This is a genomic window from Marinomonas sp. 63XJN7_9_ISO-PGPR-S23-217 (genome assembly GCF_056173515.1).
This window is the reverse complement of the sequence record NZ_CM149678.1, coordinates 230,568-288,238: the sequence shown is the minus strand read 5'-3', so window position 1 is coordinate 288,238 and position 57,671 is coordinate 230,568. Positions and strand designations below refer to the sequence as shown.

Below are 57,671 nucleotides of genomic sequence, written 5' to 3'. Positions count from 1 at the left end.
TTTAAAGTAGAAGTGAGCCACGAAAGTGCGCTTAACCCCTATTTAATAAAAATAAGCACAAGATGGAGTTTGTTATGAAAGCAGCTGTAGCCAGTAAATTTGGTGCCATTCTAAAAATCGAAGACGTTGTCAAACCTAAAATTGAACCACACCAGGTCCTTGTCAAAATACACGCTTGTGGTGTGTGCCATACGGATTTACACGCTTGCCATGGTGATTGGCCCGTTAAACCAACCTTACCTCTTATTCCCGGTCACGAAGGCGTAGGTGAAGTCGTCGAAGTAGGCAGTGCCGTGTCGCATCTTGCACTAGGAGACCGCGTGGGTATTCCTTGGTTATACAGTGCCTGCGGACACTGCGAATACTGTTTAACGGGTAACGAAAACCTTTGTTTATCACAACAAAACGCAGGTTATTCTGTCAACGGCGGTTACGCGGAATACTGCGCCGCTCATGCGGAATATGTCGTCAAAATGCCCGATGGCTTAGATTATGTGGAAGCCGCACCGCTATTTTGTGCGGGCGTAACAACCTATAAAGCCCTCAAGGTATCTGGGGCAAAACCAGGCGATTGGGTGGCGCTATTTGGTGTAGGTGGACTAGGACATTTGGCCGTTCAGTATGCCGTTGCCATGGGCTTTCGAGTGGTTGCTGTGGATACAGGCGATGCTAAACGCGAATTAGCCATGTCCCTTGGCGCCGAATGTTTCTTTGACTTTAAAACCGATGACGTAGTCGAGGATATCCTGGCAAAAACTAATGGTGTCCACGCAACCGTCTGTACGGCTGTCAGCAAAGCAGGCTTTAGACAAAGCTATGACGTTGTTCGCCGAGGCGGAAAATGCGTCTTAGTTGGTCTGCCTCCAGAAGACATGCCACTGCCTATTTTCAATACCGTGCTAAACGGCGTAAGTGTTGTTGGCTCAATTGTTGGTACTCGTAAAGACCTCGAAGAGTGCTTAGAGTTTGCAGCCCGTGGCAAAGTCAAAGCCATCATCAAGGAAAAATCTCTTGAAGACATTAACGATATCTTCGCCGATATGGAAAAAGGGGAAATTACCGGGCGTATTGTCATGTCGATATAGCGTTTTCAATTGAATTAAAAATACATGAATCACTAAAAGCCAACCAATTTTTGGGTTGGCTTTTTTATAAAAGCGCCCCACATAGTCGCACTCAATATGCCCTTTAAAGTGGCAACCGCGTTGAGGCTTTCAATTCTCGCAATGAAATATTTGAGGCAATGGCAGAAACACCAGGCAACTTACGTAATACCTAATCGACAAAGTGGCTGTAATCATCCAAATCTTTGGCAACTACCTGTAACAAGAAATCCGCTTCGCCTGTGGTGTTATGACAGGACAATACATTGTCACATTGTTGAATCATGTGTTCGAAAGTTTGCGTCGTGTCGGCATCATGCTGGTTGCAGGTAAGTTGAACAAATGCCATCACTCCAAAGCCCAATTTACGGCGATCGAGACTTGCCTGATAATCGGTAATAATGCCTCTAAGCGTTTTAAACGTCGCCAACAGGGCGTTTCGCTACGAGGCTATGCTGACAATGATCAAGTCAGGAAAACTCAGCCCAGAGAAACTGCTGGGACGAACCATCAGCTTAGAAAAGTCGATTTCTGCGCTGACCAGTATGGATATGATCAATCCACAAGGCGTCACGGTGATCACTCAATTCTAACCGTCACAGGAAACTTTCTTATTCGCTTTATTTGCAACCAAAAACCATGGCAAGATAGCATTTACAGAAAAACATAAAAAAAAATCATCTTTGGAGAGCAATACTATGGGACATCTTCACACAGGATCTTGTCTATGTGGTGCGGTGAAATTTGAGGTAGACGGTGAATTTAAAAAATTCTTCTTATGCCATTGTAGCCGCTGCCGTAAAACCTCAGGTTCAGCCCATTGCGCCAACCTCTTTGCTCCAGGTGCGACCATAAAGTGGTTAAGCGGTGAAGATAAGCTGAGCTACTATCATTTGGAAGGCACCCACTTTGCCCGTACTTTTTGTTCTGTTTGTGGTTCTAATGTCCCCACAGACGCCAAAGCTCGCAGCCTAGTCGTTGTGCCTGCAGGTTGCTTGGATACGGATGTCGATATCACGGCTCAAGCGCATCTTTTTACGGGCAGCAAAGGCAATTGGGACGAAGGTTTGGATAAGGTTCCCGCTTTTGAAGGCATGCCAACCTAATAGTCTGTACACTAAACCCTATTCACCTAGATCGCATTAATAAAAAAGAGGAATCCGTTTTCTACTCTTTAATCAGGAGCAGAAAACGGATTTGTATAAACAGGAAAATAACCGCTTTTTGTCAGTTCTAGCAATAAAGCATTCTGAACAGAAGCAAACAAAATGCGTTAAAACATAAATTTTCTATTTATATCAATGTCTTAGAGTCAGATTCTCAAATAAGAAATAGGCGTAACCAAAGCGCTTATCACACAAAACAAGGGATATTTCTCCATCACTATCTATAATTAAAAAAACCATAAAAATAAAAATCATAAAAATCATAAAAATCATAAAAAAACTATAAAAACTATAAAAGCTTTATTAAGGGGGATATATGGGACTCAAGCATATGAGTGTCCGACGTCAATTAATTGTTCTGATCTCCAGTGCAGTGATTGGCTTAATCGTATTAGTAGGATTAGGATTATTTCAAACCAAAAATATTTACGAAGCTTCTAACCATGTTAATGTAAAAACCGTTCCCTCAATTCAAGTGATGCTTAACATCAGTCGTGCCATCAGCGAAGTACGCCGCTTATCCTATGTGCATGTATTACGGAACGACGAAAGACAAAAGAAAAAAGTGGACGATCAGCTAAAAGCCCAAGTGGCGGAAGTTTACAAAGCGTTTGATAGCTATAAACCGCTTATTAGTGATAAAGAAGACGCCACGCTTCTCAACAATGAAATCAAAGCGTTTGAGGTCTACAATGCGAAACGCGAAAAAGCGATCAACCTATCACGCAAAAACATGCAATCTGCAGCAACAAAAGTCTTGCTCTATACTGCACCGGAAGCAGAGCAACTCACCCAAGCACTGAACAAGCACATCGCTTACAACCAAAAGTTAGGCGAAGCTGGCGCACAAAAAGCAGTTACCACCATCTGGCAAGCCGTGATCGTACAAGCATCTATTGCGGTGATTGTCATTGTGGTGGTCTTCATTGTGGGGATTACGATATTGCGAAATATCATGAAATCGCTTGGTGGCGAACCTAAAGAAGTGGCAGAAATTGCCAATCAAATTGCCCAAGGCAACACAGACATTATCATTGAGCTGAATGACAGTGATAGCACCAGCTTAAAAGCCAGCATGAAAACCATGGCAGACACGATTCAAGAGATAGTCATGGATCTTACAGAGAAAATGTCTCGCTTGGCAGAAGGAGACCTACGAATACGGATTACCAAGGACTACATTGGAAATTTCTCGGCGATCAAAAGCAGTACCAACGGCATGATCGATCAAATTAAAGACATCATAGTAGAAACCCAAAGCGCCACGGATCAGATGGCCGCGGCCAGTGCACAAGTAAGCATTACCGCGCAAAACCTATCGAGCAGTGCGTCGTCTATGGCGGATAATTTGGAAAATACAACGGTAGCCATTGAGAGCATCTCCACCAGCATCAGCCAAAACTCCCAAAACGCCACGTCAACCAACGAAATCGCGCTAAATGCCAGTCAGAAAGCAGTGCAAGGCGGTGAAGCAGTGGATGAGACCGTGAGTGTGATGAAAAACATTGCCGATAAGATCAGCATCATCGAAGACATTGCAGAACAAACTAACTTACTGGCACTGAATGCGGCGATTGAGGCGGCTCGCGCAGGGGAACAAGGTCGAGGATTTGCCGTAGTTGCCGACGAAGTACGCGCCTTAGCGGCGAAAAGTCAATCGGCAGCACAAGAAATCAGTGATATCACTCACAATAGTGTGCGAATCAGTGAGCAAGCGGGTAACTTATTAAAAGAAGTCGTACCGCAAATTCATCAAACATCGGAATTGATTCAATCCATCGCGAACGTGAGTATGGAACAAACCCAAGGCGTGGAACGTATTAATCAATCCATGCAGCAGCTAGATAACATCACACGTCAAAATACCGATGGTAGTGAACAACTCGCAAGCACCAGCGAGCAGATGACGGTCCAAGCTGAGCAGCTTAAACAAATGATGGGCTTCTTTAAGATTCATTAATCTTTTTAGACGCATGGCCAGACAGTGCAAGCTCTCTGGCCATTTTTATAGCCCATTTTTTATGGCCAGAGAAGGCCTGCTCTAAGCCAATGGTGATTCTTCGTTATTTAGCCCAAGCATACTGGCTATGACTCAGGCTAAAACAAAAGGGAACCCTTAACGTTTCATTGCTAGTAGTTTGTCAAAGTCTCGTTAATACACATCCTCCAAATAACGCCCTTGTGCTTTCAGCGCGTCAACGTTCGTTTGCAGTGGCTCTAATATGTCGTTAAGTGCTTGAGTCACGCCATTTGCCATGCCTCGACCACCGCACACGAGAATTTGCGCACCTTGCTCTAGTAATTGTCGGACGGTTGCCTGATCCTGTAAAAGCTTATCCTGTACATAAGCTTTTTCTGTTGTTTGGTCTTCTCCCTGTGAAAAAGCAGTCTGTAACCCCGTCAAACGCTGGTCATCAAGGTATCGAGTTAAGTCTGGCTGATAAAGAAAATCCACTTTTTGATTACGCCCGCCCCAGTAAAGAAACATCGGATGGCGCTGAGTATTTTGCCGAATAAACCCAGTTAATGGGCCAATACCTGCCCCAGCGCCAATCAGTATCACCGGATGACGGCCAACAGCGGGGCGAAATTCTGGGTTATGACGAATGAATCCTTCAATACAATCACCTAATTGTAAGCCATGTAAATAACTGGAGCAGACACCATTGGGTTGCTTGCGAACGCAAATCTCCAACACATCGTCCGTTGTCGAAGACGCTAAGGAATAAAATCGTGCGGTCGCCTCTTGTGGTGGCATCACTCCCAGGAGGTCACCCGCTTCGAAAAAAGGTAAAGAATGAGTTCCCGCCGCACGAAAGCGTAAGATACTCGTGGCCGCATGGCCATTGACGCCATAATCTTCACGCCCAACCAATGCCAGTGTTTGTGTGACGGTAGGCTGCGGATGATAGGACAACGCCAGAGGCCACCCCGTCAAATCGGCAATCGTTTTGCCCCATTCCCTAAATTGCTCAGCAGAACTTCGATTAATCAACTCGGTATGATACAGAGGCGTAAGGCCTTTCTTCTCTAAGGCAGTGGTGACATCCAAAGCAAACTGGCAAAAGTTGGGAAACTGTCGATCCCCAAACCCCAATACCGCAAACCGGAGCGAAGTATTGCTTTTAAAGCGTTTTAACTTGTTCATAAATTGCTGTGCCGTCGTCGGTGCGTCCCCATTGCCATAAGTCGAGGTCAAAATAAAAAGCATATCGGCCTGTGGATAGTCCTCCACCAACTGGTTCATTTGCGCACAGTGCACATGTCGTCCAGCCCGAATCAATTGGCGCTGCAGATCTTGCGCAAACCCCCATGTCGTTTGACCCTCCGTGCCAACCAAAAGAATGGTGTCGGCTTCTTTGCTAGGCGTATTCACTAGGTCTCCTTTCTTCACCCGACGCTTTCTCCACCAAGCCAACACACCGGTGTAGGACAAGACCGGAACGGTCAATGCACTCGCCCCGAGAATAAGACCAAGCCACCAAATTCCTTGCCCCGTGTGTAAGCGGATGATCCATTGCTGAAAGACGCCCATCGGCGGCAAACGGGTAAAGTTCAGCAGAGTGCCCGTCGACTGATCCACAAAGCCGGATCCTTGTTCTGTCGTCAATGTATAAAAATCTTGGAGATCACCAGGATAGGGAAACACCAATTCATGTAAGGAGGTTAAATCAATATTTTTTAACGCAATCAGTGAGCCTACGGGAGCAGGTTGGCCCCCTGACACGCTGGACGGAAAGGAAGGGGGAATAAAAGTATGATCCTTAACAAAGCCAAAACGCATGGCTGACATATAACTCCCTGTCAACGAGGAAAGCAATAACCCCAGCACAGCGAACCGAGCCAGTTCCGAGTGAATACGCTTTACACCGTTACCTTTAATCGGTTTGATAAGGGCCTTCCAGCCACCGAGCCGACGCACCAACAAAAAGACACCTGACAGGCAAATCAACACCATAACCAGTGCTACCCCGCCGGCCAGCTTTCGCCCCGTATCGTGCAGTAAAAAGGAGCGGTGCATGTCTTCAACCCAATTCATAAAAGCAGAAGGTTGGTAGGGGCCTATACTCTTCCCCGTCAACGGGTTCACTAAATCCGCCTTAGGCTGGTGGTTCGCCGTTTTATAATAAACAACCACTTCACCAGACAACTTTCGATCAATCTTTTCAACGTTTGGATGATGCTGGACAACGCGTTGCGCCATGGCAGCAACACTCACTTTCCCTTTATCCGGCGCCACAGCATGGGCTCTATGAATGGCAGGCATTAGGGAAAGCATGGCCCCGGTCGTTGCTATGGTGATTAAAAACAAGGCCATAAATAAACTGGGCAAACCGTGTAGTTTACGTAACATTATTATCACCTCATCGTCTTACTTAAGGTCATAACGAAACGAGAGAACATACACACTCCCCATCACCGTTTTGCCGGATCCGGCCGTTGTTAATGGGGTGGAGACATCGGCACGATTGCTGTTACCATTTTCCACCGCACTGTCGATGACAATCCGATAGCCCTTATTAATTAAGTTATCAGGGATATTTTTGGTCACAACCAGCGTATGGCCACTGGTGACACTAGCGCCTGTCATACCATCGTATTCAGAAGGTCTTAAACGACTACCACGAGCCCAACCAGGCAGCTCAAAATAGTAGCGGGCATTTCGCCCGGCCACCCAGATTGTTTTACGGTATCGGCCATGGGCATCCGCCAGATAAATCGCTAAATACGCACCACTACCATCGTATCTAGCAAGATGTGTGGTAAAAGTTACCTCTCGTGCCTGTGCTGACATTGATAGGGTGAACGCAGTGATCAGGCTTAACGCTAAAAAAATGTACTTTCTCATAATATCCGTACTAATAAACCGTTGGACGAACTCTATAACCTTTACCTGACACTGACCTGAACAAGAAACAGAGAGAGAAAAAGACTTTTTTTTCACCTCCCACTGGCTAGCATGAACGGTGATTAATGGGGTTCAAATGACGGTCTGAGCAATGGGCGATAACGCTGTGATCAATAGAATAAGAGGTAAAACGTGCGAGTACTCCTGGTAGAAGATACAACAGGACTTGGGGAAGCTGTTCGGGATCAGATACATGAAGATGGGCACGCGATTGATTGGGTGACCTCCTTGCGCTTTGCCGAAACCAGTATGCTTAACACAACTTATGATCTGATTTTGCTCGATCTCATGTTACCCGACGGTAATGGCTTCAGCTTTTTAAAAAAACTTAGAAAAGCAGGCAGTTCGACGCCTGTTATCATCCTAACAGCACGCGATCAGGTGTCTGATCGTATTGAAGGGCTTAATGCCGGGGCCGATGATTATTTGATCAAACCGTTTGATTTATCCGAATTATCCGCTCGAGTCAGCGCCGTTGCTCGACGTTATCGGGGCAATCCAAACCCACTGGTAAAAATAGGCTATTTAGAAGTCGACTTGAACGAACACCGCCTAAAGTCGAAAGGACAAAGCGTTGAACTAACAGCACGGGAATGGGCTGTACTGGAAGGCTTTTTTCAGCGACCAGGCACCTTGTTATCACGTTCACAACTGGAGGATCGTCTCTATCAATTTGGTGCAGAAATCGAAAGCAATACCATTGAAGTGTACATTAGTCGCCTACGTAAAAAGCTAGGGCGCGAGGCAATTGTCACCGTAAGAAACATGGGCTATCGCCTAGAAACTCATGAGTAATACACGCAGTTTAAAAAGAAACCTCGGCATTGGCCTAACACTAGGCGTCTCCATTCTGTGGTTATTAAGCGCGATAGCCTCGGGTTTGGTCGTACAAAAAGAAATGAAAGAGGCCTTCGATAAAGCCCTCAAGCGGTCTACTCAGCATATCTTACCTTTGATCACAGCGGATATCCAAAGACGAGCCTTGGGGGCAAACAACTCCCATATTCCGATCTTGCAAAACAACGATAAATACTTGCGATACAGAGTGCTTGATCGTCATGGCCATATCCTTCTACGCTCAAAAGATGCTGATCCACAGCTTTTTAATCGCTCTCCCTTATTGGGGTTTTCTGACACCGCCACCCATCGAGTCTATACCACCACAGCCCTCAATCATCGTGTATTCATCGAAGTCGCTGAGTCACTCGCTTATCGAGATGAAGACCTGAAAGAAGCCATCGTTGCACTGCTGTTCCCCCTGCTAATTCTTGCGCCAATCAGTTTTCTAGGCATCTTACTCATCATTCGCCTGTCGCTTCGTAAAGTCACCGACTTTCAACATGCCATTGAAAAACGCGGCGCTGGCGATTTATCCCCTGTCGGTACATATCGACTGCCTGCCGAGTTTTCACCGATCGCTATTGCGGTGAACCGACTGCTTGAACGGCTGCGTAGAACCTTGGACGCTGAACGCAGCTTTACCGCCAACAGCGCCCATGAATTACGCACGCCTTTGGCAATCGCTCTTGCCAAAGTGCAACGCGTTAAAGCCGTCATTGACGATGTGCAACTGAAACAACAGATTTCGGATGTCGAAGCCTCATTACACAGTCTGTCAAAACAATCTGAAAAGTTGCTCGAACTGGCTAAAGCAGAAGGGGGCGGTGCGTTGTCTGAGCAACCCCATGACCTAATACCGATTTTGGCAATGATCGCGGGTGACTTCAGTCGTCAAACACCAGACCGCCTTCATCTGATCCTACCCAACCGAGCGGTATCGTCACATTTAGATCCTGATGCGTTTGCTATTTTAGTCAGAAACCTTATTGAGAATGCTCTTAAACACGGCCAAGCCGACCAGCCAATAGAGGTCTCTTTGTCCCAAGATGGGACGTTGCGAGTGGTGAATGACGGTCATCTTGTACCGCCTCAAGATATGGCGCGCTTACGTAATCGGTTTGTACGTTCTAATACAACCGCAGCGGGTTCGGGGTTAGGGCTCGCCATCGTTGACGCCATTGCAACAGGAGCGGGAATATCCTTACATCTCAGGTCACCAGCAACGGGGCGAAAGCAGGGCTTTGAAGCGGAACTCAATATCAAACCAAGCACAAGCAGTATCCATTAACATTAATGGTCTGCTTTTACGAGAGATCTTTGCACGACATCGCGAGCAAAGGCCTCTATGCATTAATACTGTCGTAATTTTTCTGAGCTTGTTTCACCTGCTCTATATTTTGCTCTGCCCAACAGCCAAGTTGCTCAATCGTCTGCACAAAGCTGTGCCCTAGATCCGTTAAACGGTATTCCACTGTCACCGGAACCGTGGGGAAGGCTGTACGGGTAATCAAACCATCGCGCTCTAATTGTTTGAGCTTTTGCGATAACACCTTTTGTGAAATGCCCTCTACTTCACGTTTAATTTGATTAAAACGAAACGCTTCTTTTTTAAGCAATCCAATAATCAACAGCGTCCAATGATCAGCCAACCGATCAAAAAAAGCTCGTGCAGGACAGTCTTTGGAATAAATATTATAGGCGACAGGCGATGCATTTTGTTTCATGGTGGTTTCCCTCAGGTAACCTAGTCACTCTTTGGTTACTTCTTGTTAAGTTAGTTTCTAATATATACTATTAATTTTGCCGACACAAAACGAGACGTTATCTAAATGAAACCTTGCCGTGAGAAGCTTTCACACGGCCATTGTGCAAAAGTCTCTTTGTATTAATCGATCTAAAAATATTGGAGTGAGTAATGAAAAAAACAGTCGTGGTTTTCTTCTCTGGATACGGACATACAAAACGAATTGCCGAGTATGTTACTAAAGGGGCGAATGCACAGAGCATTCAAATTGATGACAATGGTGACATCACCGAAGCGGATTGGGAGACATTAAACGCCGCAGATGCCATTATTTTTGGCGCACCAACTTACATGGGCGGTGTGCCTTGGCAATTCAAAAAATTCGCAGATGCCACCTCTAAGGCCTGGTTTACTCAAGCTTGGAAGGACAAAGTATTTGGTGCTTTCACTAACAGTGGCAGTTTAAACGGTGACAAACAAGTCACCCTGATTTATCTACAAACGCTGGCCTCTCAACACGGCGGCATTTGGGTAAGTTTAGGCCTTCCACCAGCGAATACACTTTCTGCAACACGTAACGATACAAACAACCTCGGCGGTTCTGTTGGTGCACTCATTCAATCGCCATCAGATGCCGCTGCGGATGCCATTCCAGAAGGCGATTTAGAAACAGCACGTCTTTACGGTGAGCGTGTTGCAAACATTGTCAGCCGCTTCAACTAAGTAAGCGTCTAACGGTTTTCCACGGCATGGTGTCACCATGCCGTTTTCACTTCTGCTAAGACAAAACTCTAACATGACTTTCCTGCCATCGAAGCGGCCGCTTTGTTCCTTTGTAAATCACAACTTAAGGTGCTTTAATTCACACACTATTTGCTATGATGTCGTTACTTGAACACATGCGTACTCTAAAAGTTTAAAGAGGAAACACCTATGGTTACTGCGATTATTTTACTGTCCGTCGACAAAAAGCACATCAACCAAGTGGCTGAGGAATTGGCGGCGATCGACGGGCTGAGCGAAGTCTATTCCGTCAGTGGTTCTTATGATATTGCTGCCATTGCACGAGTTCAGCACAATGACCAACTCTCCGAATTAGTCACTCAGCATCTTGCACAGATCGACTTCATTTTGAAAACCGAAACTATGCTGGCATTTCGTGCCTATTCTAAACACGATTTAGAGGGAATGTTCTCAGTGGGTGTGTAAGCACTAGGTGACGACCCTAAGGTTTTAGCGAACAAAAAAAGCCAAGGCAGCGTTAACCGCCTTGGCTTTTTTGTCTATGGCAAAGTGCTAATCGCTACGCTGTCATAAAAGGGTAGTCTGTGTAACCTTCTTTACCAGAGGTGTAGAAAGTATCTGGGTTAGGTTCGTTTAAATCCGCCCCCGCTTTCACACGCTCTACATAATCCGGGTTGGCAATAAAGGCTTTACCAAACGCCACGCTATCGGCTCGACCACTGGCAATCACTTGGTTGGCTTCTTCTGCATCATAAGCCATGTTGACCATTAAATGACCTTGATAAGCCTCACGAGCCACACTCAACACATCCGCTGATTGTGCGCCAAAGAAATCAGCGCGCATAACGTGAACATAGGCCAAATTAAAACGGTTTAGCTGTTCACATAAGAAACGAATCCAAGCCATAGGATCTTCTTCTTTCATACTATTGAAGCTGTTTAATGGCGATAGGCGTACACCCACTCGACCACTGCCCATGACCTCGGTAACCGCTTCAAGTACTTCCATCAAAAAGCGAGCACGGTTTTCCAAAGAACCGCCGTATTCGTCGGTACGCTGGTTGGCACTTTCTCGCAGGAATTGGTCTATCAAATAGCCATTCGCACCGTGGATTTCCACACCATCAAACCCCGCCGCTTTGGCATTGATTGCCCCTTGACGGAAGTCATTCACAATCGCTTTGATTTCACTCACGGTAAGCGAATGAGGCACGGTGTAAGGTTTTTTACCTTCAGGTGTATGCGTTTCACCATCAATAGCAAGAGCACTAGAGGAAACCGCCTCTTTGCCGCCGTTAAGCAATGGGTGTGCAGCACGACCCGCATGCCAGATCTGCATGAAAATACGTCCGCCTTTTTTATGCACAGCATCCGTTGTCAGCTTCCAACCCTCGATTTGTTCTTGGGAATAAATACCTGGGTCATCACCAAACGCCGAGCTGCCTTCTGTCACCATGGTACATTCGGTGATTAACAAGCCTGCACTGGCGCGCTGGGAGTAATACTCAGCCATCAAGGCATTCGGTAGATGGTGCGGTGCGCGGGTACGAGTCAGCGGAGCCATGATAAAGCGGTTTGGCAGTGCAACATCGCCCAATGTGACGGAACTAAAGAGATTTTTCTCGGTCGTTGACACAATAAACTCCTATACAAAGTTTCAAAGTTAATTCGAATATATTTATAAGATAGGGAAAGAAAACGGGAATTCAATCCGCCATATCGAAATACTTCGATATTTGCATAATTTAACCATCCCGATGACTCAGTTCATGGCGATACCCTGTTGGAGAAACACCATATTCTTGCTTGAACAAACGCGAAAAATGAAACGCTGAAACAAAGCCTGTTTGTTCAGAGACGAGGCTAATAGGAATGTTGGTTTCCCGCAACAAAGCTGACGCATGCTGACATCGTAACTTCCACAAGTAACGACTTGGTGTAATTTGTAGATGTTTTTTAAACAATACGATTAGGTGGTTCGTCGAAACATGGCTCACCTTGGCTATCTTATCTAAATAAAGCGGCTGATCAAAATGACGACTCATATAATCGCAAGCGATGCGCACCGCTTTAGGAATAGGATGCCTGTCTTCATTGGCATTCGTATAGGTCTTAGCATAGGCCAAATAGTAACGTAATAACGATTGGCCAAGATCTAACAAAGCGGGCTGAGTCGCCAGTGTCGGTGTACGGGTCAGTGCTAGCCCTAAATCCATATAAGCCTGAATATCATAATTGGCTTCCACTACGGGCCGCATATCGCCAAGTTGCACTGCCAGTTCATCGGGTCGCATGACAAAATCCAACTGACACCAAGTATGAGTACTCTCTTCTCGCTCGCTAAATTGGTGAAATTCATGTCGGCCGGGCAGTAGCAAAGCAAAATCACCAGGATGAAAAAGGAGGCTTTTCTCATCAATCGTCATGGTGACCTGACCACTCAGTAGATGAAAGAGCTGGATACCACGCTGAACACGCGGCCCATGTGTGCCCGATTTAGGGTATTTTGTCAGCCCGAAATAGACTTCTTTTAAATTAGTAAAAGTGATTTTAGACAAATCCTTCTCCATTCCAGTCATGTACGGCACCAGTCATTTCCTTCTATATTATGCCAATTAAAGAGGATAACGAGCGAAATAAATCCTTTTTACAAAACACCATAATGAAATAAGTTAAAAATAATAAAAAAGGTGAGGCATGAGACAAGTTAGAATAGGTCTAATTGGTACTGGCTATATGGGAAAAGCCCACGCCATCGCATTTAAAACAGCCGCAGCGGTTTTTCCATTAAGTGGCGAAATAGTCTGTGACATGATTGCCGAGGTGGACACAACATTAGCTGAACAAAAAGCCAAAGAGTTTGGTTTTGCCCGTTCAACTGGCGATTGGCGCGAACTAGTAAACGACCCAAATATTGATGTCGTGGATATTTGCGCTCCCAATCATCTTCATAAAGACATGGCGCTTGCGGCCATTGCCTCAGGCAAACACGTTTATTCAGAAAAGCCTTTGGCACTAAACGCTGAAGACGCATTAATCATGACGCAGTCTGCAGAGGCAGCAGGTATTAAAACGCTAGTAGGCTTCAACTATATCAAGAACCCAACCGTACAGCTCGCCAAAGAAATTATCCAACAGGGGGAGATTGGCGATGTTGTGCATTTCCGTGGCACCTTCAACGAAGATTATCTTGCCGACGCCAATAGTGCTTTCTCTTGGCGCTTAAAACGAGAGTTTTCCGGTTCTGGCACCTTAGGTGATATGGGCTCGCACATTATTAATATGGCCCATTATCTGGTCGCCCCCATCACTCAAGTCTGTGCAGACTTACAAACCGTGCACACACAGCGCCCCTTGATGGGAGAGACTCACGGGATGGGAAAGGTTGAAAACGACGACCAAGTACACATGATGGTGCGCTTTGCCAACGGCGCCATTGGCACATTGGAGTCCTCACGTATTGCTTGGGGCCGTAAAAATAGTTTGTGGTTTGAGGTCACTGGGACCAAAGGCACCTTGATTTACGATCAAGAACGTTTATCAGAATTACAGCTATACACCGCTGACGATGCCAAAAACCGACAAGGTTTCCGGCGTATCCTAACGGGTCCAGGGCATCCTGATTACGTGAATTTTTGCGTCTCAGCTGGTCACGGTTTGGGCTATAACGATATGAAAGCAGTAGAAATCCGCGACCTAATAGAAGGTATCTTAACGGATGCCCCACTCTGGCCGGATTTTCGTGCCGCTTATCAAGTTAATCAATTATGCGATGCGGCAGAGTTATCTTATAAAGAGGCCCGTTGGGTTGCCATAAAACACTAAGCGTCGGGTACCATTGTTAGCGCAAATACTGGCACCCCCAACTCATTAAAATCTAATGTCATATGATGAAATCATCATCCGGTGCCAGTTTAAGCGAGACAGCTTGATTATATGATTAAAATAAGCGGGACTTATATTAATCAAAGCCTACTCCTCAAATGGAAAGACATTTAATTTTTCCATTTAAAATCAAAATGTTAAATAGACTTTTTATATTATCATCAGAGATTATCTAAAGCAGGCACGTCTTATGCTTGCTCGAACAAGCAACATTTTTACTTTTGAAAATGATCGCAGATAATAACAATAATCGGAGGATAATATTTTGTCACAAGACCAGTTCATCTCAGTCAATGGATGCAATATTCGTTATCAGGACACGGGGGGAGAAGGGCCAATCCTACTGCTAACACACGGTATCGGTGCCTCCTTAGAAACCTGGCAGGAACCCTATACCCTATTGGAAAAAGACAATCAACTTCGTGTCATTACTTGGGATCTTCCTGGACACGGCTTATCGGATTTCGGAAACCAGCCCTATGGTGTTGAAGACTTTGCGCAAACCGCTTGGCATTTTGTAGACGCGCTAAACCTTGACCAACCAATCACTTTAGGGGGGAACTCCCTCGGCGGTGCCATCAGTATCCATATGATGAACCTTCATCCAGATCGTGTTAATAAAATGGCTCTGCTTAACGCCGCGTCACTAGGGAAAGAGTCTCCTTTGCCTTTTCGCTTGATGTCACTCCCCTTACTGGGAGAGTTGATGAATAAACCGGGTAAGCAAGCCGTCGATCAACAAATTCAGTCAATTTTTTATGAGCCAGAAAAACAACGACCAAAAATAGAAACGGTCGTCACCCGCAATGTGATGCGCCCTGGTGCGAACAAAGCATTTTTAAGCACTCTAAGACTCATGACAAATTTTTCAGGCCAGCGCCCTGCCTTGTACCAAAAAACGCTGTCCATGCTGAAAACCTGTCCTGTGCCAGTGCTTTTTGTGCATGGTACTCATGACATGATCATATCGCTTGAACATAGCAAAAACGCTCAATCCATTACCCCCAAGTCGTCCTTATTAATTATTGAGGAATGTGGACATACTCCACAGATAGAGGCACCAGAGAAAGTGGCCAATGTATTAACCAATTTGATCTTTAATCAATAAATCAACGATCTACACGGATGTAGATGATGAACCACCACATCCGTAAAAAGCACTAAATAACTAAAGCAAATAGTGGCGCTCCTATCACCATCGCGATCCCGGCAAAAATCATCGTTAAACTGGCAATCACGCCTTCCTCACTGCCAATCTCGCGAGCTTTGGCCGTCCCCGCCCCGTGGGATGCCGCCCCCAAGGCAATGCCTTTTGCTAACGTGGTACGAATGCCAATATAGCGAAACACGGGCTCACAGATCACCATCCCCACAATGCCCGTCATTAATACCAACATGGCCGTAAGGTCCGGTATACCACCAAAACTCACCGTGGCTTGCATAGCAAAGGGGGTCGACACAGAACGTGACAACATGCTGTTTGCCAACTCAGGTGGCATAGGAAAAATATGCACAAGCGCCCAAGAGGATAACATGCCCATCATTAATCCGGTGATCACCCCAATGAGTAGCGTTAAGGGATAGCGTTTAATAATCGACCTTTGTTGATAAATCGGTACCGCAAAGGCAATCGTCGCAGGCCCTAACATCATCACCAAAAAATGGGTGTACAAAAAGTAATCGTCTAATGGAATGCCCACTAAAAGTACAAAACCGATAATCGCCAACGGTGCCAATAAAATTGGCGCAAGGAAAAAGACCTTTTTGCGGCGATAGGCCCATTTCGTCAGATAGTAAAACCCAATAGTGGCGGCAAAACTGAGACAGGCTAACAGCGTATCAGACATGATTTTGCGCCCCTATGCTATTCTTGCCATTTTCCCGATGACTGGCTCGAGCGAGACGTCGGTCATTTATGCCTTTTTCAAGTGTATACACCCGATCCACTACCCAAGCGGTTACAATCAAAGCCGATAGAGTGCCCAATACAACGGTACCAGCAATCATCCAGCCATCGTCACGGATAAACACCTGATATTTCAAAATCGACACCACAGGTGGGATAAAAAACAGCAGCAGCTCACCCAAGAGCCAAGAAGAACCCGCTTGTATGGCTCGCTCCGGCACAACATGGGTTAACAGTAACAACACTAAAATACCTAACCCCAGCACACTGCCGGGAATGTGCCAATGCAAGAACGCAACCACTTGATTGCATAGCCATAACAAGCCACACAATGCCATCAATTGCATTAAACAATAAAAAAACACATGTTTTTTCAGAAACATAGAATGAAAAAAAGAACTAGGTAGCGTTCGCATGATATCTCTGGTTTGCACCTATAAAGCATCGAAGAAGCATGGAGTATAAGCCTGCTAAAAACATAGTTATAATGAATGTTAAATATCTAATTGATAACTAATAGTTAAGTAATGTACAAATAGACTTTCTTAGAGCATTAGCAAAGGCATAACACATTGGACCTTAGAGTATTGCGTTATCTGGTTGCCATTGTCGATGGCGGAAGTTTTGGCAAAGCTGCCGATCAGGTACATATCTCCCAACCGGCATTGAGTAAAGCCATACAGCAATTAGAAGAAGAACTCAGCGCGACCTTATTAGAACGAGGCAAACGCGGTACTGCCATCCGCCTCAAACCAGCAGGGAAGGTGGTCTATCAACACGCCCAGAGCTTGCTTGAGGGCCGCCAAAAAATGATTCAAGAGCTGAAAGCACTCAAACGTTTGGAGCGAGGCCATCTAAAAATCGGCCTATCGCCACTGGGCAGTGCCGAGCTTCTGGCCCCCATCATCGCCAAATTTCGCGCCCGACATCCACAAATCGAAATAGAACTATTAGAGCGAGGCGGGGCAGAACAAGAAGCCGCATTAAGAAATGGCGATATTGAACTGGCCACCAGCTTGATTCCTGACGATGAGACCTTTGCTTGGCTCACTATCCATGATGATCCACTAAGGATTGTGTTACCCAATGGTCACCCATTAGCACAACAAACCACCGTGGATTTGCGCGACTTAGCTGGCAGTGCTTTAGTCACCTTTGAGGCCTCTTTCATACTCAATAAATTGATTCACCAAGCCTGTCTTAGTGCGGGGTTCGAACCAACGGAAGTCACCTACGTCAGTCAGCCGGATTTCGGCCTTGCTCTAGTCGCGGCTGGAACGGGCGTGATGCTATTGCCAGAACTGATTGCCGAACGCCATCTCACCCCAGGAACGATTATTAAACCTTTGGATAATAAAGACTTACGCTGGCAGCTTTCCATCGTTTGGCGTAAGGAAGCGGTGTTGTCTTTTGCAGGACGGGCCATGCTGGAGTTAATCAAAGAGCGTTTTGCCCGCGTCTTAAAATCGCCCTTGTAACGTGTAAAAAAACAGCACCTTTACTGCATAGAATATCAACAAAAAGTCGCTTGCTGCGATGCTTATCTAGGTCTATATTGCGAGCATCGTGACGACCTTATGGTCGTCTTTTTTCGCCCCTATTCAGCGCTTTTCCGTGTGAGGGATTTCACCGCAATGACAACAGACTCCAGTAGACCCGTGGCCCCGTTTGGCACCTTGTTAGGCATGGCCCCTGGCAATGTGCCCATTTACTCATCCGATTACGACTCCGCCGATGAAACAGAACTGCCCAACCGACACGCCTATCGCAGTTATGTGGATGGTATTTTTATGGGCTACAAGTGGCAGTGTGTAGAGTTTGCTCGCCGGTGGCTGTATCTCAATAAGGGCTATATTTTTGACGATGTGGCCATGGCCTATGATATTTTTCGTCTCAACTCAGTGCGCCTAATTGCTGATGAAAGCCGCTTGCCGTTGAAATCGTTTCGCAATGGTTCTTTACGCCACCCTGAGGAAGGCGCCTTGCTCATTTGGAATGAAGGGGGTGAGTTTGAAATCACGGGTCACGTGGCGATTGTCACCAAGGTATTAGCAGATCGCCTTTACGTCGTCGAGCAAAACGTAGGGCACCAAGTTTGGCCCGAAGGCCAAGACTATTCCCGTGAACTGGAAGCCCGTATTAGTGACGACGGTGGCTATTGGCTACGTTGCTCCTATGGTGATGCTTCGATTCTTGGCTGGGTCATGCAAACCGACGACGACACCTACGCCGAGCACATTCAGCCAATCGATCCTGCACTGTTCAATTTGCAATTACGTCACGTTAAAAAAACAGGCCAAGAAAAACGTGCCTGGTTGAATATTGCCAACCCAAGCGAAGAAGCCTATGTAGCGATGATGAAAGGCCATAAACTCGCTTCACGCAAGGAAGATGATCACAAATACATGGTGATGAGCGAAGCCGCTGAACGTGAATTGAAACGCGCGACGAATGAACTACACGCCTTATTTATGCACGCCACGGATTATGTTTTACAAAACGACGAACTACTGTCTAGCTTCAATATTCCACCGGCATTATGGCCCAAAATACACCAGTCTTGGGACAACCGTCGCAACCAAATGATTACCGGTCGCTTTGATTTTAGTTTGTCAGAAAAAGGCATCAAAGTTTACGAGTACAACTGTGACTCTGCTTCTTGTTATATGGAAGCAGGCATTATTCAAGAAAAATGGGCCAAACATTATGGTTGCCAAGACGGTGAAAGCTCAGCAACAGAACTGGTAGATGAATTATTAGAAGCGTGGAAAAACAGTTCGGTAAAAGGCGTGATTCACATCATGCAAGATACAGACTTAGAAGAGAACTACCACGCCCTCTTTATGAAAAACGTCATGGAGAAAGCCGGACTGACGTGCAAAGTCATCAAAGGCGTCGGCAGTTTACGCTGGGATGAAGACGGTGATGTGGTTGACCAAGATGGCACCAAAATCCGCTGGGTATGGAAAACCTGGGCATGGGAAACCGCACTGGATCAAATTCGTGCCGAGTGCGACGACGATGAACAACGACTGCGTGATTACCAAACGGATATCCCCCGCAGCGCAGCGCCCCGTTTAGTGGATGTATTATTGCGTAAGGATGTGATGGTCTACGAGCCACTTTGGACACTGATTCCAAGTAATAAAGCCATTTTACCTGTGTTATGGACGCTATTTCCTAACCATCCCTATCTATTGGAAGCGTCTTTTGACTTAAGCGATTCGTTAAAAAATCATGGTTATGTGAGCAAACCGATTGCTGGACGCTGTGGTTTTAACATCAGCTTATACGATGGAAGCGATACCTTGATGGAAGAAACCGAAGGGCGTTTCTCCCATCAAGATCAAATCTTTCAGGCCCTATGGAAGCTGCCGGATATCGAAGGTTACCGTTCGCAAGTCTGCACCTTTTCCGTGGCAGGACACTATGCGGGCAGCTGTATCCGAGTCGACCCCAGCTTAGTCATCACCAAAGACAGTGATTTAATGACCTTACGGATCATTGAAAACGACGACCTCATGGATAAAAAATAATCCTCAGCACCAATACCCAAATGAGGTATTGGTGTTTCATGTGCAACATTGAAGGGAACATTGTGACCACTCAGCCTCGTATTGCTTTAATTCACGCCCTAGAAGAATCCATTGCGCCAGCCCGTGAGATCTTTGCTAAAGAGTGGCCGGAAGCCTTTTGTTTTGACCTACTCGATACTTCCCTTGCCATAGATTTAGCGGAGGCAGGAACGCTTGATGACGACATGATGAAACGTTTTAGTGAACTGGCAGACTACGCTGCTCGGACCACTGGCAAAGCCGATAAAACCGATGCCATTTTATTTACTTGCTCAGCCTTTGGCCCGGCCATCGATGCGGTGAAAGGTCAGTTATCCATTCCCGTATTACGTCCCAATGAATCAGCCTTTGCCGAGGCCATTGCCATGGGCAGTCGTATCGGCTTAATGGTGACCTTTGGGCCGTCATTACCCGCCTTACAAGCTGAGTTGGAAGCCATGGCCGCAGAACAAGGTAAAGTCATCAGCATTTATCCGATACTCGTCGAAGGCGCGCTAGCGGCGCTAAAAAATGGCGATGCAAACACCCACAACCGCCTAGCGGTGGAAGCTTGCTCCCAACTGCCCGATATCGACGTGCTGGTATTAGGTCAATTTTCTCTAGCGAAAGCCGCCCCAAGTCTCCGCAAACAACTCACCCTTCCCGTATTAACCACGCCACAAAGCGCCGTCAATGCATTGCGAGCATTAGTCCGTGACTCTTTGAATTAAGCGATCTTTTTCGGAGAGTCAGTTTTCTATTTTATTTAACACTTGACTCGTTTGGAGTAGCCCCATACATTTGAAAAAATAAATATAACACGTGTAACATTTTCTATGATCGCTCGAATGGTTCATCAAACCGAGGAAACTCGGGACAAAATCATCAATGTCGCAGAAGCACTTTTTATTGCCAACGGCTTTGCTGATACACAAATGAAGGACATCGCCAACGCCATTGGTATGAGCCGCAACACGCTCTATCGCTATTACCAAGATAAATACGATTTAGGTTTCGCCATTCTGGTCGTGGTGCTGAAACGTAAAGCGGTCGTTTACGACAAAATCATGGATCAAATCGAGGCGGGCCACTACGCCAGTATACTGGATGGGCTTCAGGTCTTGATGAAAGCCTACTGCGACATTCAATACCAAGACGATGACCGTTTTATCGCCGAATTTGATGGCTACTACGCAGGCTCACGCATTCCTTCAGAGTTTCGAGCGAAACTCGCACAACGTTTACCCAATACCATCAACCACCGTCTTACCAATATCGTGTTATTGGGCCAAAAAGAAGGCTCTATCCGCGTGGATATTCCAGCCAATCAATTAGCCATCACCCTATTAAACGCCATACCCACTTTCTTCCGTCGCATGTTGCTACGTCATGATGCCCTAATGGAAGCCGATAATGACACGATCCCCTTGCTAACCCCTGTGCTCATTCAACTGTTACTGGATGGCATGAGGCCAGTGCCTACCCCCTAAAAATCAAGCTAAATAAGGATAGATACGATGAGTGAAATAAAAATAACAGAACTCTTAGCCGAATTGACCTTGGAAGAAAAAGCCACTTTATGCACAGGAAAAGACTTCTGGCATTTACATGGTGTTGAGCGGTTAAATCTGCCTTCTATTATGGTAACGGATGGCCCACATGGGCTACGCAAACAAGCGGGAAAAGGCGATCATGTCGGCTTAAACGCCGCCGTTAAAGCGACCTGTTTCCCAACGGCTTCTGGCCTAGCGGCGTCTTGGAACCTCCCATTAATTGAGCAAATGGGTGTAGCCTTAGGCAAAGAGTGCCGCGCCGAAAACGTCTCGGTGCTACTCGGCCCTGGCACCAATATCAAACGCAATCCGCTAGGGGGACGTAACTTCGAATACTTCTCAGAAGACCCTTTCCTCGCAGGCGAACTCTCCAGCGCTTGGATCAAGGGGGTACAGAGTCAGGAAGTCGGCACCAGCCTCAAACATTTTGCAGTCAACAATCATGAGCATTGCCGTATGACGGTGGATGCCGTCGTCGATCAACGCACACTTCGCGAAATCTATCTACCAGCCTTCGAAAAAGCCGTCAAAAGCACTCAGCCTTGGAGCATTATGTGCTCCTACAACAAGGTCAATGGCACCTACGCCGCTGAACACAAGCAATTGCTCGACGATATATTGGTCAATGAGTGGGGCTTTGAAGGCATTGTTGTCACCGACTGGGGGGCCAATAACGATAGAGTGGAAGGCATTAAAAATGGTCAACACCTAGAAATGCCCAGCTCTGGTCAGTTAAATACGCAAAAAATCATTGCTGCCGTTAACAACGGCAACTTATCCATGGAAGCATTGGATCGCTCCGTTGGCCGTGTTTTAGAGTTGATCATAAAATCTCGTGATGCCTTGCAAAGTGACCCAGTTCAGGTGGATTTACAGGATCACCACCAACTGGCCAGCACCATCGCTCAAGAAACCTGTGTACTGTTAAAAAATGACGGTTTATTGCCTGTCACAACGGGTAAAAAAGTCGCCGTCATTGGGGCGTTGGCAAATAACACCCGTTACCAAGGCGCTGGCAGCTCTAAGATCAATCCGTTCACATTGGAACAGCCTCTGGACGAAATCAAAAAGCAGTTTGGTGCCGAGAATGTCAGCTATACCCTAGGCTATCATCTAAACGATGCGCATGACGGCAATGAAATCAGCAAGGCCGTAACTCTTGCCGAGCAAGCGGATGTGGTTTTCTTATTTGCGGGGTTAACACCTAAATACGAATCTGAAGGCTTTGACCGTCAGCATCTCAATCTGCCACAAGTTCAGCTGGATCTCATCCACGCCCTCGGTGAGCAATTAGCGAAAACCGTGGTCATCCTACAAAATGGCGCGCCAGTTTTACTGCCTTTCGCCAACCAAACAGCCGCAATTCTAGAGGCCTATTTAGGTGGACAAGCGGGTGCCTCCGCTGTTGCTAAGGTCCTATCGGGTAAGGTCAACCCAAGTGGCAAATTAGCCGAAACCTTCCCGGCCCATTTAGACGATGTGCCAAGCCAGCCTTACTTTCCAGGTACCTCCAAGCAGGTGCAGTATCGTGAAGCCATTTGGGTAGGTTACCGTTACTTTGATACCAGCAATACGCCTGTATTGTTCCCATTTGGTCATGGCTTATCCTACACCACCTTTGACTACAGCAACCTACAGATGAAAGGTGGCGCTCAAACCATTTCTTTAGGTGAAAATGACACCCTCACACTCGCGGTGACCATTACCAACACAGGCAAGCGCGCAGGAGCAGAAGTTGTGCAGTGTTACGTTGGTCAGACCTCGCCTTCCCAGCCTCGTCCAGCAAAAGAGCTCAAAGCTTTTAGTAAGGTGTTTCTCGAAGCCGGAGAAAGCAAAGAAATTGAACTGGCATTGGATTATCGAGCTTTCGCCTATTGGCACACAGAAAACGCGGCTTGGGTGGCAGAAAGTGGTGAGTATCTCATTCAAATTAGTGCCTCCGTCGCAGATATTCGCCAAACAGCTACTCTCACCTTGGACACGGGCATACCTTGCCAAGCCACCAATGAGGCGTTATCGACTTACTTTGAGCCCGCTAAACGAGACTTCCATGATGTGGCGTTCAGTGCATTGCTTGGTTACGACATTCCCACAGCAACCCCTCTCATCCCCTATACCCTGAATTCCACCTTGGGGGACATTGCTGAAACAACCTTAGGCAAACCTTACTTCGAGATCATGATCGATACGTTTACCAATATGATGGGCGGAGATAAAAACGACTCGGCGGCTGAAGCCGATCGTTTGATGGCTGCAGCCATGGTTAATGATATGCCACTGCGCAATCTGCCTATTTTTAATGCAGCCCACTATAGCGAACAAGAGATTCTTAACCTAGTCAGTTCTCTCAATAATCAGAGCGAAACGTAACTTAAAAGTAACAAAAAAACTGTAAACACGGATGGCAAGCGAATCAAACCAAGAGAACCTTGATCAACATTGTCATAAAGACTTGTGAATAAGAACAATAACGAGGAAAGCATCATGTCTCAGGATAGGTATGAAACCGGCCGTAAAGAACGGCTCAGCTACTACACGTTTTTTACCGGACAGAACATTATTTTTATGTTCGTAACCATTTTCATCAGCATTTACTACACCTCCGTCTTAGGTTTATCCGCAGGTGTGGTTGGCATCATCTTCCTGATTGCCAGAGTATGGGACACCATCAATGACCCCATGCTCTCAGTGCTGGTGGAGCGTAGCCGTTTTAAAGGAGGAAAGTTCAAGCCTTGGATCAATGCCATTGCATGGGCGGTGCCATTAGCGACGGTGCTTATTTTTGCCTTTGGTGACGAGATCGCTCAATTGCCAATGTGGATGCGAATTACCTACGCTTTCGTCACCTACGTGGGTTGGGGCATGTTATATACCATTTCAGACGCCCCCTCTTACGCGCTGGGCTCTGTGATGACAAAGAACAAAGAAGAGCGCAACATCATCTATTCCTTTGTTCGCTTTGGTGGCTTTGTCGGCATGGTGATAGCCATGGTCGGCGCGCCACTCTTAGTCGATAAATTGGGTGGGGAATGGACGATGGCCGCCGTCATCATGTGCCTACTCGCCATGGTGCTGATGCTAACCATTCGCACAGTGAAAGAGCGTCATGTGGTCGAGCAACAAATACCGACACTCAAACAAATCGTCAGTGCTGTGGCGAATAACCGATACTTGTTGCTGTTTATTCTCGCTTTTGTGTTTATCTCTGGCTCCAATTTTGCGTTTACCTTAATGCCATACGTTGCCCGTGATGTCTTTAACGACGCCACCCTGTCCAGCTTATTTCTATTTGCGATGATAGGACCCGCGATGCTGGCCTCTCCGCTTGTCCCCTTTGGCATTCGAAAGATAGGAAAAATCGCCACCTTTGCATGGGCGGCTGTGGCGATGGCGGTGTTATCAATCATCACTTGGTTCGTCGGCTATGAACACATTGAGTTCTTCGTAGCGCTCACCATGATCAAAGCCATCGCCTTAGGCGTGATTCTAATTATGCCCAGTATTTTTATTGCCGATTGCATCGAGTACAGCCATTTGCAATCAGGACAACGCCTTGAGGCCGTCGCCTTTGCGACGCAAACCTTTGCTAATAAAGCGTCTACGGCTTTAGGTGGTGCCATGGCCATGGGCTATTTAGCCATGGTGGGCTTTGTGCAATCCACCGCAGGCGTCGTCGTCAAACAACCCCCAGAAGTTACCCAAGGCATGTGGGACGTGCTCAATCTCGGCAATGCCATTGGCGCAGCGATTGGACTGGTCATCTTTTTATTGGGTTATAAATTGACTGATCAGATCCTACTCAATATGAAAGAAAACGCATTACTACAAGACAATACCTCAACTCACTTAGGCTTAGCAGCTAAATAGATCCCCATCGGCTATGGCTCGTATTTATGAGCTATAGCCGACTCTGTGATACTTATCTCAATACAAGCCAATATCTTGCGAAAATGCTACACTGCTCTCTATGCAACTCCCTGATAGCCATTCCCTTAATAACACCCCTTGTATGAAAAGAGACCTCCACATGAGCTTTGCGTCGCTAGGACTTCACCAAGATATTGTTAACCGAGTCAGTGAACTGGGTTACGAGGCCCCCACACCGATCCAAACCGCGGCCATTCCGGCGATTCTTGCTCAACGGGATGTCATGGCTGGCGCGCAAACGGGCACGGGAAAAACGGCCGCGTTTGCCTTACCATTGCTACACCGTTTATTGACGCAAAAATTATCCGACCCGACCGATTCAACGGTTATTCAAGTCTTAGCGCTTACGCCTACTCGTGAGTTAGCGCAGCAAGTCCATGCCAGTTTTATCAATTACAGCCAAGGTTTGCCCGTGCAATCGGTTGTCGTTTATGGTGGTGCCAGCATCAATCCACAGCTCGATGCCCTGCGCCGAGGGTGTGATGTGCTGGTGGCCACACCAGGGCGTTTGCTGGAATTGATTATGAAAAACTTGATCGATTTAAGTGGCTTACAAACCTTGGTATTGGACGAGGCAGATCGCATGCTGGACATGGGTTTTATCATCGATATTCAGCGCATTTTGAAAAAGCTTCCCAGTGAACGCCAAACACTCTTCTTTTCCGCCACCTTTAATGACGAGATTTTTGCCCTGAGCAAAACCTTATTAAAAGACCCAGAATTGATCGAAGTAAACAGCCGTAACACCACGGCAACCCAAGTGGAACAAACCATCTATGCCGTGGATAATGATCGTAAAAGCGCGCTTTTATCTTACCTAATTGGTTCCAAAAACTGGCAACAGGTACTGATTTTCACCCGTACAAAACAAGGAGCGGATGAACTGGCGAAAGAAATGGGCAAAGATGGCATCGCCACTCAATCCATCCATGGAGATAAATCCCAAGGGGCACGTGATCGCATCTTGGCAGAATTTAAAGAAGGAAAAGTGCGCGCATTGGTGGCCACTGATGTGGCGGCTCGTGGCTTGGATATTGAACAGCTTCAATATGTAGTGAACCACGAATTGCCTTACCATGCGGAAGATTACATCCACCGTATAGGTAGAACGGGACGAGCGGGATTAACAGGCTTAGCCATTTCCCTGGTATCAGAAAAAGAAAACTATTTGCTCACCGACATAGAGAAGCTAGTCGGGGAGCATTTTGTGCCCCAGTGGTTCCCAGGCTTTGAGCCGGATTTAAACAAACCGGCCCACACTCAAAAGCGACGAGAGCCTTCCAAAAAAGAACTAAGAGCCAAAGCCCTGGGCATTGATATAAAGAAAAATAAAAAGGCCAAGCCGCGTCGTCGTTAGGATTTCGCAGCAAGGTCTACTTTATCGTAGCCACGCAGACGATAATTCACTAAAGAAACCAGCCAACACACTAACATAATCGCGATAACCGCAAAGCCCGCGTCTCCTAAATTATCATTGATGGCCTCGACGCCACTCCAGAAGACACCACTTAAATTCAGCTGATCGCCGATCAACCCAAGGGCTTCTAAGCCACCAATAAACAAGGCCACCACCACAGAGGTCGCGGTAATCGTCATATTGTAATAGAGCTTACGTAATGGTTTTTCGAAGGCCCAACCATAGGCTTTCACCATCAGCAAATTATCCAGAGAGTCAACAAAGGCCATTGCCGCAGTAAATAGAGCAGGGAATACCATGATCGACCAGGCTGACAAGCCACTGGATGACCCCGCTGCCGAAATGCCCAATAAGCCGACTTCGGTCGCCGTATCAAACCCAAGACCAAATAAGAAACCAACGAAATACATCTGCCAGCTTTGCTCAATCAAACCAAATAAACGACGATACAAGCGACTCATTAAACCACCAGAGACCATTAAGTCGTCGCTTTTGGTGGCATGAAGATGGCCCTGTTTAATTCCATGAAAACGTCGATATACATCACGCAAAATGTACAAATTCACTAACGCCAATGCCAGCAAAAACAAGGCCGAGACACTGGTCCCAATCAAACCGCCCACATGCTGAAACCATTCACCTTTTTCCATTAAGTGGCTGGTGGCCAGAGCAATGGCTAACGAGGCGAATATCACAATCGTCGAGTGGCCCAAGGAAAAAAACGCCCCCACGGCAATGGGCTTTTTTTCTTGCTGCATCAGTTTACGGGTCACGTTATCGATGGCCGCAATATGATCCGCATCCACCGCATGGCGCAGGCCGTAGGTCCAAGCCAACAAGGCAGTGCCCATTAATGCTACATGCCCATGAAACACATAGAATGCCCAGCCCCATGCCGCGATATTAGCTAATGCCAATAGGGACATCATCACCATTGCATGCCGTCGAGTGGATTGCCAGGTAGATCGAACCATGTCTTTTTCCTTATCTTAAAAATCAGAAAATAAATTAAACCCCATAACCGAACAGAAAAACATCAAATGCGACTCAAGCGCTCCGTCGCATCTTTCAAGGTGATGTCCTCTTTAGCAAAACACAGACGAATTAAGCGTTGACCAACCGGTGGTGTTTGGTAAAACACGCTAACGGGAATCGCGGCCACTCCTACTTCATCGATCAATCGCTTGCAAAAGGCCACATCGTCTTCATCACTGATGGCGCTGTAATCCAATAATTGAAAATACGTGCCTTCACAAGGTAATAAGGTAAAGCGGCTGTCTTTTAACCCATTCCTCAACAAATCACGTTTACTGCGATAAAAAGCCGCTAATGAGTCGCAGGCTTCTGGCGCCTGGATAAGGTAATCACTTAGTGCTTTCTGCAGAGGGGTAGTCGTGCAAAATGTCACATACTGGTGAACTTTGCGCAGCTCTGTACTGAGCGCTTTTGGTGCAACAACATATCCTACCTTCCAACCAGTGAGATGAAAGCTTTTGCCAAAAGACGAGACGACAAGGCTACGCTGGCGTAGTCCCTCGTGCTTATGAACACTGACTGCACTTTCGATAAAATGAATAAACTCGTACACCTCATCTGATAAAACCATAATATTATGGTCTTTAATGGTTTGCCAAAGCGACTCTAGATCCTCATCTCGCCAGCAACTCCCTGTTGGATTATGGGGCGTATTGATCAACACCATACGTGTTTTATCTGTTATCAATTCCCCCACTGCTTGCCAGTCAGGTCGAAAATCCGGTGCAGTTAAAACGGCCCGACGACACACACCACCCGCTAACGTCACCGCAGGCTCATATAAATCGTAAGCAGGATCAAACAAAATCACCTCATCACCCACCTGGACTAGGGCGGCAATGGCATCGAAAATGGCTTCTGAGGCACCGCTGGTCACAGTAATGTCGTCCAGTGGATCCACCGTGCGCTGATAATGACGATGAATCAACTGAGCAATCGCTTCGCGTAGATCCAGTAAACCTGTCATGGGTGAATACTGATTGCTACCGTTGAGTAGCGCATTCGAGGCTGCCTCAAGTAATCGAGCGTCAGGCCTAAAATCAGGAAAGCCTTGCGAGAGATTAATGGCGCCTTTTTCCGCAGCAAGAGCAGACATTGTCGTAAAAATCGTCGTCCCCACAGAAGGTAATTTTGAAGTGAGTTGCACAGCACTGACCTTATAAGCAAATAAATAAATGAAGCCTCTCAAAGAGTACTTCTTGGTGAGCAGATTCTAATGCAAAAACCACCCCAACTTAAGAAAACAAATTGAGATAAGCCATTTGCGAATCCTGTTAATCAACAGCTCTTTCCTTAACTCCATCCCTATTTAGCGAGCCATTTGGCTACTTACCAAGTCTCTCACCAAAAGATCACAACATTCCAAAAATTGAACAGCAACTCCCATAACAACAAAAAAATGCCTATTTATTTGTTTTGTAAAGTTTTTTAAGAAAAACCTATTTTCGAACAAAAATAACATCAGAAAAAAATGTAAATTATTACTGACAAAAAACTAACAATTTATGGACAAATTACGAAAATACACGTTAAATTTACGAAAAATACTACACAGTAGTTTTATGCCAATAATGTGCGTTTTAATAGGAAATTTAAGATGATGTTGATTGGAGATAACACAGGGTCGCTTGAAGCGGCATCGGACCGAGAGTGTGAGTTTTATATTCAGTATTTGACGAGCCATGCTAAAAGTGTCTCGTTACGAAACTTGCGAGCAAGCTCGAAAGAAGAGCGCATGGAAAGGATCAATGAAGAAATTCAATTATTGATCCGTAAAAATCGTGCTCCTAAAGATGTGATCTATCAAATGCAGGCCGCTTTTGAAGCGACCCAAGTGTCATCCGGTGACTTCAAATGGGTGGACAAAAGAAATGACCGCATGATGATATGGATGTGGCATTTTTTAAAACGTCAAACAGAGTCAGCCCCCAGCACTCTTGTCTTTCTTAATGAAGAGGAAGAAGCCCACTTTACGCTACTGTCTCCCTACCCTTTTAAAACCGAACGCAACACGCACTCCGAACGCTTCGCTGATATCATGGCGGCTTTTCACTACTCCGAGGCGGAGCCCGAACAACAACAAGCCTTAATTGGTCTTTTAAGAGAGCAATGGCAAACCGTCTTGCTGGATAAGAGTGTTGTCGACTGGCTCGAAGAAGAGAATCTCCTTCAATGGAAATGGGCATGGAAATACCTTGAAAATATTACTCAACGCCCATTAAAAAAAGCATGGGAACCTATCGACGATCAGCAATTGTATAGGGCGATTATTGCCACCTTTGACTTAGCCGATAACCCTGATAGAAAGGCCTTACTGGTCGATAAAATGAAAAAAGCCTGGAGCCAAAAGAAATTTCGCGAAAAAACTAATGGAAAAAAACCTTATAGTATTAGTATGACGTTGAGCACAAAACAACAACTTGACGTGATTGCGAAAGAAAAAGGCCTTAAAATCAATGATACCATCGAAGAATTGATTAAAAAGGAATATGCTAAACGAAGTGTTTAGAACGATGTTTCGTTTCTGTTATTTCTTCTCTACGCTAATCCCTGCATAAGGAGCAGCATGAAAATCCCGAAAAGAATCCAACCACTTATTGAAGATGGTTTGATTGACGAAGTACTGAGTCAATTAATGAGCGGCAAAGAGGCAACCGTGTATGTGGTTCGCTGTGGCTCAGATATTCGCTGTGCAAAGGTCTATAAAGACGCAGGTAAGCGCAGTTTTAAACAAGCAGTGCAATATCGTGAAGGGCGAAAGGTGCGCAATACTCGACGTGCTCGCGCCATGGAAAAAGGTTCTAAATATGGCCGAGAAGAACAGGAAAGCCTCTGGCACAATGCCGAAGTAGATGCTCTCTACAAGTTGGCAGAAGCAGGCGTGCGAGTCCCTCAGCCTTATGGTTGCTTTGATGGTGTGTTGCTAATGGAGCTCATTACCGACGAAGACGGAGGTGTCGCTCCGCGCCTTAATGACGTAACCATGTCGGCAGAGCAGGCCAGAGAAGATTTTCAGGTCATCATTCGCGATATTGTCAGAATGTTATGCGCAGGTTTGGTCCATGGCGATTTATCTGAATTCAATGTTCTGGTTGATGAGGATGGTCCTGTGATTATTGATCTGCCGCAAGCCGTTGACGCTGTGGCAAACAATCATGCCGAATGGATGCTAGAACGGGATGTTAACAATATGCGTAACTATTACGCAATGTTTGCCCCCGAACTGCTAGAAACTCAATACGCAAAAGAAATTTGGGCCATTTACGAGGAGGGCAAATTAACACCCGATACTGAGCTAACAGGACTCTTTGTTGAGCCTGAAAGTGAAGCGGATGTGGACTCAGTGTTGTTAGAGATCAAAGAAGCTTTTGCCGAAGAACAAGCTCGACTTGCTCGCATGAACCGGTCAGATCAAGACGATAACTAGTCGCTTCTTCGACTCAATGGGTACAGATTATCCAATTAGGCTAAGAGGGAAGCAGCCATTAGTTTTGCCCTCTTAGCCGCCTCAAGGTCACCTGCTACATAGGCCTGAGCAATCGCCCCTTCTTTTAACAAACTGATACTTTGTGCCAATTCTGCAGACCGTCTAGGCACATTGGCTTGAATAAAAGTCGTCAGATTTTGCTTATGCTTTTGGCAAATCGTGTTGACGGCATGATCCGAAAACTCCCCATTGGCTTTGACAAAAAAACAGCCCTTAAAAGGCGATAGCTCGGCCACTTTATCGTGAAACCAATCATCTAACGCATCAAACAAGGCCAAAATAGCAGCATTACCTTCCCCAGCTTGCATCATTCGCGATGTGAGCCAATCAGTGAAAATCTGATCTCGATAGACCAATACCGCTTCTACCAATGCGTCTTTACTTGAAAAATGATGATAGAGGGTTTTTTTCGCTACACCGGTTTCCGACAGAATGCGATTAATCCCCACCGCGTGAATGCCATGTTTATAAAAAAGCTCGAACGCGGTGTGTATCAATAAATCGGGTTTCGACATGCCATGCTCCGCTTCTAGAAAGCTACTTTTTTAGAGACCATTTATAGAAATTACTTTTTATTGATGACCATATTGACACAAGTAGACCAATCTGTCTATTCTAAAAAGAGACAAATCGGTCTACCATTTAACCCAGACAAACAGCGAGCTACAGCATGACAACTACTTTTTTGAAACGTTTTTATCAGTCACGTCTATTCACCATTGGGCTTGCGGGAGTAGGCGCTATGTTGTGTATCCTAACGATTTCCACAGGCGCTCAGTTGATGCCAAACTACCTTGGTATCATGGCACCATTTGGAGCGACTATGGTGATTTTATTCGCACTGCCGAAAAGCCCGTTGGCTCAACCTAAAAACATTATCGGTGGTTATCTTATAACAACTCTGATTGGTTTAATCACACTGCATTTTTGGGGCGTGACGCCCATGAGTATGGCGGTCAGTGTTGGGCTCGGCGTGTCTTTGATGATGTTAACCAATACATTGCATCCACCAGCCGGGGCCAATCCGTTGTTAGTCTTATCGATCCATGCGCCTTGGGGATTTTTGCTCACACCAGTGCTGTCTGGATGCTTACTGATTATTCTCTTTGGCTGGGTTTACCATAATGGCATCTCCCGCCAAGGCTACCGATTTATGACGAAATGATTTTTCTCAAGCTCTTTGCAAGCAGTCAAAACAAAAATGGGAAGCCAATCTCAGCTTCCCATTTATCTTTAATAACAATAGTTCATTCGCTCTAGCAAACTAGTTCAATAACGCCATAAATTGCGCCAACCAAGCCGGATGAGCAGGCCACGCAGGTGCCGTGACAAGATTGCCACTGGTGACCGCTTGATCCACGGGAATATCGGCGTATTCACCACCTGCTTGCTCAACTTCGGGGCGACAGGCTGGATAAGCTGAACATTTTTTGTCTTTCAATACTCCCGCAGCACTCAAAATTTGCGCACCATGACAAACGGCAGCAACGGGTTTATTGGCAGTGAAGAAGTGACGAACCATGTCCAACACCGCTGGATTTAGCCGTAAATATTCCGGTGCTCGACCGCAGGAATGACCAACGCGTCGTAGCTTTCCACTTGAATAGCATCGAAATCAGCATTCAAAGCAAAATGGTGACCCGGTTTTTCGGTGTAGGTTTGATCCCCTTCAAAATCGTGAATGGCAGTCTTTACCGTCTCGCCACTTTTTTTATCTGGACATACAGCATGCACAGTATGACCTACAGCCTGTAGGGTCTGAAACGGCACCATGGTTTCATAATCTTCTGTGAAATCACCAGTAATCATTAATATTTTTTTACTTGTCATGACTGTCTCCTTATCTTCCATTAGAGGTTATCTCCAATGGTATGGATAACGATAAACCTGTCGATATCAAGTGAAAAGCCATTCGTTTCACTTTCTCTGCGTTATTATTAAATGGCGTTAGCATTAACAAAAAAATCTCATTGCCTCTTTTTTAACCAGATGTTTAATGTATAATCTCACCCCCACGTCACATGCTTCTATGTGACGCGGCACATAGAAAATATAATACTGTCCGCCTAACCTGTAATAGGTAATAGGACACTTTTGATTTGGGTTCCCTCACCCCAAACTGACGCTAAACGAATTTAAAAAAAAGGTCTGATATGAGCACTTTCACAGCAGCACAACAAACCAAAGCACTGCGCTACTTAGTAGCATTTCATATACTTATCATTGCATCGAGTAATTACTTGGTTCAAATCCCCTTCACCATTTGGGGGATCCATACCACCTGGGGGGCGTTTACCTTTCCATTTATTTTCTTGGCGACAGACTTAACGGTACGTATTTTAGGGGCACCTTTAGCACGCAAAACAATATTTTTAGTAATGATTCCGTCCCTGATCATTTCCTATGTGCTATCGGTTTTGTTTGCCCAAGGTCAATTTCAAGGCTTGGCCTCCCTCACCACTTTAAGTTGGTTTGTTGCCCGCATAGCTATCGCCAGTTTAATGGCTTATTTGCTTGGGCAAATACTCGATGTACAGGTCTTTAATCGTTTACGCCAAATGAAACAATGGTGGATTGCACCAACGGCATCGACACTCTTTGGTAATGGTTTAGACACTCTTGCCTTCTTTGGCATCGCTTTTTACATGAGTCCAAATGCCTTTATGGCGCAACATTGGCCTGAAATAGCGCTAGCGGATTACGGCTTCAAACTCATTATTAGTTTAGGGCTATTCGTGCCTATGTATGGAGTTTTGTTGAATATTTTGGTGAAGAAAATTACTGAGATAAAACCAGATTTCCAATTAGCCACCGCCAGAGTTTAATCTGCCGTTAACTTAATAAACGTTTGATACGGGCCACCAAAGATCCCCAAAACGATCTCGGTGGCAAAGGCCCAGACCAAACTCTCATTGGTAATAATCGGCTTCCATAAGGTGGTGGGGGTTGTCATTGGTTTTTAATTTGTTTCCCCTGCCTCTGTGAAAAAAAGTATGAACTCCAAGAGGTAATTATTAATAACATGAATGTTATCATCGTAAAGCACCTTACTAATTGGCGAAGCGCCTTTCAGATCGATGTTTCTAACTCCATAGTGAAAGTATAAAGAGATTTCAATCCGAAAAATTATGGTTGCCAAGGTATTTTTCAGCCAGTATTTTCCTGTTTTTTTCATTCTCTGAAAATACCTAAGCTGTTGTTTTAATTCCGGATGAGATCCATTTAAGCAAAAAACCCATCACTCACTCAACACTTCTCAACATTAGTATTTTATTGACTATAATTTATGCAACCCCCTCATTCTAATTATATAAAAGGTTATATAAATAGACAAAAAAGTGTTTTCTCTTGTCAACAACGTCAAGTTTTAAACTAGTTTAAAAGGCGAATATGAAAACTTGAGTAAAAGACGTAAGTTTTCGTTTAGATAACCAAATCACCGCTGGATATATGTTAGCGTTAGTTTAACCGTTAGATTATTAATTAAAGGAGACAGAGTCACTGCTGTGAAACAAATCGTGTGTTAGGACTCGGCGACAATGAAAAAGTTTTATCCAAAAATAACATGCAGTTTGTTGACTCTAGTCTTGCTTGCGGTGCCCAACGTCAATGCACAAGATGACGGTGATTATTCGTCTAATGAAACGGGATTATGGCAAGGCTCAGTCGAGTTTGGGGTAAGAAAAACGACCGGAAATACCAATATCAGTGGCTTCAATGGCAAGCTTAACCTTGTCCAAAACCTCACGTATTGGCGAAACACTTATATTTTCCAGTCTAACTACGCAACGGCCAACGATTCGACCACAGCAGAACAGTACCGAGGCTCCATACAAAGCGATTATAAGTTTACTAATAATGAATTCTTATTTGTAAAAGGAGAAGCCGAAAAAGACCGTTTTTCTGGTTATCGCTATAAAAGTAGTGTCTCGACGGGCTATGGAAATCGGCTATGGCAAGGCGCAGATGGTTCTTATTTCGAAGCGTCGGCGGGGATCGGCTATCAACGTGAACAACTGATAAAGCCGCAAGCAAACAGCAGCGACTTTGATAATGGTTTGACGACTAATTTTTCGGCCAAGCTGGAAAAGTATGTCTCGGACACCACCACATTCAAACAAAATCTGAGTACACAAATTGATATGGAATATGGCAGCAATGAAATCGAATCCGTTACCTCATTACAAACCGATATCATCAGCGATATCGCAATGAAGATGTCTTATCGTGTGACCTATGATTCGCAAGTCCCAGTCGACAAAGCGCATACCAACACGGAAACATCCATTACTTTTTTATACTCTTTTTAAGACATAAGTAGACTATTAGGGACAGATCTATGCCTTTAAAACACTCACTTTTAACTCTCGCTTTGCTCAGCGCTCCCTTGGTTTTTGCGGCCGATACGGACAACACATCAAGCGCTCCCCCTAAAACAGAGCCTTGGAAAACCAGTGTGGAACTTGGTTTTCTGATGGACTCAGGGAATACCAACAGCACAAACTTTAATACAAAAATCAATGCCACTCAGGACCTGCTTCATTGGCGTAACAATTACTCATTAGCCTCTCAGTATACCCGCTCAGATGATCAGAAAACGGCGGAAAATTATAATGGTTCAATCGAGGGTAACTACAAATTTAATGATTCAGAGTTTTGGTACATTCGGGGAGATTACAAAAAGGACTTATTTTCTGGGTACGACTTCCAAAGCAATGTTGCAACCGGTTATGGCGATCGTTTTTGGCAAACACAAGATGGCTCCTATCTAGAAGCCTCCGCTGGTGTGGGTTATCGTTACAATAAATTAGCCGAAGGGGCCACCACAACGGACATTGGCGCGGCTCAGACGCCCATTATTCGCTTTGCCTTAACAGGCCAAAAGCAGCTATCGGCGAGCGCGGTGTTCATCCAGACATTGGATTCCAGTATTGGTACAAAAGATGGCTCCTCTATATCGAAATCTGTCTCTTCACTACAAGCCAATATTCGTAACGACTTAGCGATGAAGCTATCTTACAGTGCGGAATACTCATCTACCGTGCCCACAGGCAAAGAACATACGGATACCGAAACCTCTGTAACCTTGCTCTACTCTTTTTAAAACACCTTTGTCTGGCTCACACTCGCTTTAGGCATTCAGTTCGCCTAAAGCGGACTCGCTGAAGACAGAGGAAATATAATTAATGAATAATCGCACCCTTAAAGGCATGTTCTTTCTATCTCGATAGAGCATGCTTAGACGTCTGGGTTGACTGCCCCAATTCGGTAATAATTGCACCAGAAGCCCTGATTTGATCATTGGCTTAGCACTGTAGTCAGGTATATAACCAATTCCTAACCCTGATTGAACCACTGGGAACAAAGCGCGCAAGTCATCGGTTTCGAAACGCACATTACTCCCTGGCGCAAAGTTGTAATGGGCATGGTTCTTTTTACATACCAATTCCCACTGCCTCATTGGGTAGCATAAGACAATCGGATAATCGGCGAGCTGAGCGGGTTTGGTTATTTTCGACGTATCCAACGAGGGGCTTGCACAGACGATAAATTGGATGTCTGTCAGCGATTTGGCAATCCAATTATCCTCATTAACGTCGCCAACACGAAAGGCAACATCAATTCCTTCTGCTTCGATATCAATCAAATAATTAGATAGCTTCATCTCCAACTGGATATCTGGGTAATCCCGCATAAAACCACTGATCTGGTCACTTAATAGCTCAGCCATCACATTTATAGGACCGGCAATACGGATTCGCCCTCTGGCTTCATGCTTGTCCTTATGAAGATCGCTCGCCACCTCAACCAACGACTCAAATAAACCATGGGAACGTGCAAAGTACTTCTGCCCTGTCTGCGTCAAGGTCACTTTATGGGCATCTCGGTTCAGCAAACGTATCGACAGATCTTGCTCTAATTTAGAGATACGACGGCTTAACGTAGAAAGTGGTATGTCTAACGCAAGGGCGGCGGCTTTAAAGCTGCCGTATTGGGCAACCGCACAAAAACATCGTAGATCGTCGAGCGAATAATTAAGTTTCATTTTTGGAATATTAGTTCTTCATTTTGCTTATGGTTTTCAGTTTTAGAATCTATACACTAACGAGTATTCCCTCATTTTACTAGAGAAAAATCATGACACTACCTTCATATACTAGAGCCGTTTTACTGCTTATTCTCTGTACTTTTTTTTGGGGAAGCAGTTTTCCAGTCGGTAAACACATTCTGACAGAAGTCCATGCCTACTCCATGGTGCTATGGCGTTTTGTCATCGCAGCCCTTTGTCTTCTCATTTATGTCAAGGTCGCACGGATTGCTTGGCCGAAACATTTGGCCACGCAACAATGGCTCTACGTTGTCATTGTCAGCATCATCGGTGTTGGAGGGTTAAACTTGGCGTTATTTTCGGGGCTAACCTATACCTCTTCCACCGATGGCGCTCTAATCATGGCGTTAAGCCCTCTCTTTACGTCGCTTATTGCCTCCTTGTTCCATCGAACTATCCCTAGTATGGGCCAATTTATTAGCCTTGCCATCAGCTTATTGGGGGTACTGTTAGTCATCACCAATGGCCATTTGTCGCTCCTGCTTGGCCTACAGATCAACTATGGGGATAAATTGATTTTTTGCGGTATGTTAGCCTGGAGTCTATATACGTTTTTCACACAAGGGATCAGCAAATGGATGCCGTTAATCCCTTATACTCTGGTTGGTATGATCTCTGGCGCCAGTGTCATTGGTTTGGTTTGTCTTTTTTCTCCCAATATCCATCCATGGCATGAAGTCATTCACAGTTCCAGCAGTGTTTTTTATGGGGTCATGTACATTGGCATGTTCGCCACAGTAGCGGGCTATCTATTATGGATCAACGGTGTGAAGCAGTTAGGCTCAGCGAAGGCTTCATTATTTTTCAACTTTGTCCCCGTGTTTGCCGTCCTGGTGTCGTTCCTATTTGGTCAACCTGTCACATTGTTGCAAGTGATTGGCATGGTTGTAGTGATCTTTGGCCTTGTATTGCCCAACCTATGGACATCACTGACATTCAAAACAAAGAAAGCTTATCCAGCCTGTAAAGTGACAAAGTAAGCCCCATCAAGTAATGCCATATAAAAGGGCGCACACCAAAGGTTTGCGCCCTGCTTTTCAAAAGTTTTTGTTTTGCTGCCTTCTGCCTAAGACGTTGTCTTTTGCTGATGGAAAGCGAACATATCATCAAGCGAGTGGGCGAAACGGTCAGCCGTGTGCTTGCCAAGACGCCCTAGTTGCCAGTTGTCTTCAATAAAGCGCAGTACCGACCCTTGATCCAACATCTTATGCTCCACATAGTTATGTTTTGCCAAAGGAGACACGATTAAAAAGGGTAAGCGTGGCCCGTAACCCAAGCCGATCATACCTTTGGGTGCTTGCGGAGGCGTAATGTGATCATACCAACCATCTGAATTATTCCAAACCAACATCACCGCTGTATTTGCCCATTGAGGACTCTTCTGTAATCGGCTCATGAGGGTTTGTAGGAAGGTTTGTTCATCCAAAGGCGACGAACTGCCTACATGACCATTTTGACCCGTTTTGGGGATGACAAAACTCACTGCAGGCAACCGCTGGTTGCGAAGTGCCGTCCAAAATAAAGACAAGTCATATTGATGATTTGCTTGGTCACTCAAGCCAATCGTCTTATCGGATAACGGTGGCAAATGGTGAGGGTTGGCCGTTGATTTAAAATATTGAAAGGGTTCATTACTGGGTATGTAGTCTGGCTCAATAGAACCTTGCTGATTCAAAGAGCGAGAAGCCATCACCGCACGGCCTGATACATGAGACGTTGGCGCAAAGCCTCCCACAAACGCGCCCCAGCTCACCTTATGTTGATTCAGTAAGTCGCCAATGTTGGCTCGCGTCAAATGCACCAAATCTCGCCCTGAACTGCCATCATCATAGAGAGGGTAATTATTACCGATCAGATCATCATGATAGTCCACTCCCGGAACTCTTTTCGGTAAGACGCCTTTGGTTCCTCCGGCGATTTCATTAATCAGACCCGAAGCCGTCGAGGAATAATCACTGGCAAAAAAATGATCAGCTAAGGCGTAGTGCTGAGCATACTCCCACAAGGCGTGAACCGTATTACCATCGTAATAGCCCATAACAGATTGCGGGAAACAACCATCATCATTGATACTGTTACTTGGCGCTTCACTGTCCAACCAAATAAACATGTTATTTTGACCATGGTTGTAAGAAGCTTTTTGCGCCAAAGGCCCATATCCTAAATCACAGGTCGGCTCTGCAGGCGCTAAGCGAAAAGGGTTGGTCAAGTTAGGGTTCTGCGTCATAACTTGTTTCGTAAAACCCGCCACTTTTGGCGTATCCGCCTTTGCATGAAACGCCACTTCACCTGGTTTGTTTTCCGCAATGGGATAGCGTCCAAAATAGCGATCAAAACTTTCATCCTGAAGCATTACCACAACAACGTGTTTCACTGGGGTAGTTGGCACCTGTTGAATCGGTGCACTGTGTGCAATGGCACTCAATAAACCGATTGATAAGGAGAAAATATGTCTAATAGCCACCGTTTTTTCCTGTTCCAAAAAAGTCGAATTGATAATGACGTACAAACGGTTTCCACCAAGGAAACACGCCGGGCCCTGCGTTCTTAGCGAGGAACAACCCATTAGCTGGCGGTGGGGAGTATTCGTTTGTCACAAAGTAGTGCCCAGGTCCATCCAGCTTTATATTACGGCCATAATGGGTGCCACCTTGCGCCACCATGGGCAAATAATCCGCTTCATAATGCCAGTTACTATTGGCTTTAGTCAGAATAAAATGAATCTTTAGCCCAGGAATCCAATCTGTTGCCGGAAAACCCTGTGGATTACCTGGTAGAGCATGTACATCGGTTTCCAAGTGTATGTCGGCGTGCTTGGGAGAACCCGCCATTTTCGGCGACATGATAATCCCTTGGATATAGCTGGCTCCCACTTTCATACCATTGATACCGACATCGGGGCCGAAGACCACATCCAATGCCCACACTCGCACACTTAAACAAAGGCACAAAGCCAGCAAACAATATCGCATCATGACGTTGCTCCTTTATGTATCTTACCCTGTGAATCCAGAGAGAAGGAGTAAGTTAAATCAAATGGTTTCCACCAAGGCGCTACACCGGTTGCTTTATCGATATGACGATAAAAACCATTTGCCCTAGGAGATTGATAATGCACCGTCCACCGATATTGCCCCGCCCCATCCAGTACAGTGGCTTGACCATACTCAGGGCCAGTTTGTGTGAGACGCATCGGCGCAATGAAAGATTGGTGCCAAGAGGTTCCCACCTTCTTCACCTCAAACGTCACCTTACAAAAAGGGATAAAATCGTTGGTAATATACCCATTGGGATTATACGCATTGGCCTTAGAACGGCTCCACAAAACCAGTTTCTTGCCTTCTAAACGCACGCCACTGGAAAGATTCATTCCATCTTTATCCATTGAAGCCAGCGTCGTATTCACCACCTCTTCAGCCTGTGCCGTGACACTTATCAGACACACACTCAATAACCCACAAAACACAATATATCGCATAATCTGATCCATTTAATGAAACAGTAAAGTTGGAAAAATACTCCAAAGGGTGGCAACAGACAGTAATGTACACCCGATCAAGAGCAAACCGTTTAATAGTATTCGGCGCGCCAAACTAACATCCTGAGCCGCTGTCCAGCGCCATGCGCTCACCCCATTGAACAGCAGCGCCATGACCAACAATCCCAGCTCCAAAAACATCACATCATTGCCAACCGCCTGTTTTAGAGTGGCGAATAACGTACTGCCTAGGCCGAGCAAAATACATAACATCGCCATCGGCGCAAACTGATAGCCAAAGGCCGCCATGCGCTGGCTCCGGCGAATCTGGTTAGCATGAAAAGCATAACTGGCCAGCCAAGAGCACAATAGCAAAGGCACTGCCAATAAAAGCGCAAAGCCCAACATGAATCCGCTGATCGAAAAGAAGTCGAGCCACAGGTAATGCTGATTCAAGGCCGCATTTTGATTCATTAACCAGCTAGGCCCAGCTTGCAACCAGCCATACCAGTGCTGAGATAGGGCAAATTGGCCCAGAGCTTGTCGAAAAGACACATACAGCGGGGTCTGAGCCCATACAAATCCGGCCACCGCCAACCCTGGCGCAAGCCAAATAAACCAAAGTTCAGACAAGCAAGGGGCGTGACGATCAATCTCAATGATTTCTGTACCAAGCGGACGTATCTGGACGGTCAAGCCGCCTTTAGATTCTGGGTTCACACATCGAGCACACTTAATACAGTGACGAGCGGTTTGTTTGGTCGCCAGATCAATACTGGTCGGACATAAGCCGTTATCACGATACCCTTCGCTGATGCGAGGAGTCTGATCCTTTGCATGTTTACGAACCAGATTGACCACTCCTAAGCGGGAAAATACCCCAAGAATGGAACCAATAGGGCACAAGTGGCGACACCAAACACGCCGACCTTGTTTGTGTTCACTGCCAAATAACAAGCCGCATCCGACTGCCAGCGCAAAAATAAGTGCAAACAGCAACAGAGCAGCCCGTAAATCGTCGCGAACATCTAAGGTTTGCGCCCAAATCGTTACCCAAATAAAGCTCATGGCGGTCGTCATTGGATGCTTGATAAAACGAGGGATGGGAAAGCGGGCACCAATATGGCTGAACCACTCACTCATGGCGCCCAGTGGACACAAGATGCCACACCACAAACGCCCCACCAGCAATACCGACAATAACGTGCCCGGATACCATATCGCCCACAACACCCATTCACTAAAAAGCTGACCATTATTCCACGGCGTTTGCCAGTGATATTGGGGAACGGCTCCAAACAAGGGGAGGACAAGCAAACAAACTAGCCCAATCAGCATAAACACTTGCCAGTAAAGACTGCGACGGCCAAGCCGAACTAGGCCTTTGTCTAGCCAACGCCCTAGACGCGCTTTTTGAGTCATCCTCATGGTCACCCTCACAATTTAACCCAGTAAAACCGTTAAATCGTCTTATCAACAAAAAAACGAAACGAGTGTATGACTCGTTTCGTCCGTTCAACTCCTCCTTGAGACAATACTTATTTTAAGAAGAGACTACTTCACCTGTTTTAGGGTTAAGCATCAGAGAGTGGGCTCTGTGACCATGACCAAAGTGCAACATGTGATCCAAGGTACCCGAATGAGCGTCCATAGAATGACCTGCTCGGCCCAATCTCCAGTTGTCTTCGATAAAGCGCATAATCGAGCTTTGATCCGTCACACTATGATCAACAAAGTTTTGTTTGGCGTAAGGAGAGATCACCAATAAAGGCAAGCGAGGACCATAACCATGGCGGCCTGTTACATTAGCAAAGTGGTTTTTTGGCGGCATGACATGGTCGTAGTAACCATCGGAATCGTCATAAGCAATCACGATTAAGGTGTCTTTCCAAGTAGGCAGTTTTTCAAGACGGTTAATCGTCTTAACCAAGAAACGCTGCTCATCTAATGGGTTTGAGTAACCAGCATGACCGTCTTCAATGCCCTTCGCTTTCAAGAAAGCCACCGCTGGAAGATGACCGGAATCCGCTGCTTTCCAGAAAGTTTTTAAGCTGTATTGGTGATTCGCTTGATCTGTCTTACCCACCATTGCAATGCTAGAAGGTGGTAAGTGGTGAGGGTTAGCAGTGGATTGAAAGTATTGGAACGGTTCATGGTGAGGAATGTAATCCCCCTTCACACCACCGAATTCATTAGTACTTTTCGCACCACACACAGCAAAACCATTTTGGTAACTGGTTGGATCAAAACCGCCTTCAAACCAGCCCCAAGTGACGTGTTTCTTATTCAACAAATCACCAATGTTTTTCCCCGTCAATACCACTCGCTTGTGAGGGTCGACCACGGTTAAATTTGTTTCAAATTTTTTCGCATCGGCGGCATCTTTATAAGCACAATCGTCTAGGCGAGGGTTATCATCGCTCACAAGATTGCCACCTTCTACACCTGGAAGAGTTTTCTCAATGACAGGACCGGTGCGACCCGCCACCAAATTTAATGCCCCTGGGCTAGATGGTCCAAAGATAGTGCCGTAAGAGTTATCACTCATCGCAAAGTGTTGCGCATAGTTCCACAACGCTGTCACGCTATTACCATCGTAATATCCCATCACCTGACGCTGACCAACTTTGGAATATTTGTCCCCGGTTTTTTCATAAAACTGGTTCATCAAACCACCGTTGTAAGCATCTTGTTCGGCTTCATAACCGTGGTCTTGATCAAATGGCTCTTGGTTGCGTGGCAGCAAGAATGGATTGAGAGAGTTAGGATTATGTGTCAGCAACTGTTCCGTTAAGGTGTTCACCGCAGGCGTGTTGGCTTTAGCATGGAAAGCGGGCTCCCCTTTTGGGTTGGTCGCATGGGGGTAAGTACCAAAGTAGTGATCAAAAGACACGTTCTCTTGGAAAATCACGACAACGTGTTTAATCGGTGTTTTTGTATGATGAGACATACTGGACGCATGGGCCACAGTAGATAAACACAAAGGCAGAGCGAGTGCAGTACACGCACTTAACAGCGATGGTTTGAGCAAACTCATTGGACGACCCTCTGATAGGCATTGATGGATTATATGTACTAGAGTAAGTAGAAATGCTTACTTGGGGGTGAGACTAGAGTGGATAAATGACAGTATCATGTCATAAATGTGACCTAGCGCCAGCTTACAGATAACTTACCATTACCCGCAAAAACCATGACGCTAGGCCTATTTATATACACTTTGTAAATGATTCTTATGTTTTTTTGACTATTATCCTTCAATCACTAAGTGACTTTCCTAGGAAAAAGATCGTCTGTTTTAATCCTTTTTATACACCACTTTAAAAGCTAATAATTGCGTCACTTCCGATGCATTGAAATTATTATCGGATATAAGAACCAGTGTGCGTTGACCATTCGCTAATTTGGGCCCCCATGTGATACCTTCGATGTTATCGAGTTTCGGTAGACGCTTGTCATCATTCAAATTCAGCAACAAGTGTTTTTTCATCGGCAGATATTGTCCTGGTACCAAGGTTTGCACCCCAATAACGTTAGTCGCGTTATCAATATCCGCCTGATAGATGCGAATATAATCATGATAGTGCCCTGCGGCATCCTGAATGCCTGCACGCTCCACAACTAATAACTGTTGACTGTTCAACGCCAAAATTTCTGACACGCCATTGTCGGCGTGTTTACCTGCTCCTGGCTTCGCTGGCAGTGGATCAATCGGGTATACGTACTCACCGATAACATCCCCTAACTCATCATAACGAATTACTCGGGAATACGCGCCTTTCGTCAAAGAAGGCAATGCGCCATCTTGCTTTAAAGGAGCTTCCATCGCGGCAAAGTACATTTTTCCATTGGGGGTAAAGCTACTGCCTTCTAGAGCAAAATTATCGCGAAAGCCCACTTGGTTATTGTTCGGGTCATAGCGGTAGGCTTGTGGAATGGGTAAATCATCAAAGTAATGACCATCCATAAACGCATCGCGGATAAAAGGGCTCATCCCTAGAACACGATCCCCTTCACTGGTATAACGAAAACCCGTTGTGAAGGGATTAAAACGAATAGACTCAAAATCCGGCACCATTCCCTTATGATCTTTTTCATAGGTTTCCTTACTCGGATAAAGGGTGTCATCAGGCTGATAAAGGGAAATCATCTTGGTTAAGGTCATCGGGCCGACTTTATCTTTGGTAACCGACATGCTCCCCAAATACGCACGTGCTGGCCCTTTACTGGCTCTGTCATCGCTGATCATCAACCATTGTTTGCGATCCGCACTGTAATCAATCCCTGACAAACCACCGACTAAGACATGATCAAATTTTGTATCATTTGGAATAATGTATTCCCCAATGTAATCCAGTCGAGAGATGGGGAAGTTAGACGAATTGTCATCCAGTATAGAGTCAGTATTAGAAGCAGCCTCTGCAGTGAGTGACATGCAACTTAGCAGCAAACACGCCACTATATGTGATTGTTTCATTTGTACTCCTTTCACTCTTACTCTTATAGGTGTTTCTCATTCTCAATAATGTGTACTTGCCGCTATCGACGGGCAAATAGTGACTCATAACAAATAGTGACTTATAAATAGAGACATGCAAAAGCACTGACCGAGCGCATCAAAAAACGCCTATCCATTACTGGATCTGCGCTTTTCGAACCGCCTCTTTAAACTCTTCAGTCTGCCTTAATGCAGCTAAAATCCGCTCGTACAACCAATTCAAATGCCAAGGCAAACGACGTTTCACATCCAGTAATAACACCACCCGAGTCGATGGGGTGAAATTAGACGCACCATGAGGGAAAGCATCGTCCCACAGCAAGCCAGTACCTTCGGTTAAGTCCACACGCTGGCCATCAATAGTAAGAAAACACTCGCCGGGGGCCACAAACAAAGGCAAGTGATAGCGCATCACGCCTTTATTCGGTCCTTTGTGAATAGGCACATCTTTTCCCGCTTCCATACAAGAAATCAACGCACTACTAATAAGCAGGTCGTTCTCGCGCACCAAACGCACCAAGGTCGGACTGATGGACTCATTCATGTACACACCATACATTTTGACAATGGCGGTTTTCCACTTGTGTGAGTCGGTATTGGCAATGTCGTATTGATGGGCATCCACTTGGCTAAACTCCGGTACCTGCTGCCATTTTGACTCTAGATAGTGTCCCACTTCATGCCTAATCTGTTGCCAGTTGTCTTCAAATGCCTGACCCTGTGGGAACAGTTGCGATTTATCCAATATCGGTTCATTACGAATCCATAACCTGAAATACTTATCAACACAAAAAGCCAGCACACGCTTCATACAGCAATCTCCCGGTTACGTCCTTCAACGTACTTAGACTAGCCCTAAATCATTACCGTTTTTTGAGGCTCACTATCGACTGTTCATCATCAATCACGGCTCTAGCAATGTTTTCAACTGAGTCATAATGTTTCGCTGGTACCTGTCGGACTTTTAAAATCAGTTCTCGATCCACCACCATACTATGGCCTTTCAAACGATAGCTCGCCACAAAATCACCAACAGAATTACGTACATTCACATTTGGTGGCAAATCGTCAAAGCGATAGCCCTTAGGTGGCGTGAGAGTAAAGTGCCAATGCAAGTCTTTAGGCTGTAGCATCACTGGGTAACGACGTACCGCATCTTCCCGCAAATATTGCTGTGGCGGATCTTGTGGGGCAAAATTTGGCATATCTGGCAAGACAAATGCCCGCGTTCCCACATGCAAGGCTTTGCGCGAGATCCAATCCATCGAAAAGCTAAAAGGCACATCCAAATTATGAGGGTCTGTTGTTTTAATATGCCCAAACCCGTAGTGGGGCAACAAGGATAATGCCTGCTTCAGCGCATCTTGTCGGTTCTCTTTATTCGACAACTGATAGCGCAAATAAGAGGCCAATATAGGCGACATGCTAACGTACGCTTTGCCCTTAATGGTGCCATCACGACTAATTTTAATGTCGCCGTTGGTGACAAAACGCGCCTCTCTAGGGATCACTTTCGGCGTACGAGTCAGCTTTGGATGCTTACCCACTAACAGGACTTGTTTATTGCTTAAGCCATAATCCAACACCCCAAATGAGGCGCTTTGATCAGTCGGGTTAGCGTATAAGTGAAATTCTGGCAAATAGATAATCATGTGGTTAAAGGCTTCCACAGAAGGTGCGGGCCAATCCACATTACGGTTACTCCAATTGATGATCGCGGGATCCGACTTAATGCCTTTTGCGGTCAATAAAGCCTGCAATAACACCACATGGTCTTTGCAATCGCCATAACCATTCTCCAGCACTTGATTGGCACTATGGGGAATCCAACTCGAATTGGCGGTTAAATACATCGCCACATAGCGAATGTTTTTCGTCACCCAGTCGTATAATGCACGAGCCGCCGCTTTGCCTTGTTTACCTTGGGTAATGTGATTCGCCAACGCTTGGATTTCGGGGGTTACATCCGCTTTGTTAGCCGATAAATGATAATAGTCCTTTGCTAACTCAAGGTAACTGGTGATGGTCGATACACTCAACAGGGGACTAAGATCCAATGGGTTAGGCATATGATTTTCGTACAATGAAGGAGAAGCACCACGCATATGATATTGGCCCGTGATTACCCGACGGTCTCCTTCAATCTTATTGGTATACTGAAAACCATTCTGGACGCCAACACTCAAGGGCAGAGAAGCAGGGGCATAGAGCGTCACATAGACATCACCATTGTGGAAAATGCCCGCCGAAAACGCATCACTATAGCCCAGTTTATAGGCTTTAAAAGTCGTGATCTTCACTTCTGCGTGCACTTTAGAGCCAATTTTTACTTGCGGAAACAATATGGTCGCCGTCTTGGTGGAGACAAAGCCTGGCGCATCTTGCGCGGCGGCACTAGGCCGGATTAATACACTGCTGGCTGGCACATCGATTTTCTGTCCATCCGGTTGAAGAACCCAAGCACTCAACAGTTTATAGGTCTGATTATGGGGGTCAAAGGTAGTCGAAAACTGTCCGGCATTATCAATGTCGGTCGCCCTAAGTACCGTGCGATCAAACGTCGTCACATCCGAATAGGTTTTATCTTTATGCAAATGCACCACATCATGAATCTGGTATTCTGATGTTTTCACACTCGCCATTGCCGGCAAGCTTCCCCATGCAAACATCAAAACCAAGCCTAACGTCGTCGTCACTCGATGGAATCTCAACATATGTCTCTCTACTCACTTGTTTACTCAGTGGTCGCGGGTACTCTGTGGCAGTACAACCACTGTATACAGATATGGCACAACCGTGCTTTAGCAAATGTATCCGCTTCACTGACAAAAAGCCGCTTTAAAAAAACGGCGAATAACACTCTTCCTCTTTTATAGCATTTCTTTTGTTTATATAGACACGCAGAACAATAAACTGACAAAATTGACGACTTATTGTGACGCTCTTTTATGACACCTTCGACGATTTAGGAGCGCTTCGATAGATTTTGTTGCGGCATTAAAAAGCCTTGTTTGAAGTAGTCGCGAATGGCACTCATTGCCGGCGTAAACACTTTATCCCGACGCCAAGCAAGACCCACACTCATGGAGAACACAGCATCATCCAGCAAACGCGTTTCGATACGCCGACCTTCCAAGGACCAAGGGCGATACACCAAATCCGATAAAATCGCCACACCTAGCCCATTAGCAACCATGCTCCTAACTGACTCAACGGAAGAGGTGCGCAAAATAATATTGGGCTCAAGTTGTTTGAGTTTCCAGTAACGCATGGCACTTTGATCGGCTTCGTCTACGGTGAGCATGATAAAAGGCTCTTTGACAATATCTTCCAGGACCAAATCCGTTTTGCGGCTAAATGGGTGATTACTGGGCATCCAAAGCCGCCTTTCAGAAACAAATAAGCGCTCTGATTTGATGTCTGGGTGAGTCAAGTTATCCGTTAGCACCACCGCCATATCGATAGAATCATCCGCAAGACGAGCTTCGATATTCACCCGCTCATACTCAAACAACTCCATGGCGATATTCGGATACCACTGGGACAAACGCTGCAAATGGTAAGGCAAAAAATACCCTTGTACGGTGTAACTGGCGGCAAGGCGCACTTTCCCTTCGGCATCATCATCGGTATGAGGTAGATTTAGCGCTTCATCGACACTGCGTAAGACTTGATAGGCGTGATTTAAAAAATGTCGCCCTCGATCCGTCAGGCTGACACCTTGCGTACTACGTAAAAAGAGTTCTACCCCTAATAAATCTTCCAAATCGCGAATCGCAGTCGTGACCGCCGACTGAGAAATATTAAGATGAATAGCCGCCTGGGAAACCTGACCAATTTCAGCAGTGGCCACAAAATATCTTAACTGTCTGATCGTTAGCGCCATCGTCCACCCACCTTATATCTGTTTTTTAGATACTACCCTATCAAAAAATAGATCTTTTTAAACACCACGTTTCATTTATATAGTGATTGAACATAAAAACAGAAAGGACAGTTTGATGAGATTAGTAGACCTCAATTCGGATATGGGAGAAGGCTTTGGCCCTTGGACCATTGGCGATGGTGTTGATGAACACATCATGCCATTAATCAGCTCCGCTAACATCGCCACAGGATTTCATGCAGGTGACCCAACCACGATGGCTCAGACCGTCAAAATGGCAGCACAGCATGGTGTATCCATTGGCGCCCATCCTGGCTTTCGGGATCTAGTGGGCTTTGGCCGACGTCATATGATCGCCTCAGCAGACGAGTTGGTGAACGACATCCTCTATCAAGTTGGCGCATTGCGTGAAATTGCGAAATTGCACGGTCTTACCTTGCAACATGTCAAACCCCATGGAGCGCTTTACATGCACGTGGCTAGCAATGACGAGATCGCGGAACTTTTGGTAGAAAAACTGCACGCGTTGTCACCAGAGCTAATGTTGTATGCGATGCATGGTTCGAATGTTCATAAGGTAGCCAAACGGGTAGGTCATCCTGTGATCTGTGAATTTTATGCAGATCGTGACTACGACCTTTCTGGTTCCATTGTCTTCACCCGTCGCGTTGGCGCGTTGGACCCAGAACAGGTAGCCCAAAAAGTTCTCCGAGCCTGCCAAGAAGGCAAAGTCCGCACGGTAGAAGGCGAAGACATCCCAATCGAATTCGACTCAATTTGTATTCACAGTGATACCCCCGGTGCCCTAGCGCTGGTGGAAGCGACTTATAAAGCCTTGCACGAAGCGGAGATAGACATTCGCTCACCAAGCCAATCATAGCGAGGTTAAGCATTTGAAATAGCAGGCTTTTGACGCATTTTTAAAGCAGAAAAGATTCTTATAAAAGAACAATATAATCATTCAAGAGGAACAAAACATGGCTACCCTAGACATTATCTCCCCCCTCCCTGGCGTCTTCTATCGACGCCCATCACCGGAGTCTGACGCCTTTGTTAACGAAGGGGATCAGGTAGAAAACACAACGGTGATAGGACTAATCGAGGTGATGAAACAGTTTTCTGATCTCACTGCCGACGCCCAAGGTACCTTAATCCGCTTCTGCGTGGACGATTCTGAGCCCGTTGAGCCAGGTCAAGTCGTTGCCATTATTGAAATCCAGGAGTGATGTGTCCCATGAACTTTTCTGATCACAGACTGCTGATTGCTAATCGTGGCGAAATCGCCGTGAGAATTATTCACGCGGCGCAAGCGTTAGGTATCCGAACCCTTGCCGTTTGCAGCGAAGCCGATAAATTATCCTTACCCGCCATGTTAGCGGACGAAGTCATGGTCATCGGTCCTGCCCGAGCTGACCAGAGTTATTTAAGGGCAGAGCTTATTCTTGAAGCGGCCAAACAAATGAATGCCACGGCTATTCATCCAGGGTATGGCTTTTTATCTGAAAATGCCGATTTCGCTCAAGCGGTGGTGGACGCGGGCTTAATCTTCATTGGGCCTGATGCCAATACCATTCGCCAAATGGGCGATAAAGCCTGCGCACGCACCACGGCCCAAGCGGCTGGCGTCCCGGTCGTTCCCGGTTCTGATGGCGAAATAGACTCATTAGAAGACGCCATTGCCGCAGCGCAAACCGTCGGTTTCCCTCTGCTTATCAAAGCCTCTGCGGGTGGCGGTGGTCGCGGTATTCGAATTGCTCGTAATGCCAACGAACTGGCAAAAGAATTCATCATCGCACAAAGCGAGGCCAAAGCCGCCTTTGGTTCTGGTGCTGTCTATTTAGAACGCTTTATTGAAAAAGCACGCCATATTGAAGTGCAAATACTGGGCGATGGAGAGCATGCCATTCACTTATATGAACGGGAATGCTCCTTACAACGTCGACGTCAGAAAGTGTTTGAAGAGGCGCCTTCTCCCGCTTTATCGACAACCATCCGTGAGCAACTGTGCCAAAAGGCCGCCAAGCTGGCGCAAGCACTCCATTATAAGGGGGCGGGCACCTTAGAATTTCTCTACGATGATGCAACCGAAGCGTTTTTCTTCATTGAAATGAACACGCGCATTCAAGTGGAGCATCCTGTCACCGAAGCCATTACAGGGGTCGATTTAGTGCAATGGATGATTAAAGTCGCCCTCGGTGAACCCTTGTCTATTCAACAGGATGACATAACAATCAACGGTTCAGCCATTGAAATGCGAATCAACGCAGAAAATCCAGCAAAAGGCTTTTTCCCAAGTCCTGGTCGCCTAACGCATTTGCAATGGCCGCTTGGTGAAGGTATTCGTATCGACACTCATCTGTTCGATGGCTACCTCATCCCACCGTATTACGATTCGTTGTTAGCTAAGATCATTATTCACGGGCAAACACGTCAACAAGCCTTTGAACGGGCGATAACCGCACTCAATGAGACGCAAATAGAAGGCGTACTCACCACCATGCCGTTGCATAAAGCATTACTGCAAGATCCCGCCATAAAAGCAGCGGACTTTGATACCGGCACACTGGAAGTGTGGTTGCCAGAAAACCTTCATAAACTGATTGAAAAGGAGAAGGACGATGCTCTCACAACCCATTAGATATACCTTTGGCGGTGATGAACAACTGTTTGCCGAGATATCTGAATCCATGTCGTTAGCGGCTTTTTTCAAAAGTCTGGGCATGGTGCAAGCCATTGAAGCACAACGCATTGACGGCATTTTAGATGTCTGTCTTGCCAATGCGTCCTTCCAAGTACGATTCAATCCGGATGTGATTCATCCAGACATCTTGCTTGCTAAAGTAAAAGCCTTAGAAAGTATGGCACAAGATCATAGCAAACAACGCTTAGACACCCGTATTGTGGAAATCCCCGTACTTTATAACGATCCTTGGACCCATGAAACTCTCATGCGCTTCCGTGATCGCCATCAAGATCCCAATTCGACCGATCTAGAGTATGCAGCGCGCATCAATGGTCTTAAAGACGTACAAGCCTTTATTGATGCCCACTGCGGCTCGCCTTGGTTTGTGTCTATGGTGGGGTTTGTCGCAGGACTCCCCTTTATGTTTCAAATGGTCGAACAGGCGAAGCAACTTGAAGTCCCCAAATATTTAAGTCCACGCACCGATACCCCAAAACAAACCCTTGGCCACGGTGGCTGTTTTGGCTGTATTTATTCCGTTCGCGGAGCCGGTGGCTATCAAATGTTCGGCGTGACACCGGCGCCCATTTACGACCCACAGCAAACCTTATCCTATTTAAAAGACTCCATGGTGTTTTTCCGTACGGGTGACATTGTTCAGTTTAAACCCATAGACAGAGCGGAATACGACAGGATTCTAGAGGAGGTCGAAAACGGCACCTTTGCGCCAAAAACTCAAGCCTTTACCTTTGATTTAAAAGACTATCAGGCTGATCCTGAACAGTACAAAAAAACCATTATGGAGGTGCTTTATGTCGATTAATGTCATCAAACCTGGCCTGGCCACCGCCATTCAAGATAAAGGTCGCGAAGGTTACTATCATCTAGGCATACCCCCTTCTGGCGCGATGGATCAATACTCTATGACGCTCGCGAATTTATTGGTCAATAACAATGAAGGGGATGCCGTACTGGAATGTGCCTTGCTCGGCCCAGAGCTGCTTTTCCAACAGGATGCCATCGTCGCCGTGTGTGGGGCTCGTATGTCCCCCAAAGTCGATGGCGCCGTCATGCCATTGGATACCTCATTTTTGATCAAAGCAGGACAAACATTGAGCTTTGCTTATCCAACCGCTGGCGCACGAGCTTACCTAGCCGTGGCAGGGGGCATTGATGTACCTATGACCCTTGGGAGTCGCGCGACTTACACCCTTGGTGCCTTAGGAGGTTATCAAGGTCGTCGGCTAGAAGCTGGGGATGAGTTGCCGATTGGCAAGCCGAAAAAAGCCGCAAAAGAAGGCCAACATCTTCCCACAGAATGCATTCCCCCAATTGAGAAGGAAATGCCCTTACGCATGATAACAGGCATGTATATTCATCGCTTAACAGATGATGCCGTAGAACGCTTCTTTGAAGACATCTGGACGGTTGGCAGCGAAGCCGATCGCATTGGCTATCGCTTCAAAGGCGGACGGGCGATGGAGTTCAAGCCTCGTCAGCAACCTTTTGGCGCGGGCTCCGATCCTTCCAATATCGTTGATGCTTGCTATCCCATTGGCTCGATTCAAATTCCAGCGGGCAAGGAACCCATTGTGTTACATCGGGACGCCGTTTCCGGCGGTGGTTATGCCACCATCGGTACGGTCATCAGTGCGGACATGGATCTAATCGGCCAGATGCAACCCAACTACAAAACACGTTTTATTCCGGTCAACATGGCTGAGGCGCTAGAAGCCCGTCAGTTAAAACAGCAACAACTCGATAAGGTGCGCCATCACTTAAAAATATAAACCGTTTAAACAGATAGCGGCTTAAACGAGCAATAGCAACAAAACGGGGCGGATCATTCATCTTCTAATAATCAAATAGAGTGATTCTGCGTCTTCTTCCCAAACCGGCTTTTCTCCCATGATGCAGACAACCGCTCTGTGTCACGGGAGCGCTTGAGCCAAAAAAACAGAAAACAACACAAAAAATCATAATACTCACAATGAGGAACACAAAATGGCCAGTTTAGTTCAGCAAGAATCGACTCAAGATGCCTCCAACCTCCCCGTGCCAGAAGGCGCCAGAATGGGGGCATTTTCTCTTACTATGGCATGGTGGGCGGTCTGCAGCGCGATATTTTATATTGTGGTTGGGGCGTCCTTAGCCATGAGCTATGGTGCGAAAAACGCCATCATAGGTATGGTGCTGTCTGTCATCAGCTACGGCATCATCAATGGTATTATCAGTCGTTACGCGATCAAAGAAGGTTTATCCGTGGCCTTGTTCTCACGGCGACTATTTGGCTCTGCTGGCGCCTCCCTTGCCACGCTTATCTTCTTCTCTACCGCGATCTATTATGCGGTATTTGAAGGCTCTGTTATCGCCGTTGCCATGAACAAGATGTTCCCATGGTTAGATTACAAATGGGCCGCCTTAATCGTTGTGGTTTACAGCGTCTTGTTGATTTTCGGCAGTGTGCAGAAGTGGCTAGATAAATTCAATGGCGTCCTCTTACCCTTTTATATCATAGGGTTGATCGCTGCGGTGGTGGTCTCCATTAGCGAATATGGCTATCAGGCTAACTGGATCAACTTAGGGTCAGCAAACGCAACACCATTTGGCTGGTGGAACTGCTTCACTTATTACATGGGCGTTTGGGTATTAATGTTATTCACCTTTGATTACGCACGCTTTGGTAAGCCAAAAGACAGCACTTACCATGCTCGTTATAACTTCGGCATGCCTTTTTATCTGATCACCTTTTTGCTCAACGGTATCGTGGGTATCTACCTGATTGCCAGCATTCCACAAGATGCCGCCTTAAGCGAAGTCTCTGTGGTGCTGTCTATCATTAAGCTTTTGGGAATTTGGGGGCTATTGTTTGTGTGGGTGACACAAACCCGTATTAACACTGCGAACTATTATCTAGCCACTGTAAATATGCAGGCCTTTTTCGATAACATCTTACGCATCAAAGCCCCTAAATTGGTATGGTCTCTTGTGGTTGGTGCGGTGGTGTACGTCTTGATGTTATCCAATGTCTTTTCTTACATTTTGCAAGCGCTCGCTTATCAAGGCGTGTTCGTCGTCGCTTGGGTTGGCGTGGCCTTAGCACATATTTTATTTAAGAGTCACAATGACATGATGACTGAAAACAACCATTTGAATCTCGTCGGTTTGATTGCCTGGTTACTCAGCACCGTGGTCGGTATTCTGATTATGCATTCTGCCATTGCTTCATTTGCCGCCCCCGCGACCTTTATTGTATCGATTGGCTTTTACTCCTTCGCAAAACAAAAAGGCATCACGCCAACCCACTCCAAGGCTTAACACGCCAGCATTAAAAAGCCCCAATGAAGAGCATTCATTGGGGCTTTTTAAGTCCGTGTTAGGCATTACAACCAACCACGGTGTTTAAAGTACCAATAAGGCGCAAAGCCTGAACACACCATCAAACCTAACGCCGCCGGATACCCATAGGTCCAGTTTAATTCAGGCATAACATGGAAGTTCATCCCGTAGATACTCGCGACCAAGGTAGGAGGTAAGAACACAACCGATGCGATGGAGAAAATTTTGATGATCTTGTTCTGTTCAATGTTGATGAAGCCTTGTGTCGAGTTCATCAAGAAGTTAATTTTATCGAACAAAAAGGTCGTATGAGACATCAAGGTCTCCACGTCTCGCATGATCTCACGCAAGGTTTCTGAGTATTCATGGCGATTACGGAGATGACGTAACAAGAAGGAGATATCACGTTGGGTATCCATCAAACACAAACGAATTTTCCCGTTACTGTCCTCTAATCTAGCCAGCTTTTCAATGATACTGTCCAATTCACTTTCGTTCTCTTCCAAAACAAGATGGCTGACCCCTTCTAATTGGCGATGCAGGTCTTCCAGTGTATCGGCATGGTTCTCTACTTTATTTTCGAAGAGCGTGACCAATAATTGTGCAGGAGAATCCACCGCAATCTGCCCACGACGAGCCCGCATGCGCAGTAACCGGAAATCGGCGACTTCGCTTTCGCGAATCGTAATCAGGCGATCATTTTGTAAAATACAAGCAACCGTCGAGGTTTTATGACGCCCTTCCGTTTGATTTAAAAACAAAGAGTGAACGTGAATTCCCGCCTGATCAACAAAACAGCGAGCGGATGCCTCAATCTCTTCAACATCGTCCGATTCGGGTAAATCCGTACTTAAGATAGCTTGCAGCTGTAAACGTTCATCATCATCCGGTTCCGCCGCGTCAATCCAGTCTGCTTCTTGTTGTAACGTGGCAAAATTATCATCTTCTTTAGGAATTTCTTGAATCAAGCCGTTGTTGATTTTAAAAAATCTTAGCATACGTTTACCTCGGTATAATCGATACCTTATTTCAGTCAAGCCGTATTATTCAGTGCATTTATCTGCAAAGTATAAAGACGGAAAATGAGTATTTTATGACGGCGTTGCATTATCCGTTCGACCAGCGACGTCTGATTAGAAAGATGCTGTGCATCATACTGATGACGTCCTAGGTCGTCACTCATTAATCAAGCGAAGCGGTGAAAAAAGATCAAAAAAGACCCAATCAAATCATCACCTTTCAATAAACTATGATTATACCTATGTTGGATGACACTTCTAATACGAATGTCATTAAGGAAGATGCAAAGGCACAGCAACTACTAAGATGTCCCCGTGCCGAGAGTCGGTGTATCCAGATGCTTAACAGTGAAGGTAGGCTAAGTCACTCCGTCTCCATTAAAAGACGTAACTCATCCTGTAACGCTTCAATTCGTTCTACTAAAATATGCTGTTGTGAATCTGGCACCTGAGAAATATCTTGTAAGGATATCTCTTCCAAGTCGTTAAGCAACTGCAGTAACTGTTCCATGTATTTCACTTCTCCCTTGATCACCCTCAAAAATCCCTATTAAGCTACCCTAGATCTCCGCTACTAACCTGTATAAATCAAGACAATAATGCACTCTTTTGTAAAAATAGCCCCTAGAGACCCAAGACGCTAGCAAACAAAAAAATAAGTCTTCTCGGTGTTATTAAGGTGCGATATAAGAGACACCATTACAAAAAACGCGTTATCTTGTCAGTCACAGATAACGCGTTTATGGACAGACTTGATATCTCAGGCTGCCCTCATCAACAAGGAAAACAGGAATGACGCTCACCGCTATCATGTTGGTTTTGTTGTCCGCTTTTATGCACGCGGGGTGGAATTTCTTTGGCAAAAAAACCAGCCCCACTCTCGGCTTCTTTCTGTTAACCATGATCGCTGGGGCGCTAGTATTTTCCCCTGTTATTATTTGGCAGTGGCCATTAATTTGCGCCTTTCATCGCGATATTCTCTTGTTGCTGTTCGCCACAGGCTTTTTTCACTCACTGTATTTATGGGGGCTAGCGGAAGCCTATCGCTCAGGGGATATGTCCATTGCCTATCCTCTTGCTCGCTCTTCACCTTTGATCATTGTCGCCATCTCAAGTCTCTTTCTGGGTCAGCAAGACACTCTTTCTATCCAAGCAGTTGTGGGCATTGTGATGATCGTGGTTGGCTGTTTATTCATTCCATTGCCCAGCTTCAGCGATTTTAGACTCCGCAATTATCAAAATCGCACCACTGTATTTGCGTTACTGGCGGCGTTCGCCACAGCAGGCTACTCCCTAGTGGATGATCGTGCCACGGCTTTAATGCGCGCCTTAACCGATGCAGCAGGCATACCGCTAGCCAGTCCTTGGCAGGTGTCACTTTTGTATGTC

55 protein-coding genes and 1 pseudogene (1 of these 56 only partly in view) are annotated in these 57,671 nt (G+C 45.9%); 31 read left to right on the top strand and 25 right to left on the bottom strand.

Annotation, left to right across the window (positions count from 1 at the left end):
* The first annotated feature begins 74 nt into the window (after positions 1-74).
* The gene (gene adhP / locus AC0VYI_RS01320) at positions 75-1,085 is read left to right on the top strand and encodes an alcohol dehydrogenase AdhP (protein ID WP_475446779.1); all 1,011 of its coding nucleotides are present in this window, start codon (positions 75-77) and stop codon (positions 1,083-1,085) included.
* A 190-nt stretch (positions 1,086-1,275) separates the two neighbouring features.
* Here adhP and AC0VYI_RS01315 read toward each other — a convergent pair whose 3' ends face one another.
* On the bottom strand, positions 1,276-1,533 hold the full coding sequence (locus AC0VYI_RS01315; RefSeq protein WP_475446777.1) for an Lrp/AsnC family transcriptional regulator: 258 nt from the start codon (positions 1,531-1,533) through the stop codon (positions 1,276-1,278).
* A gap of 31 nt (positions 1,534-1,564) precedes the next feature.
* On the opposite strand from AC0VYI_RS01315, the gene AC0VYI_RS01310 reads away from it, so the two are divergent.
* From AC0VYI_RS01310 to AC0VYI_RS01300, 3 genes are all read left to right on the top strand, one after another.
* Positions 1,565-1,696, top strand: a complete 132-nt coding sequence (locus AC0VYI_RS01310) for a hypothetical protein (protein WP_475446775.1) — start codon at positions 1,565-1,567, stop codon at positions 1,694-1,696.
* 105 nt (positions 1,697-1,801) lie between these two features.
* The gene (locus AC0VYI_RS01305; protein ID WP_475446773.1) at positions 1,802-2,209 is read left to right on the top strand and encodes a GFA family protein; all 408 of its coding nucleotides are present in this window, start codon (positions 1,802-1,804) and stop codon (positions 2,207-2,209) included.
* 376 nt (positions 2,210-2,585) lie between these two features.
* Entirely contained in the window at positions 2,586-4,229 is a 1,644-nt protein-coding gene (locus AC0VYI_RS01300) for a methyl-accepting chemotaxis protein (RefSeq protein WP_475446771.1), read from the top strand.
* A gap of 192 nt (positions 4,230-4,421) precedes the next feature.
* Here AC0VYI_RS01300 and AC0VYI_RS01295 read toward each other — a convergent pair whose 3' ends face one another.
* Positions 4,422-6,623, bottom strand: coding sequence for a PepSY domain-containing protein (locus AC0VYI_RS01295; RefSeq protein ID WP_475446769.1), 2,202 nt, complete (start codon positions 6,621-6,623; stop codon positions 4,422-4,424).
* A gap of 18 nt (positions 6,624-6,641) precedes the next feature.
* Positions 6,642-7,118 (bottom strand): DUF2271 domain-containing protein, encoded by a 477-nt coding sequence (locus AC0VYI_RS01290; protein WP_475446767.1) that lies wholly within the window; start codon positions 7,116-7,118, stop codon positions 6,642-6,644.
* 192 nt (positions 7,119-7,310) lie between these two features.
* Here AC0VYI_RS01290 and AC0VYI_RS01285 point away from each other — a divergent pair, with 192 nt between their 5' ends.
* Together AC0VYI_RS01285 and AC0VYI_RS01280 are read left to right on the top strand one after the other, a co-directional pair.
* Positions 7,311-7,973, top strand: coding sequence for a response regulator transcription factor (locus AC0VYI_RS01285; RefSeq protein WP_475446765.1), 663 nt, complete (start codon positions 7,311-7,313; stop codon positions 7,971-7,973).
* Positions 7,966-9,306, top strand: a complete 1,341-nt coding sequence (locus tag AC0VYI_RS01280) for a sensor histidine kinase (protein WP_475446763.1) — start codon at positions 7,966-7,968, stop codon at positions 9,304-9,306. The genes AC0VYI_RS01285 and AC0VYI_RS01280 overlap by 8 nt, the downstream gene beginning before the upstream one ends.
* 55 nt (positions 9,307-9,361) lie before the next feature.
* On the opposite strand, the gene AC0VYI_RS01275 is transcribed toward AC0VYI_RS01280, so the two are convergent.
* Positions 9,362-9,742, bottom strand: a complete 381-nt coding sequence (locus tag AC0VYI_RS01275; RefSeq protein WP_475430516.1) for a winged helix-turn-helix transcriptional regulator — start codon at positions 9,740-9,742, stop codon at positions 9,362-9,364.
* A gap of 191 nt (positions 9,743-9,933) precedes the next feature.
* On the opposite strand from AC0VYI_RS01275, the gene AC0VYI_RS01270 reads away from it, so the two are divergent.
* On the top strand, positions 9,934-10,485 hold the full coding sequence (locus AC0VYI_RS01270) for a flavodoxin family protein (RefSeq protein WP_199475530.1): 552 nt from the start codon (positions 9,934-9,936) through the stop codon (positions 10,483-10,485).
* A 210-nt stretch (positions 10,486-10,695) separates the two neighbouring features.
* On the top strand, positions 10,696-10,971 hold the full coding sequence (locus tag AC0VYI_RS01265; protein WP_199475531.1) for an Lrp/AsnC family transcriptional regulator: 276 nt from the start codon (positions 10,696-10,698) through the stop codon (positions 10,969-10,971).
* Positions 10,972-11,065: 94 nt separating this feature from the next.
* On the opposite strand, the gene AC0VYI_RS01260 is transcribed toward AC0VYI_RS01265, so the two are convergent.
* Together AC0VYI_RS01260 and AC0VYI_RS01255 are read right to left on the bottom strand one after the other, a co-directional pair.
* The gene (locus AC0VYI_RS01260) at positions 11,066-12,142 is read right to left on the bottom strand and encodes an alkene reductase (protein WP_475446761.1); all 1,077 of its coding nucleotides are present in this window, start codon (positions 12,140-12,142) and stop codon (positions 11,066-11,068) included.
* Between the two features lie 109 nt (positions 12,143-12,251).
* The gene (locus AC0VYI_RS01255; RefSeq protein WP_475449852.1) at positions 12,252-13,085 is read right to left on the bottom strand and encodes a helix-turn-helix domain-containing protein; all 834 of its coding nucleotides are present in this window, start codon (positions 13,083-13,085) and stop codon (positions 12,252-12,254) included.
* A 118-nt stretch (positions 13,086-13,203) separates the two neighbouring features.
* Between AC0VYI_RS01255 and AC0VYI_RS01250 the strand changes: the two genes are divergently transcribed.
* Complete coding sequence (locus AC0VYI_RS01250) at positions 13,204-14,331, top strand: Gfo/Idh/MocA family protein (protein WP_475446759.1); 1,128 nt, start codon at positions 13,204-13,206, stop codon at positions 14,329-14,331.
* A 325-nt stretch (positions 14,332-14,656) separates the two neighbouring features.
* Entirely contained in the window at positions 14,657-15,499 is an 843-nt protein-coding gene (locus AC0VYI_RS01245; protein WP_475446758.1) for an alpha/beta fold hydrolase, read from the top strand.
* Between the two features lie 52 nt (positions 15,500-15,551).
* On the opposite strand, the gene AC0VYI_RS01240 is transcribed toward AC0VYI_RS01245, so the two are convergent.
* Both AC0VYI_RS01240 and AC0VYI_RS01235 read right to left on the bottom strand, forming a co-directional pair.
* Complete coding sequence (locus AC0VYI_RS01240; RefSeq protein WP_199475535.1) at positions 15,552-16,238, bottom strand: LrgB family protein; 687 nt, start codon at positions 16,236-16,238, stop codon at positions 15,552-15,554.
* The gene (locus AC0VYI_RS01235) at positions 16,231-16,713 is read right to left on the bottom strand and encodes a CidA/LrgA family protein (RefSeq protein WP_199475536.1); all 483 of its coding nucleotides are present in this window, start codon (positions 16,711-16,713) and stop codon (positions 16,231-16,233) included. Before AC0VYI_RS01235 ends, AC0VYI_RS01240 begins: the two co-directional genes overlap by 8 nt.
* 156 nt (positions 16,714-16,869) lie before the next feature.
* On the opposite strand from AC0VYI_RS01235, the gene AC0VYI_RS01230 reads away from it, so the two are divergent.
* The 7 genes from AC0VYI_RS01230 to AC0VYI_RS01200 all read left to right on the top strand — a co-directional run bounded on the left by AC0VYI_RS01230 (position 16,870) and on the right by AC0VYI_RS01200 (position 26,688).
* Positions 16,870-17,775, top strand: a complete 906-nt coding sequence (locus tag AC0VYI_RS01230; RefSeq protein WP_475446756.1) for a LysR family transcriptional regulator — start codon at positions 16,870-16,872, stop codon at positions 17,773-17,775.
* A 156-nt stretch (positions 17,776-17,931) separates the two neighbouring features.
* Complete coding sequence (gene gss / locus AC0VYI_RS01225; protein ID WP_475446755.1) at positions 17,932-19,833, top strand: bifunctional glutathionylspermidine amidase/synthase; 1,902 nt, start codon at positions 17,932-17,934, stop codon at positions 19,831-19,833.
* 62 nt (positions 19,834-19,895) lie between these two features.
* Positions 19,896-20,582 (top strand): aspartate/glutamate racemase family protein, encoded by a 687-nt coding sequence (locus tag AC0VYI_RS01220; protein WP_475446753.1) that lies wholly within the window; start codon positions 19,896-19,898, stop codon positions 20,580-20,582.
* A gap of 117 nt (positions 20,583-20,699) precedes the next feature.
* Positions 20,700-21,341, top strand: coding sequence for a TetR/AcrR family transcriptional regulator (locus AC0VYI_RS01215; protein ID WP_475446751.1), 642 nt, complete (start codon positions 20,700-20,702; stop codon positions 21,339-21,341).
* A gap of 27 nt (positions 21,342-21,368) precedes the next feature.
* A complete protein-coding gene (locus AC0VYI_RS01210; protein WP_475446749.1) occupies positions 21,369-23,774 on the top strand; it encodes a glycoside hydrolase family 3 C-terminal domain-containing protein in 2,406 nt (801 codons plus the stop codon).
* Positions 23,775-23,888: 114 nt separating this feature from the next.
* On the top strand, positions 23,889-25,271 hold the full coding sequence (locus AC0VYI_RS01205; RefSeq protein ID WP_475446748.1) for an MFS transporter: 1,383 nt from the start codon (positions 23,889-23,891) through the stop codon (positions 25,269-25,271).
* 160 nt (positions 25,272-25,431) lie between these two features.
* Positions 25,432-26,688 (top strand): DEAD/DEAH box helicase, encoded by a 1,257-nt coding sequence (locus AC0VYI_RS01200; protein WP_475446746.1) that lies wholly within the window; start codon positions 25,432-25,434, stop codon positions 26,686-26,688.
* Here AC0VYI_RS01200 and AC0VYI_RS01195 read toward each other — a convergent pair.
* Positions 26,685-27,722, bottom strand: a complete 1,038-nt coding sequence (locus tag AC0VYI_RS01195) for a HoxN/HupN/NixA family nickel/cobalt transporter (protein WP_475446744.1) — start codon at positions 27,720-27,722, stop codon at positions 26,685-26,687. The genes AC0VYI_RS01200 and AC0VYI_RS01195 overlap by 4 nt on opposite strands.
* 62 nt (positions 27,723-27,784) lie before the next feature.
* Positions 27,785-28,972, bottom strand: coding sequence for a methionine aminotransferase (locus AC0VYI_RS01190; protein ID WP_475446743.1), 1,188 nt, complete (start codon positions 28,970-28,972; stop codon positions 27,785-27,787).
* Between the two features lie 408 nt (positions 28,973-29,380).
* On the opposite strand from AC0VYI_RS01190, the gene AC0VYI_RS01185 reads away from it, so the two are divergent.
* Both AC0VYI_RS01185 and AC0VYI_RS01180 read left to right on the top strand, forming a co-directional pair.
* Positions 29,381-30,292, top strand: a complete 912-nt coding sequence (locus AC0VYI_RS01185) for a hypothetical protein (RefSeq protein ID WP_475446741.1) — start codon at positions 29,381-29,383, stop codon at positions 30,290-30,292.
* A 57-nt stretch (positions 30,293-30,349) separates the two neighbouring features.
* On the top strand, positions 30,350-31,210 hold the full coding sequence (locus AC0VYI_RS01180; protein ID WP_199475546.1) for a PA4780 family RIO1-like protein kinase: 861 nt from the start codon (positions 30,350-30,352) through the stop codon (positions 31,208-31,210).
* Between the two features lie 35 nt (positions 31,211-31,245).
* Here the strand turns inward: AC0VYI_RS01180 and AC0VYI_RS01175 are convergent, their stop codons facing one another.
* Positions 31,246-31,785: a TetR/AcrR family transcriptional regulator gene (locus tag AC0VYI_RS01175; RefSeq protein ID WP_475446739.1), complete on the bottom strand. Its 540-nt coding sequence runs from the start codon at positions 31,783-31,785 to the stop codon at positions 31,246-31,248.
* Positions 31,786-31,940: 155 nt separating this feature from the next.
* Here AC0VYI_RS01175 and AC0VYI_RS01170 point away from each other — a divergent pair, with 155 nt between their 5' ends.
* A complete protein-coding gene (locus AC0VYI_RS01170) occupies positions 31,941-32,435 on the top strand; it encodes an HPP family protein (RefSeq protein WP_475446737.1) in 495 nt (164 codons plus the stop codon).
* Positions 32,436-32,534: 99 nt separating this feature from the next.
* On the opposite strand, the pseudogene AC0VYI_RS01165 reads toward AC0VYI_RS01170, so the two are convergent.
* Positions 32,535-33,100: pseudogene (locus AC0VYI_RS01165) on the bottom strand (DJ-1/PfpI family protein).
* 323 nt (positions 33,101-33,423) lie between these two features.
* Between AC0VYI_RS01165 and AC0VYI_RS01160 the strand changes: the two are divergent.
* Positions 33,424-34,095 (top strand): 7-cyano-7-deazaguanine/7-aminomethyl-7-deazaguanine transporter, encoded by a 672-nt coding sequence (locus AC0VYI_RS01160; protein ID WP_475446735.1) that lies wholly within the window; start codon positions 33,424-33,426, stop codon positions 34,093-34,095.
* Here the strand turns inward: AC0VYI_RS01160 and AC0VYI_RS01155 are convergent.
* Positions 34,092-34,223 (bottom strand): hypothetical protein, encoded by a 132-nt coding sequence (locus AC0VYI_RS01155; protein ID WP_267905951.1) that lies wholly within the window; start codon positions 34,221-34,223, stop codon positions 34,092-34,094. The genes AC0VYI_RS01160 and AC0VYI_RS01155 overlap by 4 nt on opposite strands.
* Before the next feature lie 586 nt (positions 34,224-34,809).
* On the opposite strand from AC0VYI_RS01155, the gene AC0VYI_RS01150 reads away from it, so the two are divergent.
* Both AC0VYI_RS01150 and AC0VYI_RS01145 read left to right on the top strand, forming a co-directional pair.
* Positions 34,810-35,580, top strand: a complete 771-nt coding sequence (locus tag AC0VYI_RS01150) for a DUF481 domain-containing protein (protein ID WP_475446733.1) — start codon at positions 34,810-34,812, stop codon at positions 35,578-35,580.
* Positions 35,581-35,609: 29 nt separating this feature from the next.
* Positions 35,610-36,374 carry a DUF481 domain-containing protein gene (locus tag AC0VYI_RS01145; RefSeq protein WP_199475552.1) on the top strand — a complete coding sequence of 255 codons (765 nt, stop codon included), beginning with the start codon at positions 35,610-35,612 and terminating at the stop codon, positions 36,372-36,374.
* A gap of 27 nt (positions 36,375-36,401) precedes the next feature.
* Here the strand turns inward: AC0VYI_RS01145 and AC0VYI_RS01140 are convergent, their stop codons facing one another.
* Positions 36,402-37,316 carry a LysR family transcriptional regulator gene (locus AC0VYI_RS01140; protein WP_475446731.1) on the bottom strand — a complete coding sequence of 305 codons (915 nt, stop codon included), beginning with the start codon at positions 37,314-37,316 and terminating at the stop codon, positions 36,402-36,404.
* Positions 37,317-37,408: 92 nt separating this feature from the next.
* Here AC0VYI_RS01140 and AC0VYI_RS01135 point away from each other — a divergent pair, with 92 nt between their 5' ends.
* Complete coding sequence (locus AC0VYI_RS01135) at positions 37,409-38,359, top strand: DMT family transporter (RefSeq protein WP_475446729.1); 951 nt, start codon at positions 37,409-37,411, stop codon at positions 38,357-38,359.
* An 86-nt stretch (positions 38,360-38,445) separates the two neighbouring features.
* Here AC0VYI_RS01135 and AC0VYI_RS01130 read toward each other — a convergent pair whose 3' ends face one another.
* From AC0VYI_RS01130 to AC0VYI_RS01090, 9 genes are all read right to left on the bottom strand, one after another.
* The gene (locus tag AC0VYI_RS01130; protein ID WP_475446727.1) at positions 38,446-39,843 is read right to left on the bottom strand and encodes an alkaline phosphatase family protein; all 1,398 of its coding nucleotides are present in this window, start codon (positions 39,841-39,843) and stop codon (positions 38,446-38,448) included.
* The gene (locus AC0VYI_RS01125) at positions 39,833-40,354 is read right to left on the bottom strand and encodes an iron transporter (RefSeq protein WP_199475556.1); all 522 of its coding nucleotides are present in this window, start codon (positions 40,352-40,354) and stop codon (positions 39,833-39,835) included. The genes AC0VYI_RS01130 and AC0VYI_RS01125 overlap by 11 nt, the downstream gene beginning before the upstream one ends.
* On the bottom strand, positions 40,351-40,857 hold the full coding sequence (locus AC0VYI_RS01120) for an iron transporter (protein ID WP_475446725.1): 507 nt from the start codon (positions 40,855-40,857) through the stop codon (positions 40,351-40,353). Before AC0VYI_RS01120 ends, AC0VYI_RS01125 begins: the two co-directional genes overlap by 4 nt.
* A gap of 12 nt (positions 40,858-40,869) precedes the next feature.
* Positions 40,870-42,279: a 4Fe-4S binding protein gene (locus tag AC0VYI_RS01115; protein WP_475446724.1), complete on the bottom strand. Its 1,410-nt coding sequence runs from the start codon at positions 42,277-42,279 to the stop codon at positions 40,870-40,872.
* Between the two features lie 121 nt (positions 42,280-42,400).
* Positions 42,401-43,894 carry an alkaline phosphatase family protein gene (locus AC0VYI_RS01110; protein ID WP_475446722.1) on the bottom strand — a complete coding sequence of 498 codons (1,494 nt, stop codon included), beginning with the start codon at positions 43,892-43,894 and terminating at the stop codon, positions 42,401-42,403.
* A gap of 261 nt (positions 43,895-44,155) precedes the next feature.
* Positions 44,156-45,334, bottom strand: coding sequence for an esterase-like activity of phytase family protein (locus tag AC0VYI_RS01105; protein ID WP_475446720.1), 1,179 nt, complete (start codon positions 45,332-45,334; stop codon positions 44,156-44,158).
* A gap of 157 nt (positions 45,335-45,491) precedes the next feature.
* Positions 45,492-46,166, bottom strand: coding sequence for an aspartyl/asparaginyl beta-hydroxylase domain-containing protein (locus AC0VYI_RS01100; RefSeq protein ID WP_199475561.1), 675 nt, complete (start codon positions 46,164-46,166; stop codon positions 45,492-45,494).
* A 52-nt stretch (positions 46,167-46,218) separates the two neighbouring features.
* Positions 46,219-48,069, bottom strand: a complete 1,851-nt coding sequence (locus AC0VYI_RS01095; protein ID WP_475446717.1) for a DUF3857 domain-containing transglutaminase family protein — start codon at positions 48,067-48,069, stop codon at positions 46,219-46,221.
* Positions 48,070-48,320: 251 nt separating this feature from the next.
* Positions 48,321-49,241 (bottom strand): LysR family transcriptional regulator, encoded by a 921-nt coding sequence (locus AC0VYI_RS01090; RefSeq protein ID WP_475446716.1) that lies wholly within the window; start codon positions 49,239-49,241, stop codon positions 48,321-48,323.
* Between the two features lie 115 nt (positions 49,242-49,356).
* Between AC0VYI_RS01090 and AC0VYI_RS01085 the strand changes: the two genes are divergently transcribed.
* From AC0VYI_RS01085 to AC0VYI_RS01060, 6 genes are all read left to right on the top strand, one after another.
* Positions 49,357-50,121: a 5-oxoprolinase subunit PxpA gene (locus AC0VYI_RS01085; RefSeq protein WP_233407610.1), complete on the top strand. Its 765-nt coding sequence runs from the start codon at positions 49,357-49,359 to the stop codon at positions 50,119-50,121.
* Positions 50,122-50,218: 97 nt separating this feature from the next.
* Complete coding sequence (locus AC0VYI_RS01080; RefSeq protein ID WP_475446713.1) at positions 50,219-50,467, top strand: acetyl-CoA carboxylase; 249 nt, start codon at positions 50,219-50,221, stop codon at positions 50,465-50,467.
* 8 nt (positions 50,468-50,475) lie between these two features.
* Complete coding sequence (locus tag AC0VYI_RS01075; protein WP_475446711.1) at positions 50,476-51,879, top strand: acetyl-CoA carboxylase biotin carboxylase subunit; 1,404 nt, start codon at positions 50,476-50,478, stop codon at positions 51,877-51,879.
* Positions 51,860-52,747, top strand: a complete 888-nt coding sequence (locus tag AC0VYI_RS01070; protein ID WP_475446709.1) for a 5-oxoprolinase subunit B family protein — start codon at positions 51,860-51,862, stop codon at positions 52,745-52,747. The genes AC0VYI_RS01075 and AC0VYI_RS01070 overlap by 20 nt, the downstream gene beginning before the upstream one ends.
* Positions 52,737-53,714, top strand: coding sequence for a 5-oxoprolinase subunit C family protein (locus tag AC0VYI_RS01065; protein ID WP_475446707.1), 978 nt, complete (start codon positions 52,737-52,739; stop codon positions 53,712-53,714). Before AC0VYI_RS01070 ends, AC0VYI_RS01065 begins: the two co-directional genes overlap by 11 nt.
* A gap of 214 nt (positions 53,715-53,928) precedes the next feature.
* On the top strand, positions 53,929-55,242 hold the full coding sequence (locus AC0VYI_RS01060; protein WP_475446705.1) for a purine-cytosine permease family protein: 1,314 nt from the start codon (positions 53,929-53,931) through the stop codon (positions 55,240-55,242).
* A 65-nt stretch (positions 55,243-55,307) separates the two neighbouring features.
* Here AC0VYI_RS01060 and corA read toward each other — a convergent pair whose 3' ends face one another.
* Positions 55,308-56,261 carry a magnesium/cobalt transporter CorA gene (corA, locus tag AC0VYI_RS01055; RefSeq protein ID WP_199475570.1) on the bottom strand — a complete coding sequence of 318 codons (954 nt, stop codon included), beginning with the start codon at positions 56,259-56,261 and terminating at the stop codon, positions 55,308-55,310.
* 385 nt (positions 56,262-56,646) lie between these two features.
* Positions 56,647-56,793, bottom strand: coding sequence for a hypothetical protein (locus tag AC0VYI_RS01050; RefSeq protein ID WP_199475571.1), 147 nt, complete (start codon positions 56,791-56,793; stop codon positions 56,647-56,649).
* 281 nt (positions 56,794-57,074) lie between these two features.
* Here AC0VYI_RS01050 and AC0VYI_RS01045 point away from each other — a divergent pair, with 281 nt between their 5' ends.
* Positions 57,075-57,671: the 5' portion of an EamA family transporter gene (locus tag AC0VYI_RS01045; protein WP_475446702.1), read on the top strand. It continues 324 nt past the right edge of the window; the window shows 597 of its 921 coding nt (coding positions 1-597); the start codon lies at positions 57,075-57,077; its stop codon lies beyond the right edge, outside the window.

Coding starts and splice junctions, on each gene's coding strand:
- AC0VYI_RS01210 (WP_475446749.1), top strand. CDS start 21,369: ATGAGTGAAATAAAAATAACAGAACTCTTAGCCGAATTGACCTTGGAA.
- AC0VYI_RS01075 (WP_475446711.1), top strand. CDS start 50,476: ATGAACTTTTCTGATCACAGACTGCTGATTGCTAATCGTGGCGAAATC.
- AC0VYI_RS01125 (WP_199475556.1), bottom strand. CDS start 40,354: ATGATGCGATATTGTTTGCTGGCTTTGTGCCTTTGTTTAAGTGTGCGA.
- AC0VYI_RS01200 (WP_475446746.1), top strand. CDS start 25,432: ATGAGCTTTGCGTCGCTAGGACTTCACCAAGATATTGTTAACCGAGTC.
- AC0VYI_RS01310 (WP_475446775.1), top strand. CDS start 1,565: ATGATCAAGTCAGGAAAACTCAGCCCAGAGAAACTGCTGGGACGAACC.
- gss (WP_475446755.1), top strand. CDS start 17,932: ATGACAACAGACTCCAGTAGACCCGTGGCCCCGTTTGGCACCTTGTTA.
- AC0VYI_RS01300 (WP_475446771.1), top strand. CDS start 2,586: ATGGGACTCAAGCATATGAGTGTCCGACGTCAATTAATTGTTCTGATC.
- AC0VYI_RS01060 (WP_475446705.1), top strand. CDS start 53,929: ATGGCCAGTTTAGTTCAGCAAGAATCGACTCAAGATGCCTCCAACCTC.
- AC0VYI_RS01065 (WP_475446707.1), top strand. CDS start 52,737: ATGTCGATTAATGTCATCAAACCTGGCCTGGCCACCGCCATTCAAGAT.
- AC0VYI_RS01070 (WP_475446709.1), top strand. CDS start 51,860: ATGCTCTCACAACCCATTAGATATACCTTTGGCGGTGATGAACAACTG.
- AC0VYI_RS01115 (WP_475446724.1), bottom strand. CDS start 42,279: ATGACTCAAAAAGCGCGTCTAGGGCGTTGGCTAGACAAAGGCCTAGTT.
- AC0VYI_RS01080 (WP_475446713.1), top strand. CDS start 50,219: ATGGCTACCCTAGACATTATCTCCCCCCTCCCTGGCGTCTTCTATCGA.
- AC0VYI_RS01180 (WP_199475546.1), top strand. CDS start 30,350: ATGAAAATCCCGAAAAGAATCCAACCACTTATTGAAGATGGTTTGATT.
- AC0VYI_RS01255 (WP_475449852.1), bottom strand. CDS start 13,085: ATGACTGGAATGGAGAAGGATTTGTCTAAAATCACTTTTACTAATTTA.
- corA (WP_199475570.1), bottom strand. CDS start 56,261: ATGCTAAGATTTTTTAAAATCAACAACGGCTTGATTCAAGAAATTCCT.
- AC0VYI_RS01160 (WP_475446735.1), top strand. CDS start 33,424: ATGAGCACTTTCACAGCAGCACAACAAACCAAAGCACTGCGCTACTTA.
- AC0VYI_RS01110 (WP_475446722.1), bottom strand. CDS start 43,894: ATGAGTTTGCTCAAACCATCGCTGTTAAGTGCGTGTACTGCACTCGCT.
- AC0VYI_RS01250 (WP_475446759.1), top strand. CDS start 13,204: ATGAGACAAGTTAGAATAGGTCTAATTGGTACTGGCTATATGGGAAAA.
- AC0VYI_RS01270 (WP_199475530.1), top strand. CDS start 9,934: ATGAAAAAAACAGTCGTGGTTTTCTTCTCTGGATACGGACATACAAAA.
- AC0VYI_RS01135 (WP_475446729.1), top strand. CDS start 37,409: ATGACACTACCTTCATATACTAGAGCCGTTTTACTGCTTATTCTCTGT.
- AC0VYI_RS01090 (WP_475446716.1), bottom strand. CDS start 49,241: ATGGCGCTAACGATCAGACAGTTAAGATATTTTGTGGCCACTGCTGAA.
- AC0VYI_RS01175 (WP_475446739.1), bottom strand. CDS start 31,785: ATGTCGAAACCCGATTTATTGATACACACCGCGTTCGAGCTTTTTTAT.
- AC0VYI_RS01235 (WP_199475536.1), bottom strand. CDS start 16,713: ATGCGAACGCTACCTAGTTCTTTTTTTCATTCTATGTTTCTGAAAAAA.
- AC0VYI_RS01215 (WP_475446751.1), top strand. CDS start 20,700: ATGGTTCATCAAACCGAGGAAACTCGGGACAAAATCATCAATGTCGCA.
- AC0VYI_RS01295 (WP_475446769.1), bottom strand. CDS start 6,623: ATGTTACGTAAACTACACGGTTTGCCCAGTTTATTTATGGCCTTGTTT.
- AC0VYI_RS01170 (WP_475446737.1), top strand. CDS start 31,941: ATGACAACTACTTTTTTGAAACGTTTTTATCAGTCACGTCTATTCACC.
- AC0VYI_RS01120 (WP_475446725.1), bottom strand. CDS start 40,857: ATGCGATATATTGTGTTTTGTGGGTTATTGAGTGTGTGTCTGATAAGT.
- AC0VYI_RS01195 (WP_475446744.1), bottom strand. CDS start 27,722: ATGGTTCGATCTACCTGGCAATCCACTCGACGGCATGCAATGGTGATG.
- AC0VYI_RS01185 (WP_475446741.1), top strand. CDS start 29,381: ATGATGTTGATTGGAGATAACACAGGGTCGCTTGAAGCGGCATCGGAC.
- AC0VYI_RS01150 (WP_475446733.1), top strand. CDS start 34,810: ATGAAAAAGTTTTATCCAAAAATAACATGCAGTTTGTTGACTCTAGTC.
- AC0VYI_RS01140 (WP_475446731.1), bottom strand. CDS start 37,316: ATGAAACTTAATTATTCGCTCGACGATCTACGATGTTTTTGTGCGGTT.
- AC0VYI_RS01095 (WP_475446717.1), bottom strand. CDS start 48,069: ATGTTGAGATTCCATCGAGTGACGACGACGTTAGGCTTGGTTTTGATG.
- AC0VYI_RS01265 (WP_199475531.1), top strand. CDS start 10,696: ATGGTTACTGCGATTATTTTACTGTCCGTCGACAAAAAGCACATCAAC.
- AC0VYI_RS01145 (WP_199475552.1), top strand. CDS start 35,610: ATGCCTTTAAAACACTCACTTTTAACTCTCGCTTTGCTCAGCGCTCCC.
- AC0VYI_RS01205 (WP_475446748.1), top strand. CDS start 23,889: ATGTCTCAGGATAGGTATGAAACCGGCCGTAAAGAACGGCTCAGCTAC.
- AC0VYI_RS01155 (WP_267905951.1), bottom strand. CDS start 34,223: ATGACAACCCCCACCACCTTATGGAAGCCGATTATTACCAATGAGAGT.
- AC0VYI_RS01275 (WP_475430516.1), bottom strand. CDS start 9,742: ATGAAACAAAATGCATCGCCTGTCGCCTATAATATTTATTCCAAAGAC.
- AC0VYI_RS01105 (WP_475446720.1), bottom strand. CDS start 45,334: ATGAAACAATCACATATAGTGGCGTGTTTGCTGCTAAGTTGCATGTCA.
- AC0VYI_RS01085 (WP_233407610.1), top strand. CDS start 49,357: ATGAGATTAGTAGACCTCAATTCGGATATGGGAGAAGGCTTTGGCCCT.
- AC0VYI_RS01290 (WP_475446767.1), bottom strand. CDS start 7,118: ATGAGAAAGTACATTTTTTTAGCGTTAAGCCTGATCACTGCGTTCACC.
- AC0VYI_RS01050 (WP_199475571.1), bottom strand. CDS start 56,793: ATGGAACAGTTACTGCAGTTGCTTAACGACTTGGAAGAGATATCCTTA.
- AC0VYI_RS01100 (WP_199475561.1), bottom strand. CDS start 46,166: ATGAAGCGTGTGCTGGCTTTTTGTGTTGATAAGTATTTCAGGTTATGG.
- AC0VYI_RS01240 (WP_199475535.1), bottom strand. CDS start 16,238: ATGTCTGATACGCTGTTAGCCTGTCTCAGTTTTGCCGCCACTATTGGG.
- adhP (WP_475446779.1), top strand. CDS start 75: ATGAAAGCAGCTGTAGCCAGTAAATTTGGTGCCATTCTAAAAATCGAA.
- AC0VYI_RS01280 (WP_475446763.1), top strand. CDS start 7,966: ATGAGTAATACACGCAGTTTAAAAAGAAACCTCGGCATTGGCCTAACA.
- AC0VYI_RS01305 (WP_475446773.1), top strand. CDS start 1,802: ATGGGACATCTTCACACAGGATCTTGTCTATGTGGTGCGGTGAAATTT.